This is a genomic window from Polaribacter sp. 2405UD43-2, assembly GCF_058147125.1.
The window spans coordinates 230,687-288,357 of record NZ_JBYVJX010000001.1 but is presented as its reverse complement, the minus strand read 5'-3'; the positions used below and the strand labels follow the sequence as shown (position 1 = coordinate 288,357).

Genomic DNA, 57,671 nt, shown 5'->3' with positions numbered 1-57,671 from the left:
TAAATACTTTTTAAAGACAAAGATGATGCCCTTTTTTCTACAGATTTTAAAATAGGCTTTGTAAGCTTAGGTTTTGTTTCTTCAACTTTATTAGGTTGATGAATTTCTGTCTTCTTTAGAATAGGCTTTTCTATCTCTTTTACTGTAGGAGAAAGTGCTTGAAAAAAAGTAGCAGGAATTATGTAGTTAGCTGACTTTTTTTTTTCTCCATCAAAAGTGATAGAGGCAATTTGCATTAAACATAATTCTACCAGCAATCGTTGATTTTTACTGGTTCTGTAGTTTAAATCGCAATCATTGGCTTTATTTATAGCTTGCATTAAAAAAGGAATGCTTGCTTTGGTAGCTTGTGTTAAATATTTCTTTTTTGCATTATCGCCAACTTCTAATAAATCTAAAGTAGCTTTATCTTTGGCAACTAATAAATCTCTAAAATGACTTGCCAGTCCGTTTATAAAATGATGTCCTTCAAATCCTTTTCCTAAAATAACATTGAAAGCATTTAAAACCTCAGGAATTTTATTTGTTAACAATAAATCTGTCATATTAAAATACGTTTCGTAGTCTAATACATTTAAGTTTTCTGCAACAGCTTCTCTTGTTAAATTGTTGCCAGAAAAACTAACAACTCTATCAAAAATAGACAAAGCATCGCGCATCGCGCCATCTGCTTTTTGGGCAATAATATGTAGTGCGTCATCATCAGAAGTTATGTTTTCTTTTTCACAAATAATTTTTAAGTAGTTTTTTGCATCGAGAACACTAATTCTTTTAAAATCAAATATTTGACATCTAGATAAAATAGTAGGAATTATCTTGTGTTTTTCTGTAGTTGCTAAAATAAAAATTGCGTGTGCAGGCGGTTCTTCTAAAGTCTTTAAAAAAGCATTAAACGCAGCTTGAGACAACATATGAACCTCATCTATAATATATACTTTATATTTTCCTGTTTGTGGCGGAATACGAACTTGGTCTGTTAAACTTCTAATATCATCTACAGAATTGTTAGAAGCTGCATCTAGTTCAAAAATGTTAAATGCAAAATCTTCATCCTCAGAAATTTCTATACTTTGTTGATTTATTTTTTTAGCTAAAATTCTAGCACAAGAAGTTTTACCAACCCCACGTGGACCTGTAAATAATAAGGCTTGTGCTAAATGATTATTCTTTATAGCGTTCTCTAAAGTATTTGTGATGGCTTGTTGACCCACAACATCCTCAAAGTTTTGAGGGCGATATTTACGCGCAGAAACTATAAAATGCTCCATTAATCAGATTCAGTTAGTTTACAAAAGTAAGTATCTGTATCTTTTTTTACAAGAGGCTTTCTTAACAAAATGCTAAAGTTGTAAACAAGTTGTAAATAGTATGAATTAGATACGACTATAATAACAATGAAAATTCACATTTTCATATTAAAAGTTCTGAAAATTGTGCAAAGAATTGGTCAAATTATTCTTTGTACAATTTTCTTTTAATTATTCTAATTATTTATAAATGAAAGTTTTAAAATCTGTTTTAAATGTTAGTTTTCTGTTTTTATTAATTTCTTGTTTTGGTTTTTCTAATAATAAGGAAAGCAAGCAAAAAACACCTTACACACCCACTAAAAACACAAAAGTAGCCTATTTTGCAAGTGGCTGTTTTTGGTGTGTAGAAGCTATTTTTGAAAGTGTAGAAGGAGTAGAAGAAGTTGTTTCTGGTTATGCTGGCGGACATACTTTAAACCCCACTTATAATAAAATAGGAACAGGAAGAACAGGTCATGCAGAAACTGTTGCTGTGTATTATAATTCTAAAAAAGTGAGTTTTGAAACTTTAGTAACTGTATTTTTTGGTTCTCATAATCCTACCACTGTAAATGGGCAACACCCAGATTATGGTTCTCAATACAGATCTATTGCTTTTTATACGAATGATAAGGAAAAGAAACTTATAAATAAAGCTATAGAAAAACTGAACAAAGAAATTTATAATGGTAAGATTGCTACTGAAGTTATAAAACTTAAAAAATTTTATAAAGCAGAAGCTTATCATCAAGATTTTGAGAAAAGAAATCCAAATCATAGCTATGTAAAAGCTGTTTCTATACCAAGATTAAATAGATTTAAAAAGAAATTTCCTGAATTGTTAAAGAAAGAAAAGTTGTAAGGTTTTGCTTACGTGGATTTGAATATACATCATTTTTAAATGCTAATATAACGTAAAGGGAAATTATCTGATTCAGAAATGATGAGTATCTATTTACTTTTTCACTTTGGAGAGTTTATCAACTTTAAAAGTTTCAATATGTTTGTATCCATCTCACAGATTTGTTTTCTGATTTGATTGGTTATGAGCGATTTAATGCACGTCAAGAAAAGATTTTATTGCCTTTGATGTTGTACCTAAAACTTTAAAGATAAAAAACCTTCTCTTAAAAAAAAATGTTGATACCAAACAACTAATCTTGTTCTAAAATTATATCGAAATCACGTTATTTACGTTAATTAGTATAAAACTTTATAACTGAGAAATAAAGATTTTTTTGAAACCAACTATCATCGAGGCAAAGCCATAGAAGTATTTCGCTGGTTTCATACTCAATCAAGTTGAGTACAAGCTTTGACCTGAAAAAAGGTCAAAAACCAAAATTCGTATTTAGATTCCTGTTTTCACGGGAATGAAAATTTCAACGGAAACTCTGAGACAGAGCTTAGAGGAATTCTTTTCGATTAAATAATCAATCTATTTCTAAAGTAATCTATCTAAATCTTTATCAATAAAATTTGACATTCTTAAAATTTATAACAAATAATAAGAAATTGATAAAAATTACACAAAAGCATAATTTTTTTAGTAGATTGTTAGGTTAATTAAAAATAAATTAGAAATATTTGTTGATATAAAAAAAGAAATGAACTTTATTCAAAATCGTCATCATCGTCATTTTTACAATTGCAATCAAGCGATTTAAAAATGTATTGAATAATATCAAAATATTTATAAACCCGTTTGAGCAAATCAAACGGGTTTTTTATTAAACCACATTTGCTCAAGCACAAACAAAATAAAAATGAGTAATTTAAGAATTGCAGTACAAAAATCAGGCAGATTAAATGAAGATTCAATGAAAGTCTTAAAAGACATTGGTATTTCTATTGATAACGGAAAAGATCAACTAAAAGCTGCTGCAAGAAACTTTCCAGTAGAAGTCTTTTATTTAAGAAATGGCGATATTCCTCAGTATTTAAGAGATGGAGTGGTAGATGCTGCTATTATTGGCGAGAATGTTTTAATTGAAAAAGGAAATGATATTGAGTTTGTAGAACGTTTAGGTTTTTCTAAATGCAAGGTTTCTATTGCTGTTCCTAAGGATTCAGAAGCAAATTCTTTAAAAGATTTAAGTGGAAAAAGAATAGCTACTTCGTATCCAGAAACGGTTAAAAAGTTTTTAAGAGAACAAAATATTGATGCGCAATTACATAAAATTAATGGTTCTGTAGAAATTGCGCCAAACATTGGTTTGGCAGATGGAATTTGTGATATTGTTTCTAGTGGGAGTACCTTGTTTAAAAACGGATTAAAAGAAATAGAAATATTATTAAAATCGGAAGCTGTTTTGGCAGTTTCACCAAAAATCGATTTAGAAAGAAAAGTCATTTTAGAGAAAATTCAGTTTAGAATTCAATCAGTCTTAAAAGGAAGAAATTCAAAATACGTTTTATTAAATGCACCAAATGAAAAATTAGATGCAATTTTAGAATTGTTACCAGGAATGAGAAGTCCTACAGTTTTACCTTTGGCAGAAAAAGGTTGGAGTTCTGTTCATACAGTAATTAGTAAAAATCAATTTTGGGAAATTATTGATGAGTTAAAAGCAATTGGGGCAGAAGGTATTTTAGTTTGTCCTATAGAAAAAATGGTGCTTTAATCTATTCAAAGATTGAAAAATTAAAAAGATTTAAAAAAACGCTGTCTATTTAATATTTTAATCTTTAAATTTTTGAATAATAAAAAATGAAAACAATTATCAATCCAAATAAAAAAAACTGGTCTAAAATTTTAGAAAGACCAACAAAAACTGTTGATGATATTGAGAAAACAGTAAATCAAATTTTTGATGATATTCAAAAAAATGGAGATAAGGCTGTACTTAAATATACAAGTATTTTTGATGGAATTTCTTTAGAAAAAAATAGTGTTTCTAATGATGAAATACAAGAAGCAATAGCACTCGTTTCAAAAGAATTAAAACAAGTAATTTCTTTTGCAAAAGAAAATATTACAAAGTTTCATAAAGCTCAGAAAACTGATAAAGTATTTGTAGAAACTGCAAAAGGGGTTTCTTGTTGGCAAGAAAAAAGACCTATTCAAAAAGTAGGTTTGTATATTCCTGGAGGTACAGCACCTTTGTTTTCTACGGTTTTAATGTTAGCTATTCCTGCACAAATTGCAGGTTGTAAAGAAATTGTATTGTGTTCTCCACCAAATAAAGAAGGCAAAATTCATCCAGCAATTTTATATGCTGCCAATTTATGTGGTGTTACAAAAATCATAAAAGTTGGCGGAATTCAAGCCATTGCAGGATTAACTTTTGGTACAGCTATAATTCCTCAAGTTTATAAAATATTTGGACCAGGAAATCAGTTTGTAACTGTTGCAAAACAATTAGCAACTAAATATGGAGTTGCTATTGATATGCCTGCAGGCCCAAGTGAATTATTAGTAGTTGCAGATGATGCTGCAAATGCAAATTATGTAGCTTCAGATTTGTTAAGTCAAGCAGAACATGGAGCTGATAGCCAAGTAATTTTAGTATCTACATCAAAAGAATTGATTAATAAAGTTGAGAAAGAAATTGAAAAACAATTAGCAGATTTACCACGTAAAGAGATTGCTGAAAAAGCAATTGAAAACTCAAAATCTATTTTAGTAGAAAACGATGAAATAGCTTTAGAACTCATTAATAAATACGGACCAGAACATTTTATAATTTGTACAAATAATAACGATTTTTATATTGATAACATCGAAAATGCTGGCTCTGTTTTTATAGGTAATTACACCCCAGAAAGTGCTGGAGATTATGCCTCAGGAACAAACCATACATTACCAACAAACGGTTTTTCTAAAGCGTATTCTGGTGTAAATTTAGATAGTTTTACTAAAAGTATTACATTTCAAAAAATAACCAAAGAAGGTATAAAAACAATAGGAAATGCAATTGAGTTAATGGCAGAAGCAGAAGGTTTGCAAGCACATAAAAATGCAGTTTCTATTCGTTTAAAAGATTTGTAATAATAATGTAACAAATACTCCTTTTTTAGAGTCATTAAAGTATGAAAACAAACTTTAACATCAATAACATTGTAAGAGAAAACATAAAATCTCTTAAACCTTATTCTTCTGCAAGAGATGAATTTAAAAACGCATCATCAGAAGAAATCATTTTTTTAGATGCTAATGAAAATCCTTTTGAAAATGGTGTAAATCGTTATCCAGATCCACAACAAAACAATGTTAAAGATTTGTTATCTAAATTAAAAAATATTGATAAAAAAAACATTCTTTTAGGTAATGGAAGTGATGAAATTTTAGATTTAATTTTTAGGGTTTTTTGCGAACCAAATCAAGACAACATAATTACGTTACCACCAACTTATGGTATGTATAACGTTTTGGCGGGTGTAAATGCCATAGAAAATAAAAAAATTTTACTAACTAATGATTTTCAACCAAAAACAAGACAGATTTTAGAAGCTGCAAATAGCAATAGTAAAATTTTGTTTTTATGTTCTCCCAATAATCCAACAGGAAATAGTTTTACAGAAGAATCTGTTAAAGAGCTTTTAATTAGATTTAAGGGTTTAGTAGTTATTGATGAAGCTTATATAGATTTTTCAGAACAAAAAAGTTGGTTAGAAAAAATAGAAGAATATCCTAATTTAATTATCACACAAACTTTATCTAAAGCTTATGGTTTAGCCGGAATTCGTTTAGGAATTTGTTATGCATCAACAGAAATTATACAAGTATTAAACAATATAAAGCCACCCTATAATGTTAACGAATTAACGCAGCAAAGAGCAGTTTTAAGACTTCAAAAATTAGATGAAGTACAGAATGAAATTGCGCAACTCATTAGCGAAAGAAAACGCTTAAAAAAAGAGTTGGAATGTTGTGTAGATTATATAGAAAAAGTATATCCATCAGATGGTAATTTTCTTTTATTAAAAGTTGATGACGCAACAAAACGTTACAATCAACTAATTGAATATGGAGTTGTTGTAAGAAATAGAACCACACTACCTTTGTGCGAAAATTGTTTGAGAATTAGTGTAGGTATTTGTGAAGAAAATCAAAAATTAATTCGTGCTCTAAAGGCGATACAATAATAAAGTGTAAAGACCTCACAGGTTTTGAAAACCTGTGAGGTCTAAAAATAAAATTATGAGTAAAAAAGTATTATTTATAGACAGAGACGGAACTTTAGTTTTAGAACCACCAATTGATTATCAGTTAGATAGTTTAGAAAAATTAGAGTTTTATCCAAAAGTTTTCCAGTATATGGCAAAAATTACCTCAGAATTAGATTATGAATTGGTAATGGTAACTAATCAAGATGGTTTAGGAACTGCTTCTTTTCCTGAAGAAACTTTTTGGCCAGCACAAAATAAAATTATAAATGCCTTTAAAAAAGAAGGAATCATTTTTTCTGAAATTTGTATCGATAAAACCTTTCCGCACGAAAATGCTGAAACCCGTAAACCAAGAACAGGTTTGTTAACGAAGTACTTTTCTGATGATTATGATTTAGAAAATTCTTTTGTTTTAGGTGATAGAATTACAGATATGGAACTAGCCAAAAATCTAGGTTCTAAAGGAATTTTCTTATCTGAAGACCCAGAATTGGGAGCAGATGAAATAAAAACTTCTAAACAAGAAATTTTAGATTGCATTGCTTTAACAAGTACAGATTGGCAAAAAATTTATGAGTTTTTAAAGTTAGAAGATAGAGTTGCTGAAATCACCAGAAACACTAATGAAACCAAGATTTACATCAAACTAAATTTAGACGGTTCTGGTAAAAATGATATTTCTACAGGATTATCGTTTTTCGATCATATGTTAGATCAAATTGGGCGTCATGGAGCTATGGATTTAACCATAAAAGTTGATGGAGATTTAGAGGTTGATGAACATCATACCATAGAAGATACAATGATTGCTTTTGGTGAGTTATTCAACAAAGCTTTGGGTAATAAATTAGGGATAGAAAGATATGGCTTTTGTTTGCCAATGGATGATTGTTTAGCACAAGTTACCGTTGATTTTGGCGGTAGAAATTGGTTAGAATGGGATGCAGAATTCAAGAGAGAAAAAATTGGTGATATGCCAACAGAAATGTTTTTTCATTTGTTTAAATCATTTACTGATGGGGCAAAATGTAATTTAAATATTAAAGCAGAAGGCGTTAATGAACACCACAAAATAGAAGGAATCTTTAAAGCTTTTGCAAAAGCAATGAAAATGGCAGTAAAAAGAGATGCAAATAAGATGTTTTTACCCTCAACAAAAGGAATGCTTTAAAAGTGTTGAGTTGTTCATTTTTTAGTTTTGAGTAGTTTATACTTAAAACTAAACACTAAAAATTAAAAACTAATTATGAAAATCATAATTATAGATTACGGAGCAGGAAATATAAAAAGTATTCAATTTGCTTTTAAAAGACTAGGATTTGATGCTGTTTTATCAAACAATATTGATGAAATAAAAACGGCTGATAAAGTAATTTTTCCTGGAGTTGGTGAGGCAAGTTCTGCAATGAAAATGCTGCAAGAAAGTGGCCTGGATAAATTAATTCCTACTTTAAAACAACCTGTTTTAGGTATTTGTTTAGGTATGCAACTTATGTGTAAATCATCCGAAGAAGGAAACACAAAAGGGTTGGGTATTTTTAATGTGGATGTAAAACGATTTTCGAAATCTGTTAAAGTTCCGCAAATGGGATGGAATGTAATTACAGATTTAAAGTCAGATTTATTTAAAGATATAAAAGAAAAAGAGTTTATGTATTTGGTGCATAGTTTTTATGCTGAAAAATGTGATGAAATGATTGCCAAAACAGATTACGAAATTGAATATGCATCAGCCTTACAAAAAGACAATTTTTATGGAGTACAGTTTCATCCAGAGAAGTCATCAAACGCTGGCGAACAAATTTTGAAGAATTTCTTAGAACTAAAAAATTAACCACTAAAACTAAAAACTATTTTGAGAATTATACCAGCCATAGATATTATTGACGGAAAATGTGTGCGCTTAACAAAAGGCGATTACAACACAAAAAAGATTTATAATGAAAACCCGTTAGAAGTTGCTAAAGAATTTGAAGCTTCAGGAATTGAACATTTACACGTTGTAGATTTAGATGGTGCAAAAGCGAGTCAGATTATCAACTATAAAATTTTAGAACAAATAGCGTTAAAAACCAATTTAAAAATTGATTTTGGTGGTGGTTTAAAATCGGATAAAGATTTAGAAATTGCTTTTAATTCTGGAGCAAATCAAATTACTGGCGGAAGTATTGCTGTTAAAAATCCAACTATTTTTGAAAGTTGGATTTCAACATATGGCTCAGAGAAAATTATTTTAGGAGCAGATTTTTATCCAGATAATTCAGGTGGAAAAATAGCAACAAATGGTTGGCAAGAAGAAAGTAGTTTAGAATTGATTCCGTTTATAAAAGAGTATCAACAAAAAGGAATTCAGTATGTAATTTGTACAGATATTTCTAAAGATGGTATGTTACAAGGTCCAAGTTTTGATATGTATAAAGCCATTTTATCACAATGTCATTCCGAACAAAGTGAGGAATCTCTAAAACTAATTGCTTCTGGAGGAATTTCTACTTTTGATGAACTTCCTAAATTAGCAGAAAATGGTTGCGAAGGTGTTATTATAGGAAAAGCAATTTATGAGAATAAAATAAGCTTAAAAGAGTTAGAAAAATTTATTTTGAATAAATAGCCTTTGGTTTTTTGCTCTTAGCAATTTGCTAAAAGCGATAAGCCAAAAGCCAAAAGTAATAAAAAATGCTCACAAAAAGAATCATACCTTGTTTAGATATTAAAAACGGAAGAACTGTAAAAGGTGTTAATTTCGTTAATTTAATTGATGCAGGAGATCCTGTAGTTTTAGCAAAACAATATGCAGAATTAGGTGCAGACGAACTGGTTTTTTTAGATATCTCTGCCACTTTAGAAGGTAGAAAAACAATGATAGAAATGGTTCATCAAGTAGCAGAACAGGTAAATATACCATTTACAGTTGGTGGAGGGATTTCATCCGTAGAAAATGTAAATGAATTGCTTAAGTGGGGCGCAGATAAGGTTTCTATTAATTCATCAGCAATTAAAAGACCAGAGTTGGTAAATGAATTGGCAGAAAAATTTGGAAGTCAATGTGTGGTAGTTGCTATTGATGCAAAACAAGTTGATGGCGAATGGATTGTGCATTTGGCAGGAGGAACCATTCCTACAAAATTGAATTTATTTGATTGGGCAAAAGAAGCAGAAAAGCGTGGAGCAGGTGAAATTTTATTTACTTCAATGAATAATGATGGAACCAAAAAAGGTTTTGCTAATGAAGCTTTGGCACATTTATCAGAATTATTAAATATACCTATAATTGCTTCTGGTGGCGCAGGAACTGTACAACATTTTGTTGATACATTTACAAAAGGAAAAGCGGACGCAGCTTTGGCAGCGAGTGTTTTTCACTTTGGAGAAATTCCTATTTTAGAGTTAAAACAAGAATTAAAAAACAATAATATTCCTGTACGATTATAAAACGCAATGTCATTCCGAACAAAGAATGAGGAGGAATCTAATTTTTAGATTTCTCAATCGCTTAAAAAAGCTCATTTCGAAATGACACATAAAATAAAAAATAGTAAATAAAAAATCTTTTTTTCATTTTTATGATAAATAAAGGTTTCACTCTAAAAGATATAAATAATGATAAATAAATCTGATATAAACCTGCTTTTTTCCCCTTTGGGGAAATTAAAAGGGGCTTTAGTACCAGCAATTATTCAAGATGTCACCACTAAAAATGTGTTAATGTTGGGCTATATGAATGAAGAAGCTTTTGTTAAAACGCAAGAAACAAAATTAGTAACCTTTTTTAGTAGAACTAAAAATCGTCTTTGGACTAAAGGTGAAGAAAGTGGAAATACTTTAAATTTAGTAGACATTAAATTAGATTGTGATAATGATACTTTATTGATTCAAGTAAATCCTAACGGACCAACGTGTCATAAAGGTTCAGATACTTGTTGGGGTGAAGAAAACAATTCTAATTATGGTTTCTTTTCAACTTTAGAAAAGGTAATTGCAGAGAGAGTTGCCAATAAAGACACTAAAAAATCGTATGTAGCTAGTCTGTTTGCAAAAGGAATTAATAAAGTAGCTCAAAAAGTAGGAGAGGAGGCTGTAGAAACCGTTATTGAAGCTATGGATACTAATGATGAATTGTTTTTATATGAATCTGCAGATTTATTATTCCATTATTTAATGTTACTACAAGCAAAAGGTTTTGCCTTAAAAGATATTGAAACTGAATTGATGAAAAGACAGAAGTAACGCTGTTATTGCTGTAGGAAGGAGCCATTGAAATCATTTGTTATGGATTCCTGTTTTTATGAGAATGACAAATGTTCTAATTCAATATTTATTAAATTTAAAATGATTAAATAACGTGATTTCTATGATATTTCCAAACGATTTTGATAAAAAGTTTGATTTTTAATAAGTGCACAAATAATATGTAAGGTTTAATTTCTCACAGCATTTAAACACTCATTTTGTTTTTTCCTTGCTCTACTTTCCTCAAGTAATATTGTTGTATCTGATTTTCACATTTAATAGCGCTCATACTTGCCATATGTAATAATGTTTTTAGCTGTTTGTCAGCAAATAAAGAAACCCGATTAATAAATAATTTGCAATTATTGCAAACCTCAAAAATCAATTCTTAAAGTTTATTATTAAGAAAACCTGAAATATGGACTTGCAATAAAAAAGTGGACAATTAGTTAAGAGACTATGCGGCTAGCTCATTATTATACATTTCTAATTCAAATTGATGAATAGATTTCATTCCTAAAGCAGAATGTCTTCTCTTTTTGTTATACCAAGTTTCTATCCAACTAAAGATTGATAATTCAGCTTGTGATTTATACTGATATTTATGTTTATAAATCCATACTACTTTTAAAGATTTAAAGAAAGATTCAGTTACTGGATATTTATGATTAGAATCTGTAGTGACTTTAAATTTACGTGTCCCTTCTTGCATATAAGTAATTAGATTGCATAACTCTAGCTACTTTAGGTCTAGCACATATTCGTTATAAACATCTTCTAATTCTACTTGGACTCTTGGAGCTCCATAACTCTGGAAACTATCTTCAAAAATAACCTTTATAAGTGCCGTTATTTTTTGATTATCTAATCATTGTTTTGATGGTTCTTGTTTTAACCAATTATAATAATCACTTTTACTTACTTTTAATACTTTACAGATCTTCTCAACTGAAAATTTTCAACTTATGCTGTTTTATAAATTTATGCTTTTCCTATCGCTCTAGAAAAAGATGCTGATTGCCTTTTTTAAGATATCACGTCTATTGTTTTATCTCGTAACTCTTTCTTCAATGCAGCAATCTCTCGCTGTTCATCTGTTTGTTTTGGCTTACCATATCCTAGAAAACTATTCTTCCCATACGTTTTTTGATTCTTATCGCCAACGGTGTAAAACCGATGTAGAAATATCTAATTCTTTACATACTTAAGAAACATTACCTCTAAAATCACTTAATTCTATAGCTTTTTGTTTAAACTCTACTGTGTAATTTCTGTGTTTTCTTGTCTTTTTTCAAAGTTAAAACTTTAACCTAGAATCTATCTTCTTACTGTCCAATCAAATATAGTAAGTCCACTCAAATGAAACATATTTTAATGGATTCAGGTATAGAATATATTATAGAAGTAAATACACCGACCAATGAAAATAAAAATAAAATGACTCCCTTTAACAAATTATCTAAATCTGGTAAAGTTTTAAATGCTTATAATGCACTAATTATGGCAGATAGTATTTCTAGAAGGTAATTTTAAGTAGTTAAGTAGCAAGAAAGTGTTTGTGTACTACAAAGTTGACTCCACTGCGTTACGTCCAACTCTATAGTCCACTATAAACTGGACTTACTATATTTTTATCGATTTTTCTATATCTTTTTATATTTTGAAATAGCATTTATACAAGTTGTTGTTGTAAAAAGCCCATGAAAATCTTTATAATGGGCATTTGTACTATCATTACTTCTTATCCAGTCTATATTTTCAGTTTCTGGATTTAATATTGGAGGGGAAGGGATTCTCAAAGAGTAATTACCACTCCATGAACCATCAACTCTTTGTCCTTTTAACAACAAAAAATATAAATTAGAGGCAAGTTTTGAATAATTTATATATATGTGAGGACAAATACAAATTGTTTCTAATAAAAGTGCTAAATAAAAATAATTTTTTTGAAACTCTTTTGAAAGATCACTCTCTAAATAATTCTTTTTTAAATGTAAAATAGAATAATTAAGGATTTCATCATCTTTGTTGATTAGGGATCCTTTGACTAAATAGTAGAAGACATAAATACTATCAGTCCACCAATAAGCATAAACTTTTTCTTGCTTAAGCATCTGCAAAAGATACTTTCTTAACTTTTCAAAAACTACTTGGTCACAATCTAATTTAGCTAACAAGTAATAGGCAGTAGCACTTACACAAGGATGAGATTGAGTCCAACCACTTATATCAAAATTATAAGCAGATATTGACACCTCTAATGCTAAAGGATCATTATAAGTACCAAATCCTCCATCTTCATTTTGAAAAGATAACCATTTGTTATATATATAAACAGGAATATCTATATTCAAATTTAACAGAGCTAGCATTCCAAATGATGTAGAATCTGTATCTGGTATCCATTGCGAATTATATCCCCAACTTTCTTTATTACCTATAGATTTCAAAAAGCTTACAGCTAAATCAATTTTATTCTTGTAATTTTTTGAAAGGTTTTTAGGGAGATTACATAGTATAAAGGAGGTAGTCCAAACATCACTAACTCCTGCTTTTGTAAAGTAATCAACCCAACTGCCATTTAATTCCTGCTCTCTAAAAATAAATTCTGCACCATTACATAAAATAGAATCTATATTGGTACTATTTAATCCATCTACCTTTTTACCTTCTAATCTACTCTCTATTTCAAACTTCTTTACATAGCCAAATGCATTTAGTTGTTTATTAATAATACTATTATGCAAAAATTGTATAATATGTCTCCAATATTTAGAAATAAAAGGAATATGTTTAACAAAACTTAAGGCTTTAATGGTATGAGATGCGCCAAAAACAAGATGTTTATTTATGTCTCCGTTTTTATACAAACTCGCTTTTATTTCATTTATATCTATTTCATTTTCGTTTAGGTTGTAAATATTATCAATAGAAAAATACAAAATATTAAATTGTTTGTTTTCTAAATCTTCACTAAGATCTTTTAAATCATCTAAAGTTTGGAATGCTATAGAATAATGTTCGTGAGATTTTAATAGTGCTTTATAAATTGTTTCTTTGTCTTGTAATTTAGATAAGGAATATAACGCATCAATCGCAGCTTTTCCATAGCAAGATTTACAATCAGCATATCTTTCATAATCATCTATCGATTTTATAAGCTTATCTTTATCGCTATTCATCTTAAAAGCCATGGAGAACTCCTCTTTCCTATCATTCCATAAATTCCAAAAATTAGAATCTATTGAAAATATAGAAGAAAGTAGTTTAATGGTCTCTTCTACCAATAAATTAGAAATAAAATAAGAAGAGAATACATTGTCTGGTGTTTTTGAATCCAAAACGTCATCTATAGTGTTTACAGCATTAAAGTAAAAAAAACCAGCAATACACAACTTTGTTAATAAATCTTGATCATCTACTTCAAAAGCTTCGTTATATAACATTGGATAAGATGTATATATGCTTGAATTTTGATGTATAAATTCATCACTAGAAAGATATTCTTTAACTTTTTCACTCCAATTTTTATGAGCAATATAACTTTTAATAGCTTCAATATTACTTTCTATAATAGGAGTTATTTCTTTTACTGAATAAGGTGTAGTTTTAATGGGTATCATTTTTAAATTTTTAGATTACTTTAAATAATCTCTTGTTTCATAAACAGAAGGAATGTCATTTAAAAATATTTTTTTAATTTTTAAATCATCAACAATTAACATTGCAGGAACTGTAACTATGTATTCTAAAATATCATATGAAATATTTTTTACTAAAAATTTATCTTTTAATCCGAAAGCAATTAGTAAAGGTTCTCGATTTTCTGGAGAGGAAGCATCAAAAATAATAACATCTTCAATACTTTTTTCTTCTTTATACTTTTTAATATTTTCAATTCCTTTCATACATGATTCGCATGTAAAATCCATTACATAAACAATATACTTTTTTGAAGGGGAAAATTTATATTCATCAAAAAAAGGTAAAGATGAAATTTCTTGCCCTAGTAATTTATTTTCATCTTCTGTTGTTTTATTTATAACAAATTCTTTATGTTTTAAAAGATTAATACAATTATTTTCATTGATATAACTAAAAGAAACTCTAAAGACAAACCAAAAAACTAACGGAATAATAAGATAAAAAGAACTTTTTACAATAAAATTCATATACTTATTTTGTTTAATATTTTTCCATAAATATATTGCTGTTCCAATTATAATTAAATGCAAAATTAGTAACCCTATAAATTCTGACCCGAAAATAGGTGTTAGGTAACCTACATCTGAATATATACTGTAAGAATAACCCATTAAATATGCAATAATAAAAAAAGTGAATTCTATGAGTAATAATATTATAAAATGTGAGTAGCTTCTTTTAAGTTTATGGTTTGAAATAATAAGTAAGGCGTTTATAGCTCTTACTGCCATAAATATAGTATAACATTCTATAATAATGCCTGTTTTAAAATTAATAAAATGAAGTCTAAAATTGAAATCAAAGATTTTAAAATGAATGGATTGTAGTATAATCAAGGGTAGTAAGATTCTTAAAAAAGAGAAAAAAAAACTCTTAAGCGAAAAATTATTCTTTATTAGATGCTTCATTATATATTTTTTTTATAAATGTAAAATTTGTGATAAATAAGTAACTTATACCAAATATAATACCCATAGGGAGTGCTATAGGAATTAGTTCTAAAAGAAAATTGATAGAAAACAAACTCTTAATTTCTAATAATTTGGTTATTTTTTTTTGAAGGTTATCAAACAAACCAGGAAAGATTAATATAATTGCCCCATAGATAAAAACAACATAAGTTCTATTTAAAATAGCATACAGCAATAAAAAAAAATCACTCCTTGTAGTTGTATTATTAATAGACTTATTAAAAAACTTAAGTAAATACTGCTTTAATACATCTCCAGAAGCAGTCATTAAATTGTCTATTTTAAAAAAATCAGAAACTAACCAATAACCATCCAATCGAATAAAGGGATTAAGTTGATAAAGAGCCGTTATAAGAATAGCACTAGGTAATAATATTAATTGGGGGTAAAAAAACCAAGAAAAAATTAATATTATAACCATATAAATATATTGAAAGTAGATTCCTCCGAGATCAACCATAATACGTTGGTTAGATTTTAATTTCCATGCATTGGTTAAATTCGTATAGAAAACAGGCATTATAAACAAGTATAAACCAAATCCTATTTCTCCGGATGATAGTTTATTTTTTATAAGTGCTGTAGCATGACCAAACTCGTGAAAAACAACACTTAAATACAGTAATAAAAGAAATAAGGTACCAGATTCTAAATCTAATGAAGTTACTGCTAACATTTGTTTTATTGATACAAAAAACATATATAAAACAAAAGGAATGCTAAGTAAACAAAGTGCGTAAAATTGTTTGGAATACAAAAAAGTTAATTTTTCTCCAACCAAATTAACTATTTTTTTAGAAATTAATGGAATCCTAATTTTAAGGTATCTACTTTTATTTTTTTTTACAACAACACCTTCAGATAAAACAATACCTGCTTTAAGTAAAGGTTGTAGAATACTTTCAATTTCATTTATTGTAGTCTCATCATCATACTCATTAATATATTCTTCACAAAGATTATTAATGGTAATTTCAGAATTATTAGTAATGATACTTAATAAATCATACACAGATTGGTTTACAATTAATTGGTTATTAAACTCTGATAATTCAATTAGATAATGATTATTTTTGTTTTTGTATTTCTCTATCTTTGAGTTAGAATTATATCTTAACTTCATTATTTATTTCAATAATTTAACTTAAAAAACAAAGTAGTTAAACTACTTTATTTTTTATTAATTATTCTTAAATTAACTGGTATTAAAAGATAAAAAACAGTAAAAAAAGGGGCTTTCTGTTTTAATACCAGTTTTTTATAAAGGATACTTGTTAATTTTTATATAAGTTTCTAACATTTAAATTTTAAAAAAAATGCTCTTACTCTTTCTTAAATTAATTTTGTTAAAAAACAAATATTCTTATTTTTTCTAAACAAATATCCTTGAACTGCTATTTGTTACAATAAACATACTTAAAATTGGCTGCTGCACGGTTCCAGCTGTCTATACACACTGTCATTTCGCGCCCATTTCCTAAATCAGTAGTATTGGGTAATCTTGAGTCTGGCTTGTATCCGGATGGGCATGTACAAAACTCTAATCTTTCTTCTAACTCTACAATGTTGAATTTCTGTTTTTTCATTTTTAAAAAATTTAATTAATATAAAAAAGATGAATGTTTAATTAAGTTTTATTTTCTCTTTTACTTTTACTTATATAAACCCTAGAGGAATAAACAAAATGATTACACCTTCATATAACTAACAGGTAAAAGTGTGATTACCCTACAAAAAACCTCCTTTTTTATTATTGGACTTGCAATAATAAAGTGGACAATTAGTTAAGAGACTATGCGGCTAGCTCATTATTATACATTTCTAATTCAAATTGATGAATAGATTTCATTCCTAAAGCAGAATGTCTTCTCTTTTTGTTATACCAAGTTTCTATCCAACTAAAGATTGATAATTCAGCTTGTGATTTATACTGATATTTATGTTTATAAATCCATGCTACTTTTAAAGATTTAAACTTACTGTCCAATCAAATATAGTAAGTCCATCATATTTCTAGATATTATATGAACTCTATAAACTAAGAAATAATAGTACTCAATTTAAACATCGACAAATACATCGCAATCAAAATTACTGCCAAGAGGCGTCATCTCATATTTGAAATAAAATTGCTATGAGAAAAATTAGAAAGAATGAACTACTAGCAAAGTCATACTGGCTAAAGGATTAAAGAATAAAAATACTTGTTAATCACCTCTTTCGGATTTTCGAATTCCTTCTTTGAGAAAACTCATTATTGTTAACTGTAATACAAATCATCAAGTTCTTCAGGTTTTAACAAATTATGATTTAATGTTCATTTAACTCTTCGGTAAATAGAAGCCTTAATTTATCATATGAGGAAAACATAAACATTTGCGCTATTTTGCTGTAGATTTAAATAGAAATTGCTCCACACAACATATTAAATCAAAAGTAGATACTCCATAGATACTTCATAGATAAGCCATAGTTAAGTCATAGATACCCTATACAAAGTCAATAAATAAAAAAAGAGTAATAATTCTGTGCTTAAGCATCTCTTAAAAGTAATAAAGCAAATACTTGTTAAAAAAAGAACCAAAGCTATACGTTTTCAAAGCTGTCAATTAATTTTAAAAACACTTTTATCAATAATTTTTTTTAGGGTATCTAATAAGTTACTTGTTATTTAATTATAAAACAATAAAATTAATCTTTAAAAACAGCAACAACAAAATGAAAAAAATTACATTATTAATGCTCTTACTTACCAGTTTGGTAAGCTTTGCGCAACAACAACAAAAAAGTATTAGAACCTATGTAGTTACAAATTCAAAAATTAAAATCTATAAAGATAGAGCTGGCGAAAGTGCTACAATTAGTAATTCTCAATTAGAAACTAAGTATTTAAAAGAATTTAATAATATAATGTTCGGAAATTCAGACTATGTAGATTATTTAAAAAGAGTCAGTAATAATAAATTTAGCATAAAATCTTCATTCAACCCCAATTTAATTATATTAGACAAATATCCAGCTCCAAACGGAAAACCAAAAGAAATAGATATTAGTAAATTAGGTGAAGATATTTTTAAGAAAATATCTACAAAAGACTTAAAGTCTAACGATATTATAATGATTTATCTTCTCACAAATAGAAAGCAAAAATATAGATCTACTGGTGTTCAATTTTATGTTACAACAAAACGTAATGGAGTAACATACTCTAAACCCGTTTTTATTTTTACCGGTGTTCCAACAGATAGTTTTATTTCAAACCTAAACTATATGAAAAAAGAAACACTTATTGGTTCTACCAAAGCTACAGTTATTCATGAATTGTTTCACGCTATTGGCTTTAGAAGACATGCCAATTTACTAGATCTTAATGGCAAAAGTAAAGAATATGGAAATTTTACAGATGTTATGGGATTAGGATCTTTATCAATAAACCTTAATCCAGCAATAAGAGACCAATTTAAATGGCTCAATAACAATATTATGCAAACTATTGATAAGAAATCAACTGCAAATGTAACGTTGCTACCTCTAAATAGTTTAAAAGAAAAAAAGAAAGTACTAAAATTAAAAGACCCAAATTCAAACTTAAAGTATTATATCTATTTTTTGGGTAAAGACGATCCTTATTTTGTCTTAAATTTAGAACAGAATTACGACTTTTCTTCTTGGGCTCCTAGTAAAATAAATAATGAAATAGCAAAGCTAAATAACAAAGGACTTTTTATAGTCTCTGACGATGGTTCACAAAATCTTGTTAGAAGACACAAAGACAATAGCAAGTTTGTTTTAAGTTTTTTAGACGGACAAGAGTATAAAGATGATAAACTAAATATTTACAATATTAAATTAGATAAAGAAAATCAAACCATTTCTTTTAGTTATAGTTTTAATATGCCACCAGACACCCAGGCACCAACAGCACCTACTAATTTAACAGCCTCTAATATTGCACAAACTAAATTTACTTTAAACTGGGCAGCATCTAAAGATAACCTAGGGGTTAAAGATTACGAAGTATATGTTTATCGTAAAGGCATCTTCGAAGTAATTGTGGGTAAAGTTAAAGGTACAACCTATAATATTTCAGGCTTAAAACCAGACACAGAATACTCTTATTTAGTAAAAGCAGTAGATGCTGCTGGCAATAAAACGGCAAGCAAAGGAATTACAATTAAAACGCTTACAAAAAATAATACTTATTGTACTTCTAAAGGAAACAGCGTAAAAGATGAATATATACAGCGTGTACAGCTAGGCTCAATAGATAACAAAAGCACTGCAAATAATGGTTATTCTAACTTTACCAAACAGTCAACAAATCTTACAAAAGAGGTATCAAACACAATTACCATTACTCCTAAATGGGTTAACTCACAATTTAAAGAAGGTTATGGAGTATGGATTGATTATAACCAAGATGGAGATTTTGAAGATGATGGTGAAAAAGTGTTAACCAAAAACCCATCTAGAGAAAACTCAGTAACAGCAAAATTTACAGTACCTAGCAGTGCTTTAAATGGCAATACTAGAATGCGAGTTGTAATGATGTACAATGGCGTTCCAACACCTTGTGGGCACTACCTGTACGGAGAAACAGAAGATTATAATATAAATATTGTACCTACATCTACAAAAACTCCTCCAAGTGTAAATGATGGATTGGTAATATTTCCTAACCCAGTTACAGGTAACACACTTAACATTAAGTTAAAAAACGCAAATGGATTAGTATTATATTCTATAATGAATATGAACAACAAAGTCGTTAAAAAAGGACGTTTAATCAACAATAAGATTTCATTACAAGGGCTAAAAACAGGACAGTATGTTATTAGAGTAATGAATGGACGTCAGATATATTTAAAAAAGTTTATAAAGAAATAAAGACTCTTTTTTTTATACTGTTTATTCCGTACCGAAATAATTTACTTTCGGTACGGTTTTTTTATTTTCAAAAAAGAAGTAAAAAATATTAGAAAATTCCAGGTATTCCAGGTAATTGTCCTACCAAGGCTAAAGAAACCACACATACAATAAACATTGCTCCTGGTATAATTAATTTCTCCTTTAAAGATAACTCCTTTGCTCTTTCACGATCACCAATTAAACCTAAGTTGTCTAATAACATTGTTAAAGCCCAACCAAAAACAGGGTTTACAAATGCACAACCAAAAATACAAGTTCCGGCACTTAAAGAATCATTTTGCTTTTTTACCATTTGCATTCCTGCTTCAAGCAATGGTAAAAATACCCCAACAATTAAAGCAACTCTTAAAACAGGTTCCCACATAGCCAAATCCATAGGATATCCAAAAACAGAAGCCAAAACACATAAGATAGCTGTAAGTACTGCACCACCAGGAATAGGGCGTTTTGCAATAGCTGCAGGAATCATATAAGTACCCCAAGAAGATGCTATATTTCCACCGCCTAGAAAAGAACCTATTACTTGACGGATTGAAGAAACAGTCATTGTATCATCAACATCCATTAAAACATCTTTGGCTTTTTTAGGATAATTTAATTCTTGAAAAACGCGATGCCCTAAATAATCTGGAGACCACATTGCTACTGCTAAAATGGCAAACGGAATTACCGCAATAAAATGCCCAAAATCAGGCCACCCTAATTGCCAACCCGTATTTTCTCCCCACCACCAAAACGGATTCATATGTGGTAAGCCCGGTTCTGTAGTAAACTCAAAACTAACTCCCATTGCATAAGAAACGATACCAGCAATTGCAGAGCATAAAGGTATAGCTAACCACCTTTTTTTAATTCTAGCTAAATATGCATATATAATTATAGTTAAGCCAATTACCACAAAAGAAACAGTACTAGCACTAGCATTGGTTGCCCAAGTTTCGAACTTAGAAATCTGGCTTATAAGCCCTACTGCACCTAAATAGATAAGCAAACCACCTCTTACTCCTACGCCTGTTAAAGTCATTAATTTAGAACCTCCTTTTGTAATACTTAAAATAAGCCCAAAAACTCCAATTAAAATACCTAATGCTAACGGATGCCCTCCTGCTGCTGCTATAATAGGTATTAACGGAATCATAGGTCCATGCGTGCCTGCTAAGTTTGCTCTCGGATTTAAAATTGCTGAAAATATTATTACAAAAATACCGCCTGCAATTAATAGTTCATAGCGTACGTTTTCTGCAATAAACTCAGGAGAAAGCCCAAACTGAGCTGAAAAAGCGGCAACCATTGCTGTTACCATTACTACTTTTCCTATGGTAGCTGCTAACGCAGGAACTAAATCTTCAAATTCTATATGAAAATCTCTAAATGGCAGATGAACCCTCCATCTTTTAAACTTCATTATCAGCAATTCATGCTTCAAATAATCTTCTCTACTTTCAAATTCACTAGATTTTTTTCTCTTTTCTTTATATGAATTTTGCTTCTTATTGCTCATAATTATTATTAAAAATAAATGTTAAGGTTTTTATTTTAAAACTTGCCAAAAATACGCTCAATATTAGACCTCTAATATGAGAATTATCAGTTTTATAAAACTATTTATAATAAGCTAGTTTAAGTTCTTTTTCTAGAAGTAATAAAATAAACCCCTAGTGGTAATAAAATAACGGAAGTAATTATTTAACGTGATTTCTATGATATTTCCAAACGATTTTGATAAAAGTTTGATTTTTAGTAAGTGCACAAATAATATGTAAGATTTTATTTCTAACAGCATTTAAAACACTCATTTTGTTTTTTCCTTGCTCTACTTTTCTCAAGTAATATTGTTGTATCTGATTTTCACATTTAATAGCGCTCATACTTGCCATATATAATAATGTTTTTAGCTGTTTGTCAGCAAATAAAGAAACCCGATGTTTTCCAAATACACTGATCCCAGGCAAATACACCAAAAATTACGCAAAGAAGTATGTAAATACTATGAGTATGATGTTCAATAGTTTGTTTCATAAAGAACAATAATAGGTAATTAATTCTAAATGTAAATATAAAATGATGAACATACAGTATTGAAACATAAACAACATAAAAAACAGTATAAACTATAGTTTGAACTTGTTTTTCATATATCTGGTTTGAAAATGCACAAGTATATCATATTATTCTTTTGTAACAAACACATTCATATAAATTAGCTGAAAACAAAACAATATGATACTATCAACAACAGAAAACATTCCTAATAAAGAAATTATTGAGGTTTTAGGAATCGTAAAAGGAAGCTCTGTTAGAGCACGTAATTTAGGCAGAGATGCAGTGGCATTAATTAAAAATGTAGTAGGAGGTGAGTTAGATGAGTACACTAAATTGCTAAATCAATCAAGAGAACAAGCTATAGAACGCTTAATTACCCAAGCCAATAATTTAAATTCCGATGCAGTAATAAATATTAGATTTTCCACAGCTATGGTTGTGCAAGCAGCGTCAGAAATTTTGGTATATTGTACTGCTGTAAAGTTTAAAAAATAAGAATTGATATTATGATTGCAACAGCTAAAAACTCAAACTCAAAAGGTTATCTATTAGAATTGATTATTTACATAGCTATTATGTTTTTAATCAGAGAAACATCTATTCCAAAAACACATTATTTGGTTACAGGTTTTTTGTATTCAGGAACAACTTTACTAGTTGCTACTTTGTTAATGAAAAGGCGAGGAATCACTTGGAAAACTTTAGGGTTGGTAAAACCCAAAAGTATAAAGAAAACGTTTGTAAGTGCTATTGTAATTTTTATTACAATTATTGCCACATTACTTATCTTCAATCTTATACAAGATCAATTCATTGTTGTTAAAGAAAGTAGTGAAGCTGCTCAAGGCACAAGTACAGGTCACTCACTACGAAACGGAGATTATGGGTACGTTTTTTCTATTCTTATTTTTGTGTGGTTACAGTCTGCACTTGAAGAATTATTAGAAAGAGGTTTTTTAATAACTTGGGTAGAAGGTTTGTTTTCAAATGCAAAGTTTAAAACCGCAATTGCAATTATATTTCAAGCTTGTATTTGGGGATTTAGACATTCTTATGATATTTCTGAACGTTCTATTTCTGTAGTATTAATCGGGATTATTATGGGAATTGCTTATGTGAAATTGGATAGAAACTTATGGCCAGTTATTATAGCACATTGTGCAATGAATACGATGTCTTTGATATAAAATACTCTACATTTGTAGAATATAATTCAAAATCAATCAAAATATAAAAATGAAAAAAACAATTTTAATAGTATTAATTACAATTCTTGGATGCAATACGCCAAAACAATCAAAAGATTCTACTAAATTAATTCAAGAAAAAGTAATTGATAGTTTTATCAATTTAGTAGAAAATGATGTAAAAGATGACAATATTAATGGCAGTATCTCAATGGCAATTGTCTATAAAGATTCTACTCTAGTATTAAAAACCTTTGGAAATGCAGATGAAAATACAATTTATCGTATCGGTTCTATTACAAAGTCATTTACAGGTTTTCTATTATTAAAATTGCATCAAGATGGTATTTTAAATATTAATGACCCCATCGAAAATTACTTGCCAGAAATTAAAAACTTGGTCAATTATGATAAACATCCGCCTATCACTTTTGCACAATTAGCATCCCATACTTCTGGGTTAGATAGAGAATCGGGCTATCGAGATGCCAATTTTGGTACGGTAAACGAGTGGGAACAAAAAGTGATGGCAGCCTTACCAGAATTAGGTTTTAGAAATGCGCCCAACGAGCGTTTTAGGTATTCAAATATGGGATGGGATATGCTATTTTAGGATTAGCACTATCTAAAGCAGTAAACAAACCTTATGTCGAATTAGTTAAAGAGTATGTTTTAAGCCCTTTGCAAATGATGAATACCTATTTTGAAATTCCAGACAACAAAAAACAGCATTTGGCAAAAGGAATGGCTGGAGGTCCTACGGCTGAATTAAATGAACAACTACCATTAGACGAGCATAAGGAGAGAGGCTATCGTGTACCAAACGGAGGCTTATATTCAACACCAAACGATATGGCAAAATTTATAAAGTCGTGTATGGGATTTTCGGAAATCTTAAATTCTGAAGCTTTAAAACAGCTTAAAACTACCCAAACTCCTACAAAACGATTACGCTCTAATTATAGTTTTGGTTTTGATTTATATGAAGACCAAGGTATTGAAACCGTTGGACACAGTGGTTCTACACCAGGATATTCGACACATTTTGAATTTGAAAAAAATAGCCAGTATGGTATTGTTATAATGCGTAATTACAATTTTGGCAATACTAATTTAGGCTAAAACAATAGAAGAAATGAGCGTGCATATTTTAGGGCATGGTAAATGTAATATGACCCAAGTTCCAATTATTCTTATGAAAACTAATGCTTTTGGGATATTTTACATAATACTACATTATAGCTATCAAATGGAAACAATTGCTTAAACAACATAAATGAACATTTGTACTATAATGTTCTGCGTTATGTAACTTTGCTTTGGTAAAAGCGAAGTTTAAACTTCTACATTTTCTTATTTTTTTCTTCTAAAAATTTTCTCTACAATGCTAATGAAGCACGCTTTTTACGGAACGACGATAGGAGAGAAGTGGAATGTGTGTGAAATGAGAATTTATGTCATAAATAATAAACTTATCTGACACATTGTCAACACATAACAGAAAATACATAATATTTTAATGCCATTGTTAAGGAATTGTTAAATGGCATAAAAATTGAATTTCTATCTGAAAAGCAATTATATGGGATTTTTTGATGATTCAAAGGGAAAACAAATACAATATCTTGAAGAAGAAAGACAAAAACTTTGGGATAGAGTTGGAGGACTAGAAAAATATACGCAAGAACTGAAAGCTGAAATAGAAAGGAAAACTTCAGATGACGAAAGAGAGGCTAGACAGAGTTCTAAAAAGGCATCAGAATATAGAAATAGAGTTGAAGATAAACTTAAAGAAGCAAATCAACTTGTAGAACAACTTTCAAATGAATTAGAATCTGCAATACAAACAAAAAATGAAATAAATGAATTTAGTAATGAAGCTAATACTCAAAAATTATCTATTGATGAATCTAAAAGTAGATTAGATGATGCTGAATCTGAATTTGAAAAAAAACTAGAAACAATTAATTCAAGAATTGGTAGTATAGATAGTATTTTAGAAAAGTATCCAGACCTAGAATCTCAACTTTTAGAAATAGACAATTTTACAACAAAAGTAGAAGAAAATCTTGAAAAATCTGGTATTAGTCTAACAGCTTTAAATAAACGTAAAAAAGATGTAGATGATTTACATCGAGAAGTTTTTGGATATACTCAAACTGACGAAGAAACTGGAGAAGACACTAAAATTGAAGGGTTAAAAGACGAATTAGACTCATCCTACAATGAGCTTAAAGAAAAAATAGAAGAATCTTTTGATAGCGTTGAAGATATAAATACTAGTCACAAAGAAAAATACAATTCATTTGAAGGAGAATATAAAAAGAAGTACAAAAAAATTAATGATGATATTGCTGCTTTACTTCCTGATGCATTAACAGCAGGACTTAGTTCTGCTTTTTCTAGCAAAAAAGATGAGGAAGTTGCTTCTTCAGAAAAACTGCAAAAAAGATTTAATCAAGGAATAAACTTGATGATTGGTGTAAGTTTGATTCCTGTTGCTGTTAGTGTATTCTTTTTATTTAAGGGAATATCTTTTGAAGAAGTTATTTTACGTTTACCTAGAATTGTTTTGGCTATTATTCCAATGTATATTCCTGTATTATGGTTTACATATTCTGCAAATAAAAAATTAAACTTATCGAAAAGATTAATTGAGGAATATGCACACAAGGAAGTATTAAGTAGAACTTATGAAGGATTATCAACACAGATTGATAGTTTAGAGAACCCAGAACAATCAAAAGATTTAAGATTTAGACTACTTTCTAACTTCTTACAAGTTTCATCTGAAAATCCAGGGAAACTTATTTCAAATTATGAAACTTCTGACCATCCAGTTATGGAAGCTTTAGAACAAAGCTATAAATTCCAAATGACAATAGATAAACTCAACGGAATACCAGGAATGGGTAAAATGGCTGCCATTTTAGAACGCAAAGCTAAAAACAAAATTGAAGCTAAAGAGAAAGTAATAGAAAAGATGCTTTCCGATGTAAGCAGTAATGGAGTAGATGTTGATAATATCGAAGAAAGTGAGGCATAAACTTTGTTATTATTCGTAGTTCTTATGTTTCGACCTCATAAAATTTTGGCTAAAACAATAGGTGAGTGGAGCGTACATATTTTAGGGATTTAGTAATAAAACAGTCTTAATAGTTTTAGATAATCAATAGATTTCAAAGCAATCTTAATAAGTTCCAATGTTTCCTAAAATATAGCGTAACGAGCCGTAATTGTTTCCAAAATTATATGCAGTCTTGAATTTTTGTTTCTTTTGTTTCAAGACAAAAGATAATGAAAAAAGAAAAAAATGTATCTTGTAATCTATGAATACTGTCAATGAAAATGCATTAAAATTTATGAAATCGGAGCTTTTAAAAGCTCAAATTAAAGTTTCAGACAATAAAAGTGGGAGAGAAGCAGTAGACTTTATTTTAAAGGTAAATAATGGTAATTCGTATCAATTATTCTTTGAATCCATTGATTTTGGGATAGAACGAAGTATTAAGGTTTCAAAACAAGATTTAGGCGAATTAAATGATAAATTATTAGTTTGTTTAGTTCTTTTAATTGATGGCGAAGCAAAAGTTTTATATCTAATTCCATCAGTAGTCTTTTTAAATCCAAATTCTATTTTTAAAAGCAATGACGTGATGTTAGAGCATTTATCCAATTGGGAAATCAGCGTATTTTCAAATGCAATTCCTGAATTAAGTAAATATGCTTTAGAGAATATGATTAATAAACTTTAAATCGAACCTATAAATATTATGTAAAATAGGATTTCGAAAAGAGTTAAATTGGAATTCTAAATATAACAGGTGTATAGAAATTTAAAGCAAGGATTTGAGCAAGGGAAAATTTTATACTCTTGTGGCACGTTAACAAGAATGTCCTGAAAAAAAATAGAACGAAGATTTCCTCGAATACGAGAATTTCAATAACCTCTAAAAGGTTAGCTTTTTTTGGCGGCTGCAAGCGATGGATAATTGAGTTTTAAAAATGATTGCAATAGCAATTATGCTTTAAATAAACAATCGAGCGTTTGTAGGCGGCAATTTTACATAATGACTAATTATAGTTACAAATTTGTAGTTACGATGTTTCTTGAGAATCACATATTTAAAAATTCTTGAAGGATTGTACAGAATATTAAAATTAAACTAATAGATATTATACTAAATAGCCTAAAAAACGGCTATACAGAAATTACTGTATCTTTGTACTATAATTTATATTATGTTAAATAAATGTTTTCAAAGCATAAAAAAAAATGCCATACTCTTTTAAGAAATATGACATTTTTATTTGTATTATTTTATTGATTAATCCAACCAATTTAAAAAATATGTCATCATTTCTTCTTTAAAAGAATAATGCAAACGAATATAATCTCTCATATCTTCCATCAAAGTTCTTTGTTCGCTTTGATATTGAAAATCAAGATCATCTTGAACATTAGCTCTGTTAATATTTTTCATTTTATTTTTACATCTGTGTTTAAGTTTAGAAATGGCATCTTTTTCAATCATTATTCTATTCTGAAATTGCTCTAACGGAATTAAAGCTTCTTTACTAAACTCTCTTGAAGCTATTTCTTCTAACTTTTCTTCAAATGTGTCCATTTCATCAAAATGAAAACGCAATTCTCTCCTCCAGGTTTCTAAGTTAAATTTAAGGTCGCTTAAATAGGATACTTTTGTTTGCATAATATTGTTTATTTAAGTTTAATTATTATTTTATTGTACTACTAATTCTTTTTGCACATTTACAGGAACCGTTTGATAAGATGAAAACTTAGCACTAAAAGTAGCTCTACCTTGTGTTATGGATCTTAAAACTGTTGAAAAACCAAAGAGTTCTGCTGCAGGTGTTATACATTTTAATACTTGATAATTATCTTGAGTATCAATTCCTAAAATTATAGATCTTCTAGATTGTAATTCTGTCATTACATTACCTACCATTTGCTCTGGTACTTTTATAGAAACTTCTTGTGTGGGTTCTAATAATTTAGGATTTGCATTTAAGAAAGCTTCTTTAAAAGCGTGTGCAGCTGCAATTTTAAATGAAATATCATTAGAATCTACGGAGTGCATTTTACCATCATAAACCATTACTCTTATATCTCTTGCATAAGATTTTGTTAAAGGTCCAGATTCCATCACTTCTAAAATTCCTTTCATAACCGATGGCAAATACCTTGTATCTATAACCCCGCCTACAATACAATTATAAAATACCAATTTACCGCCCCAAGCTAATTCTACAATTTCTTTACCTCTAATATTAAAACCTTCTGGTTCTGGCATTTCTTCTTGCCAAGGTTCTATTTTAAGGTGTACTTCTGCAAACTGACCAGAACCACCTGATTGTTTTTTATGTCTGTAATTTGCTGTTGATGAACGCTGTATAGTTTCTCTATACTGTATCTTAGGTTTTTTATACGCTGCTTCTACTCCATAAATATTTTTTAAAGCCCAATCTATAGTTGCTAAATGTAATTCTCCTTGACAACCTAACAAGGTTTCTTTGGTTTCTTTTGAATAGGATACTTCTATTGTTGGGTCTTGAGAGCGCAAACGTTTTAAAGCTTCACTTAATTTTTCTTCTTCTTTGGTTTCTTTTGCAACAATAGATTTTGTAACTCTAGCATCTGGATATTGAATCGGTTTTATTGTAAAACCTTCTTCTTTTGTTGCTAAAGTGTCGTTTGTTTCTGTGTATTTTAATTTGGTGGTTGCACCAATATCACCTGTACTTAATTTAGAAATGGCTTCTTTATTTTTACCATCCATAATGTATAATTGATTGATGGTTTCAGTTTCTCCATTTCTACAATTTATTAATTTATCATTTACATTTACTTCTCCAGATTTTACTTTAAAAAATGTTATTTGTCCTAAGTTAGGTTGATAAATTGATTTGAAAACAAATAAAATAGGATCTGCATCTTTAGTGCGTTTTATTTCATTTCCTTCTACACTTTGTTCTGGTTTTAAATCTGCTGCTGCAGGTGCAACATTGTCTATAAAGCCCATTAAACGTCCTGTTCCCATATCGTTTATTGCAGAAACACAAAATACAGGAAACAAATCATGGTTTAACATACCTGCTTTAATTCCTATTTTCATTTCTTCTTCATTTAAGGTTCCTTTATCAAAATAAAGTTCCATTAATTCTTCATCATTTTCTGCTGCTTTTTCTACCAATTCATTGTGCAACAAATTTGCAAGTTCTTTTTGGTCTTCTGGAATTTCAAATTTTTCTGGCTTCCCTCCTTCTGGTCCAAATTTGTACATTTTCATTTTTAAGACATCAATAATACATTGGCTACCATCAACAATTAAAGGATATTGAACTTTTACAGCATTGTTACCTACTAATTGTTTTATGCTGTTAAAACTGTTGTCAAAATTTGCTTGTTTATGATCTATTTGATTAATAACAAATAAAGTTGGTTTATGATATTTATCTATATAATTCCAAATAATTTCTGTACCAATTTCTACACCGTGTTTAGCGTTAATTACTGTAACAATAGTATCAGAAACTCTTATAGAAGAAATAATTTCTCCTATAAAATCGTCTAAACCTGGGGTATCTATAATGTTAATTTTGTAGTTTCTCCATTCAGTATGTAATGGAGTTGCAAATACGGAAGCTTCTCTTTCATGTTCTATTTTGTGGTAATCTGAAACGGTATTGTTTGCTTCTATGGTTCCTCTTCTTTTAATAATTCCTGCCTCAAAAAGCATTGTTTCAGCTAAAGTGGTTTTACCACTGTTATGGGCTCCTACAAACACAACGTTTTTTATGTGTTTATTATCGTATATTTTCATATGATTAGATTTATAAAATTAACTCTATAAATTTATAAACATTATTAGATGAAAAATATGATTTTTGTTAGCTTTTAAAAAGTGATGTTAAAGAAAACTTAATTACATATTCTGAGTATAGTAATTATAGTCTTTTAAAACGACATCTATAAATTCAGAATCGCTTTTATGCACAGATTTAATACCTGTTACTTCTTGTATTTTAGAACGCAGTTTTATTAAGGTTTTATAATCATTAAATTTTTTGGCAGATTTAAATGTGTTTTTAATAATACGCGCATCATTATCTGATAATTTAATAACATTGGCGTAAGTAGGAACGTATTTTGTAGAAATTTCTTCTAATATGGTTTCTGAGAATTTTACATCATCTTTTAAATAAATAACCACTGTATTGGCAATTATATCTCCAAAACGTTGATTCTCTTTTGTAAAAAGAATTAAAAGGAAACCTACCATTTTTCCGAAGAAAAATAGTACCATTACTAATCCATATTCATTATTTAATCCTAAAGAAGCTATATAAACAAATAACAAAGTAAAGAGGTTAAAATCTACAACTCTTAAAAACCAACGGATGATAAAGTCTGTGGTAGATGGCTTAAAACCATCAATATTTATTACTTTTAAATGCAATAATTTTTTTCCAACAGTTTGTCCATTCATCAATAATTCTGTGTAGAGCGAATAAAAAGTTACTGGCAAAAAAATTATTACATCTAAAGCACGAATAGACCAACCATCACCTGCAACATTGTTTTCTAAAAGTTGAAAATCAAAAACCTTTATTGCAAAATAGATATAAGCAAACTTTAAAACATTGTCTATTATAAACGCTAACAGCCTTTGCCCAACGTTTGCTAAGGTGAAATTGATGTTTACATTTTGTGCCGTTTTTATTTGGAGTCTTTTCATACAATCTGTAAATTCGCTCTGAATGAGAGAAGTCGCTTTTATAAAGCAAAATAAAGAAAAATGGCTTGAATTTGAACAAGTAATTTCAAATAAAGATAAAAAAACTCCTGATGAGATAGCCAATTTGCATATTAAGATTATGAACGATCTTGTATATGCACAAACCTATTACCCAAAAAGTAAGGTAACTCAATATTTAAATAAGTTGGCAAAATCTAGTTTCGACAAAGTATATCATTCTAAAAGAAGAGATAAAAATGTATTTTTATATTTCTTTTTTGATAAAGTACCACTACTCGCCTATCAATACAGAAAATTTATTTACCTTTCTTTTATTGTGTTTTTTGCGTGTTTTTTAATAGGATTACTTTCTACTTTTAATGATGCATCTTTTGCGCGTCAAATTTTAGGAAATAATTATGTAAACAAAACTTTAGAAAATATAGAAAGTGGAGATGCAATGGCGGTTTATAAAGGAGGTAGCAATTGGGGCACTTTTATTGGTATTTATGACAACAACCAAAGAGTTGGATTAAATATGTTTCTTTCTGGATTGTTTTTAGGAATTGGCACAGGATTTTATGTAGTGTATAACGCAATTATGGTGGCAGTTTTTCAAGCATTTTTTTATCAGCACAATAGTTTATTTGATAGCTTAAAAGGTATTTGGATTCACGGAACTTACGAAATTTTTGCAATGATTATAGAGGCTGCAGCAGGTTATATTATTGGCGCAAGTATTTTATTTCCTGGCGCTTTAAAACGCTTAGAGTCTTTTAAAATAGGTATGAAAGCTGCATTTTACATTTTTATAAGTACCATTCCTTTTACTTTGGTTGCTGCATTTTTAGAAGGTTATGTAACAAGATATTCTAACACTATGCCACTAATTTTAAGCTTTACAATTATTGGGCTGAGTTTGGTTTCTATAAGCTATTATTATTTAATATTCCCTTTTAAAGTGGCTAATAAATACAATTTGCGTTAATGAAAAAATGTCTTTTTCTTTTTTTAGTTTGTTTTCAAATAAATTGTTTTGGACAGTTTATGCAAAAAAGCCATCTTTTTCTGAAAAAAGATACTTTAATTTACGAGAAAAATACGGATTACGCTAAAAAAAGAGCCTTTAAAGAAAATTTAAAAGACAAATATTCAGGTAAAGAATTTATATATACAGAAGAACCTGAGGAAGAAGAAACTACAGCAACAAACACTGCTTTTTCTACTGCTTTTGTTAAAGCTTTTATTTTTTTTGTGAGCAAAATATTTCCGTTTTTATTAGGAATCATTATCATATTTATCATTTTAAAAACTTTTTTAGGAACAGAAATTGGTTTTTGGAATTTTAAAAAAACTAAAAATAAAGTTGCTAAAAAATTGGTGTATGAAGATGATGACATTAACGAAACAGATATTGATGCACTTTTACAAAATGCCATCAACCATAAAGAATACAGATTGGCAATTCGTTATTACTATTTGTCTGTTTTAAAAACACTTTCAGATAATAAACTCATTGATTATCATAAAGATAAAACAAATTCTGAATACCTTTTTGAAATAGAAAACACAGCAACTAGAAAGCAATTTTCTTACCTTTCTTACGTCTATTCTTATGTTTGGTATGGAGAATTCCCCATAGACGAAACCAATTTTAAATTGGCAGAAAACAAATATCAATCTTTTAAAATTTCTTTAAAATGATTGGCTTTTATCAACTAAAAAAATACACTCCTCTCCTGTTCTTTTTTGCTTTAATGAGTTGTAATAAAACCGATTGGAGAGAAAATTTTAAAGAAAAAAAGAAAAGTCCGTTTGGTAATTATATCATTTACAATGAAGCTAAAACGCTTTTTAAACATCAAAAAATAACTCTATTAAAAGAAAATATTTACGATTACTTGTTGTTTAATAATGAAGATTCTTTGACAACAAAAAATTACATCAGTATAAAACATAGTGCCAATAAAATTAATAATGATGGAATTAACAAGTTGTTAGCCTTTGTATATAAAGGGAATAACGTTTTTTTAGCATTCAATCATTTTAAAGACACTTTAAAAACTAGACTGAATTTTACCACCAATAATTTGGATAAAAAAGCATTTTCTGTTGCTAAATTAAAAAAACTAAAAGGCGATTTTTACTTAGAAAACAAGTCGTTTAAAAAGACAAAGTTTTCTTTTGATAGAAACATCCGTAGAAATTATTTTTTACAATATGATAAAAACACCACAAGTGTTTTAGGAACCATAGAAGTTGGTGGAGAAAAAGTGCCCAACTTTATTAAAATTCATTATGGTAAAGGTGCTTTTTATTTGCATACGCAACCTATTGCGTTTACAAATTACAACTTATTAAATGGTAAAGAAAATTATGTAGAAAATGTATTTTCTTACTTGCCAAATGCAGCCATACTTTGGGATCCACAAATAAAATCGAGCAAATATTCTAACAATAAAGAAGATACTACTTCTGTCTTTAAATTCTTTTTAGAGCACCAAACATTAACTTGGTTTTTGTTTATTTCAATGATTGGCATTTTGCTATTTATGCTCTTTAACGCCAGAAGAAAACAAAGAGCAATTCCGGTTATAGAGCCTTTAAAAAATTCTACTGTTGCATTTACCCAAACCATTGCAAATTTGTATTTAAAAGAACAAGACCATAAGAATTTAGTCGATAAAAAAATTACTTATTTCTTAGAAAAAGTTAGAGCTAATTATTTGTTAGACACCTCAAATTTAAATACCGATTTTATAGAGAAATTGGCTGCAAAATCTGGTAATGATTTGCAAAAAACAAGATATTTAATCAATACAATTATCACTTTAAATAAGAAATCAGAATGTTCTGAAAAAGAGTTAGTTGTGTTATATAAAATGATAAAAAAATTCTTTAATAAATAAAATATGGAAACACCTAATAATAATGAAACACAAGATAATCTAGAATTCGAAAATAGAATCGATTTAACGGAATTACAAGAAAGTGTTTTCAGTATAAAAAAGCAATTAAAAAAAGTAATTGTTGGGCAAAAAGAAATGATGGATTTGCTAATTGTTGCGTTGCTTTCTGATGGCCACGTTTTAATTGAAGGAGTTCCTGGTGTAGCAAAAACCATTACCGCAAAATTATTGGCAAGAACTATAGAGGTTGGTTTTAGTAGAATTCAGTTTACACCAGATTTAATGCCTTCAGATATTTTAGGAACATCCGTTTTTAACGTAAAAACTTCTGATTTCGAGTTTAAAAGAGGACCTATTTTTTCGAATATGATTTTAATTGACGAAATTAATAGAGCGCCTGCAAAAACGCAAGCTGCTTTGTTTGAAGTAATGGAAGAAAAGCAAATTACAATAGATGGAACTACCTATAAATTAAAAGAACCTTTTGTGGTTTTAGCTACTCAAAATCCTATAGAACAAGAAGGTACCTACAGATTGCCAGAAGCACAATTAGATCGTTTTTTGTTCAAAATAAATGTTGATTACCCTAATGCTGAAGAAGAATTTAAAATTATTTCAAAAGAACAAGCACTAGAAAACACCACCAAAACCAGTAAGATAAAAACCGTAATTACGGGTGATAAAATAGTTGAATTTAGAAACTTGGTGAATCAAATTAAAATTGAAGAAAACTTATTAAAATACATAGCCAATATTGTAGTAAATACGCGTTCTAATTCGTTTTTATATTTAGGCGCATCACCAAGAGCAAGTATTGCAATTTTAGGTGCATCAAAAGCTTTTGCTGCAATAAAAGGGCGTGATTTTGTAACGCCAGAAGATATTAAAAAAGCTACAATTCCGGTTTTACAACATAGAGTTATTGTAACCCCAGAAAGAGAAATGGAAGGTGTAACCAGCAAACAAATTATAGCACAAATTATTGAAGCTGTTGAAATTCCACGATAGTGTTTTAGTCAGCAGTTAAACATTTACACTAATAAACAGTTAAACAACAATATTGAAACATTTCTACAACACATTATTTTTAAACAATAGGTTTTTCTACTTTTTAGGCGGAATTGCACTTCTATTTGTAGTTGGTTTTTTTATCCCTATTTTTTTTGAAATAGCTAAAGTGTTGCTTTTTATAATAACTGTGCTCGTTTTTGTGGATGTTTTTATTTTGTATAACACCAAAAATGCGATTCAAGTTCATCGTTTTTTACCTGAAAGATTATCAAACGGAGATGCAAACAAAATATCTTTAACATTTAGAAGTTTATATCAATTTTCTACTCATTTATCAATAATAGAAGAAATTCCTTATCAGTTTCAAAAAAGAGATTTTATCTTTAATTTGATTCTTAAAAATAAGATTGATAAAACTCTTCATTACAATTTAACGCCAACAGAAAGAGGTGTTTATTTATTTGGAAACATTAATGTGTATGTAAGTTCGCCACTTAAACTTGCCACAAAAAAATATGTTTTAGGAAAAGCAACTGCATTAAAATGTTACCCTTCTTTTTTAAAATTAAGAGAGTTCGATTTTAAAGCATTTACCAACCAATCTGTTTCTTACGGAACCAAAAAAGTGAGAAGAATAGGACATTCTTTAGAATTTGAACAAATTAAAGAATATGTTTCTGGCGATGATATTAGGTCGTTAAATTGGAAAGCGACCGCCAAAAGAAATCAGTTAATGATGAATCAATATGTAGAAGAAAAATCGCAACCTGTTTACGCTATTATTGATAAAGGACGTGCAATGCAAATGCATTTTCACAACTTAAGTTTGTTAGATTATGCTATTAATGCAACTTTGGCAATCAGCAATATCATCCTAAAAAAACAAGACAAAGCTGGTATGTTGTCTTTTTCTACCCAATTAGAAGATTGGGTAGTTGCAGAAAAAAGGAACTCTCAAATGCGTTTAATTTCAGAAGCTTTACATAACATAAAAACCAATTTTTCAGAATCGGATTTTAGTACTTTATATGCAGTTGTAAAAAGAAAAATTACACATAGAAGTTTATTAATTATTTTCACAAATTTCGAAACTATGGATGGTTTAAACAGGCAACTCCCCTATTTAAGAGCTTTAGCAAAAAACCATTTAGTGTTAGTCGTTTTCTTTGAAAACACAGAGTTAGATGCGCTTAAAACAACGAATAAAGAAGATGTTTTAAGTGTTTACGATAGTATTGTTGCAGAAAAATTTATGTACGAGAAAAAAAGTATTGTAAGAGAATTAAAAAAATACGGAATACCATCTTTGTTAACAAAACCAGAAAAATTAACAGGTAATATAGTCAATAAATATTTAGAACTAAAAACTAGAGGATTGTTTTAAATTATTTTAAATTTGTCTGTTTAAAATAAAAAATATGAATTGGTATTTAAAAGTATTAAAACAATACGCAGATTTTTCTGGTAGAGCAAGGCGTAAAGAGTTTTGGATGTTTACTCTTTTTCACTTTATGATAATATTTATACTCGCTTTTTTAATGGGGTTTTCTGGCAATGATTTCTTTACTGACTCAGGATCTAGTTTTATTGTAATTGGGGTTTTAGGAATCTATTTTTTAGGAACAATAATCCCATCAATTGCTGTTACTGTTAGACGTTTGCACGATATAGGTAAAAGTGGTGGTTGGTATTTTATTACTTTTATACCTTATATTGGAAGTTTTTGGTTACTTATTTTAATGTGTATGGATGGCAATTTTGGAAGAAACAAATGGGGACAAAACCCAAAAGGAATAGGTAATGATTCTGCAATAAATCAAATAGGAATAGAATAAAAACTAATTTTTTAGAACTATAAAGGTTGCAATTTTGCAACCTTTTTTTGTGATATTAATAACTAAAATCTATTCAATTAAAAGTACTTTTGCCCAATGCAAATTAAAAAGAAATCAGAAGCAGAATTTATAATAGTAATGGCATCTTTAATGTCTTTGGTAGCATTATCTATAGATGCTTTATTACCTGCTTTAAACAACATTGGTTTATCTATTGGCATAAAAGATTCTAAAGATAATCAATTATTAATTACAATGATTTTTTTAGGATTAGGTTTTGGGCAATTAATATCTGGGCCATTATCTGATAGTTTTGGTAGAAAACCTATTATTTATTTTGGCTTTATTGTATTTGTTTTTGCAAGTTTACTGTGTGTGTTTTCTACGAGTTTAGAAATAATGGTGCTGGGAAGAATTTTACAAGGAATTGGACTCTCTGCTCCTAGAACTATAAGTATTGCTATGGTTAGAGATCGTTTTAGCGGAAATTATATGGCTAGAATAATGTCTTTTGTTGTGGTTATTTTTATACTAGTTCCTGTTGTAGCTCCTGCAATTGGTAAAGTTATACTCGATTTTTTTGGATGGAAATATATTTTTTACAGTCAATTATTATTCGGTTTTTTTGTAATGATTTGGGTATGGAAACGTCAACCAGAAACACTAAAAAAAGAAAATAGAAAAAAAGTTACATCCTTACTTTTTATAAACGGAATTAAAGAATTTATTAAACATAAATACGCAATTGTTTTTACTTTATTTTCAGGACTTATTACTGGTTCATTTATGGTTTATCTAAGTGCTAGCCAGCAAATTTTTCAAGAACAATATAATTTAGTTGAAGAGTTTCCATATATTTTTGCAGGTTTAGCTATTGGTGCGGGTTTAGCTACTTTTTTAAACGGAAAATTAGTTGTAAAAATTGGTATGTTTAAACTTGTAAATATCTTTACAATACTATTTACTTTAATTCCTTTAATATATATCTTCATATATTTAGGAAAACCAAACCCTAGTAGCACTATTTTAATAGCTTTCTTTGTTTTAGAATTTTTTTCAATAGGATTCTTATTTGGAAATACAAGAGCTTTAGCTATGGAGCCAATTGGTCATATTGCTGGTATTGGAGCCGCAATTAACGGTTTTATTTCTACGGTAATGGCAGTACCCATTGCAACTTTTTTTGGAAGCTTTATAAATAAAACAGCCTTACCTCTTTTTATAAGTTTTTTTGTTTGTGGTTTTTTAGCCTTACTATTAATTCAATATTTAAAATTTTCAGATAAAAAATGAGTTTAGAAATTATTTTTGAAGATGAGTTTATTATCTGTGTTAACAAACCCAATAATATGTTGGTTCATCACGCGCATCATTCTAGAAATGTTGCTGATGAAACTTCACTTCTACAATCCATTTTTAATGAAAAAGGATTAAAAGTCTACCCTATTCACAGACTTGATAGAAAAACTTCTGGGATAATTTTACTCGCAAAAGAAAAAGAATTTGTTGCTAAGTTTCAAGAACTATTTACCAACAACCAAATTCAGAAAACTTATTATGGAGTTGTAAGAGGTTTTTCTCCTGATACAAAAAAGATTGATTCTCCAGTTAAAGGACGTGATGCAAGTGTGCACAAAGAAGCACTTACAGAATTAAAAACTTTAGAAAAAATCACCTTAAACATTCCTGTAAAACCTTATGATACTTCGCGTTATAGTTTGGTTAAATTATCACCTAAAACAGGCAGAATGCATCAATTAAGAGTGCATACCAATAAAATTAGTCATCCATTAATTGGTGATGCAAAATATGGTGATAAAAATCACAACCTGATGTTTGAAGAAAATTTTGGTTTTAAAAATATGTTTTTACACGCCCGTAAATTAGAGTTTACACATCCTTTTACGTCAATTAAAATGGAACTAAAATCTTCTTTTCCAAAAGATTGGATAGAATTATTTCATAAATTTGATTGGAAAATTTAAGAGAATAACACTAAAAATAATAGCGGAAATAGCATTCCTATCAAAGCTAATTTCCAACCTCTTTTCTTAAAACCTTTTTTTCCTGCAGGAATCAAAATCCCTGTAATAGCAATTAACAACATTGCTGCTCCAAAAATATCAGAATACCAAATCCAAAAATTATTTGTAGATTTATGTAAGTACATAGAGTGCCCAATAATTGGTGCTTTTTTCTTAAACTCTAGGGTACCTTTACCTGTTTTAAAATCTGTATCTAAAATAGCGTTATCTTTAAAATAGACACGTAATTTATCTTCTCGGATTCTATGACCCTCATAAACGACTTCTAAATTTTTAGTTTTTTCAATTAAATATGCTTTGGTAATTAGATTAGCGTCTTGTGGTAACTCTAAACTTACTTCTTTACTCTCATAAGTATAATCCATAGGATACCAGTCTTCTCTGTGGTTTAGAATGATTCCTGAAAAAGAAAAAGCGATGATTAAGCCAACATAAAAATAGGCAAAATCTCTATGCAAACCACGATTTGTTATCTTCATAAAATATTTAATCTAGTACTTCGCAAATATATTAGAATGATTCTAAATAAGCTAATAAGAAAGCAAATTAATTAAAGATTTTTCTAAGTTATTTTTAGCTAAATATTGATTTTCTAATCCTTTGTCAAAAGGAATAGGAGTTTCTAAACTAGCAACACGTTTTACAGGTGCATCTAAAAACTCAAAACAATTTTCGTTAATTAAGGCAGAAATATCACTGGCAATTCCGCCAAAAAGAGAATCTTCTTGCACAATAATTGCCCTACCCGTTTTTTTAACGGATTTATAAATTGTTTCTGCATCTAAAGGTTGTAAAGTTCTTAAATCAATAACATCTGCAGATATATTTTGATGTTTTTCTAAATACTCTAAAACCCAATGAATTGCAGCTCCAAAACTAATGATAGTTACTTTATTTCCTTCTTTTAAAATAGCTGCTTTGCCAATTTCTAGAGTAAAATTATTTTCAGAAACCTCTTGATAAACAGATCTATACAATGCTTTATGCTCAAAAAACAAAACAGGATTTGGGTCATTTATCGCTTCAATTAATAAACCTTTTGCATCTTGCGGAAATGCAGGATAGACTACTTTTAAGCCTGGTGTTTTTGTAAACCATGCTTCGTTTGTTTGACTATGAAAAGGACCTGCTCCTACGCCTGCTCCACAAGGCATTCTTACTACAACATCTGCATTTTGAGACCATCTATAATGCGATTTTGCCAATAAATTTACAATAGGATTAAATCCTGAAGAAACAAAATCTGAAAATTGCATTTCCATAACAGCTTTCATACTATTTACAGACAAACCATAAGCGGCAGACACAATAACGGATTCACAAATTGGTGTGTTTCTCACGCGTTCTTTTCCGAATTTATCTATAAAACCATCAGTAATTTTAAACACACCACCATATTCTGCAATGTCTTGTCCCATAATTACCAAATCATCATATTTTTCCATAGATTGCTGTAATCCTTCAGAAATAGCATCTACAAAACGTATTTTTTTATTTTTTTCTGATGGAATAATAGGCTTGTATTGATGTGCTTTATAAACATCTTTCAATTCTGTTTCTAAATCTGGGACAACATTTTCTTCGTTAAAAGCAATTTTTAAATGTTTGTTTATTTCATGAACAATATCTTCTTTAAAAGAAACTTCAATATCATCAGTAAGAATTTTTTCATTCTTTAAAAACTCTTGATAATTTTCTAATGGATCTTTAGCTGCCCAAAAATCTAATATATCTTGAGGAACGTATTTTGTACCACTTGCTTCTTCATGACCTCGCATTCTAAAGGTTTTGAATTCTAACAAAATAGGTCTTGGGTTTTTACGAACACTTTTTGCCAATTCATCTACTTTAGTGTAAACTTCTAAAATATTATTACCATCAATAATATGGCTTTCAATACCATAACCAATTCCTTTATCAGCAATATTTTTGCATTTAAATTGCTCTGAAGATGGTGTAGATAAACCATAACCATTATTTTCTACACAGAATAAAACAGGCAAACTCCAAACAGCAGCCACATTTAAAGCTTCATGGAAATCACCTTCGCTAGTTGCGCCTTCACCAGTAAAAACGGCACAAATTTTATTGTTTTCTTTTAATTTATTGGCTAAAGCAATTCCGTCTGCAACTCCTAATTGTGGACCTAAATGAGAAATCATACCTACAATATTGTATTCTTGAGTTCCAAAATGAAAACTTCTGTCTCTGCCTTTGGTAAAACCATTCATTTTTCCTTGCCATTGAGAAAAAAGTCTATACAAAGGAATTTCTCTTGTAGTAAAAACTCCTAAATTTCTATGCATTGGCAAAATATATTCATCATTTTCTAACGCAGAAGTAACGCCTACAGCAATTGCTTCTTGCCCAATACCAGAAAACCATTTAGAAATTTTTCCTTGCCTTAAAAGAATTAACATTTTTTCTTCTATTAAACGAGGTTTTAACATTCGTTTATAAAGCTTTAAAAGCTTTTGATTGTCTAAAGATTTTTTAAGAAAATTGATTTTAGAATTCATAAATTATTAATATCATAATTATACGAACAAACATAGCTATAATGATATTAATTCCATAAAAAAATCCTTATCAATTTACTGATAAGGATTTGTACTTTATTTTTTAAGATTCTACTACAATTCTTTAAAAATTGCATGCATCATTCTCTTTTTATCGTTAATACTTTCTTCTAAAGCAATCATAGTTTCTGTTCTATTAACCCCAGAAATATCATCTATTTTATAAATAATTTCTTTAGCATCTTGGGTGCCTTTTGCTCTTACTTTACAGAAAATATTATACTTACCAGCAGTAACATAGGCAACAGTAACATTAGGTATGTTTCTTAAATCGCTAATAACATTTTGTGTCATCGAAGTTTTTTCTAAAAACACCCCAACATGAGCAATAAAAGAATAGCCCATTTTTTCGTAATTTAAAGTAAGTGTTGATCCTTGAATAATACCTTCATCTTCCATTTTTTTAACACGTACATGAATTGTACCCGCAGAAACTAATAATTGTTTTGCAATGTCTGTAAATGGTGTTCTTGCATTTTCGATTAGAATGTCTAAAATTTGATGATCAATTTCATCTAAAATAAATTTTTTCATATTTTATGTATTATTCAATTTACATTGCAAATTTATGAATAAAATTTAATCAAATAGTAAAAAAACTGAGAAAAAAATAAGAAAATTAGCTTTCGAAAACGATTTCGGAGTGTCCAATTTTAGATTTTAACATTTTTTCTTCTATTTTAACCAACTTAGAAACCAATTTATTATCAATAATTTTATCTTCATATTGATATGCAACATCCTTTTTGGAATCAGAAAATCTATGAATTACATCAAAAAAGATTTTATCATTATTTGGGATGTTAAAATATTCTTTATAATTATTAAAAGTTGATGAATTTGCGATATGATGAATTCCTTGTAAAATGGAATAAAAAGTGAATTTTCTAGATTCTTCTCGATCATAATCATTTGGGTAATGACCCGATTCTATTAAAATAGTATTGTAACCTAATTTTTGAAAGTTATCTCCTGTTGCTGTTGGATAAAATTCATCTGTATATCTGCCAACATAATTAGGAATTATTTTTTGCAATAAAGAATTCATACTCACAATTACATTCATTGTCTGAATTCTGCCTTTTGTTAAAGCTCTTGTAATTTCTTCTGATGGCGCTAAAAATGAAATAGTTGCTGGGTTTTTAGTTCCTTCAACATTAAAAATTGTTCTTTGGTCGTGCAAATTAAAGCAAAACTGCGGATTAAATTCTTCTAATATTGTTCTTAACAATTTACTTTCTTTAGCAACCCTATCTATGGCATCTCTATTTAAATCTATTTGATTGGCATTCACTCTTGTGTAAGCTTGAGAACCATCTGGGTTTAACATAGGAATAAAAACTAAAGTACATTCTTCTAATATTTTGGTAAAAACTTTTTCAGGAGAAAGAGTAAAGCAATTAAAAAGATCGAACAAAGCTTTTGTACCTGTACTTTCGTTTCCATGCATTTGCGACCACAACATTATTTTTTTAGAACCTTTGCCTATTTTTAATTGCATAATAGATCTATTTTCTTCTGATGTGCCAATTTGAGAAACTTCAAATTTAGATTGATATTTAGAAAACAGTTTTTCAATGTCTGCAAAAGTGATCCATTTTCCGTGCAAAGAATTTTCTTTTTCCTTACTGTAAATTATTTTTAAAAACTCTATTGATAATGTATTCATTATATGCACAAATATTTTTTCAAAATTACAAGAATTACAATTGTCATCAAACTAAAAAGTTACAATTGTAAATCACTCCAATGTTACAAATGTAAAACACTGTTTTTTAATATTTAGTTACTTATGTAAACTTACTTATAATTGCATTGCTACAAATGTACATTTAGATTAAAATACAAGGATATAATAGTATTTAATAATAATAAAAACTTGCAAATCAATTGTATATGGTGTTTAATTAAAGTAATACTTTATTATTTGTTTTAATTTTTATATAAGTTTAACACAAATGTTTCTTTGAGTAAAAATAGATTATTTACATTTGTATAAAGAAGCAAGGTTACAATGGTAAACATAATAGAATTTACTTCTCGATTAAAAAAAGTAATGGATTATCATCAATTATCGGCATCAATGTTTGCAGATAAAATAGGTGTGCAGCGTTCTAGTATTTCTCATATTCTCTCAGGCAGAAACAAACCAAGTTTAGATTTTATTTTAAAAGTAACTGCAGAATTTAAAGATGTAGATATGTATTGGCTGTTAAATGGAAAAGGAAGTTTTCCAAAAAATAAAGAAAGTAGCTCTACTTCTGCTCCTCCATTATTTGCATCCATTACAAATGATGGAAAAAAAATACAACGTATTGTCGTTTTTTATGACGATGGAACTTTTGATGAGTATAAGAAGTAATTTTAATTTCTTTCTTTTATAAAAGATGTTTTCTTGTTGATTATACAACTTAAAAGAATTAATTTTGCTAACTACAAAATACAAAACGTTACCTATTTTAGCTTACGTTTTTTTACACATTATAATGTAAATTCTTTTAAATTAATACAGATGAAATCATCATTAAAAAAAATTCTTTTTATAGCCTTAATATCAAGTTTAATATCTTGTTCTATTAATAAAAAAAGCATATTAGAAAAGCAGAATCATCAATACGCAAAATATATTATTTTAATTGGATCTGATGGTTTTGGAGCCTATGCATTTGAAAAAGCAAAAATTCCGAATATTAGAAAAATGATGAATAATGGTAGTTATTCTTTACAAGCTAGATCTGTACTTCCTTCATCTAGTGCTGTAAATTGGGCTTCTATGATTATGGGTTCAGGACCAGAATTACATGGCTATACAAAGTGGGGAAGCAAAACTCCAGAATTGCCTTCAAGAAAAATTGGTAAAGGAGGTATTTATCCTACAATTTTTAGTTTAATTGAAGAACAATCACCAAGCTCAAAAAAAGGAGTTTCATATTCTTGGGGTGGTATAGGTTTTCTTTTTGAAAAAAATATGGTCGATTTAAATTTTAACGGAAAAACAGATAAAAAAACGGTTGATAAAGCTTTAGAGTTTATTGTTAAAGACAAGCCATTATTTACATTTATCCATATGAACGAACCAGATAATACTGGTCATAAAATTGGTCATAACACAGCAGAATATTATGAATCTGTAGAAAAAATTGACTCGTTAGTTGGTCATATTTTAAATACTTTGGAAAAAGAAAAAATGATGAAAGAAACTATCATCGTTTTTACTTCAGATCATGGAGGTATCAATAAAGGCCATGGAGGGAAAACTTTATTAGAAGTAGAAATTCCTTGGATTATTTACGGCAAAGGAATACAAAAGAAAAAATTAAACCAAACTGTTGTTACCTATGATACTGGCGCTACAATTGCATTTCTATTAGGACTTAACACACCAGAGTTTTGGAGAGGTAAACCCATAACATCTGTTGTTAAAGAATAGCAAAAAAACACAACGTATTGTCGTTTTTTATGCAGATGGCACTTTTGATGAGTATAAGAAGTAATTTTTAAACTCTTTTTAAAGGGGATTTATTCTTCAATAGGTGGATGTCCAAATATTTCTTCAAAATCTCTATCGAAATTGTTACGCAAATAGGCGTTTAATTTTTTACGATAATCGTCTTTTAGCCAAGTCACAAAGTTGTGTGTGCTTTTAGAAATACATTTTGCATATCTGTTAATTCTATCATCTATTTCTTCACCCAACATTTTAGCTAAAATTAAAGCATCGAAAACATCTTCGCTATTTTCTATACACATTTTTGCGTGGTGCTTTATCGATTTTTCTAAAACTCTTTTAGAAGACTCTCCTGCCCTAATGGTTTCTATATATACTTTTTTCATATCGAAATAAGTATCTGTAGATTTTGCAAATTCTTTTTTAACATCGGCAGGTAATTCATATCTAAATGTACTTTCTATTTCTTCATCAGAAAGAATTGCATTTAAATAATGGTCTGGAGCTCTAAACATTTTTTGCCAGTCTAAATCTGCTCCCCAAGGTCCAAATCTATAAAAATTGTTTCCTAAATCTACTACATCAAACGTAGTTTTATTTCCAAAAATACGGGAACCACGTCCAATCATTTGATAATAAAGTGTCAAAGATTTTGTCGCTCTATTTAGAATAATAGCCTCTATACTTGGTTCATCAAAACCTGTTGTTAAAATACTTACAGAAGTAATAATTGCATTTGGCGTTTTATGAAACCACCTTAAAATTAACTCACGCTCTTTTTTAGTATTGGTATTATCTAAATGTGCAATTGGATATCCTGCTTTTTTAAATGCGTGAAATACTTGAATTGAAGTATTTATACCATTGTTAAAAATTAGCGTTTTTTTTCCTTTTGCAGTTTCTTCGTATGCAGAAACCAATTTAGATAACATATCTGAATTGGTATATAAATCTTCTGATGATTTTACAGTATAATCTCCATTTGCCCCTACTTCTAGTGAAGTTAAACCAACGTTATAAGAATACATATTTGCTCTTGCTAAATAATCATTGTCAATTAAATGCTGAATAGATTCGCCTACAAATAACTCTTGATAGTTCTCATACATTGGTAATTTAATGTTAGAACTTAAAGGAGTTGCAGTAACACCTAAAATAAAAGATTCGTCAAAAAACTTAAAGATTTTTGTAAAAGAATTATAATGTGCTTCATCAACAATTACTAAACCAATATCAGAGATATCTAATTTATCATCATTCAACCTGTTTTTTAGAGTCTCAACCATAGCAACAAAACACTTAAACTCGGCTTGATCATCTAGTTTAGCGGTAGAATTAATAATTTTATTAGTAACACCAAACTCATCTAACATTCTAGAAGTTTGCTTACTCAATTCAATTCTATGTGTTAATACTAAAACCTTCTTTTTAAAAATTTCTATATAACGTCTTACAATTTCAGAAAAAATAACTGTTTTACCACCTCCTGTAGGTAGCTGATATAGTAAATGATAATCTTTTGGAGCATTTTCAAATCTTCTAAAGATTTCTCTAAGCGCATCTTTTTGATACCCATATAATTCTTTACCAATAGTTGTTTCTGAAGTGTTTATTTCTGCCAAAGGAATATAAATTTGAATAGCAAAAATAAGACTTAAAAAAGGTTTTTACCAAACTTTGACTATATAAATCTTGTTAAATTCGTTTGAGTAATATCATAATGTGATGCATTATATACTGAAACACCATTTTTAATGACTAATAATTGTGGAGATTGATGTATGACCTGAAAAGTATAACCTACTTCATCTGAAACATCTCTGCAGCTTAATAAATCTAAATAATACACTTTTAATTTTTGATGTTCTTCATCAAAAAGACTCTCAAAACGTTTGATAACCATACTACTAATCCCACAACGTGTTGAATGTTTAAAAATAAGAATGGATTCTGTTTTAGACTGTTCTTTGATTTCTTCTAATTGATTTATGGAAGTTAATGGAATCCAGTTTAAGAATGACTTTTTTTCTGGTTTCGCTTCCTTTTCACTTTTACCTCCAAATACTTTACCAAATATGCCCATTGTCTGTTTTTAGTTTCTTTGTCGATGTAAAGACAGAAAACTTTCATCAGTCAAAAAGTCAGTAAAAACAAGGTTTTACAAGACAATTTGACTTGTTTTTTATAACATTTAATGATGGTATTAAAATTGATTTAGTAAAAGCAAAACAAAAAAAATTATGAATTTTAATAACTATACAACAAAATCACAAGAGACCATTCAATTGGCGCAACAAATTGCGCAAGGTTTTGGTCATAATCAAATAGAAAACGAGCATATTTTTAAAGCCTTAACACAAGTAGATGAAAATGTACTCCCTTTTTTATTGAAGAAATTAAACATCAATATTGGTATTATAGCACAAATTTTAGACAAACAATTAGAGAGTTTACCTAAAGTTTCTGGTGCAGAATTAATGCTTTCTAGAGAAGCAAATAAAACACTAAATGAAGCATCCATCATTGCCAAAAATATGAAAGATGATTATGTTTCAATTGAACACTTAATCTTGGCAATTTTTAAATCAAAATCTAATATTGCACAGGTTTTAAAAGACCAAGGTGTAACAGAGAAACATTTAAAAGCTGCCATTGAAGAGCTAAGAAAAGGAGAAAGAGTGACCTCTCAATCTCAAGAAGAAACTTACAATTCTTTAAATAAATATGCTAATAATTTAAACAAATTAGCCCAAGATGGCAAGTTAGATCCTGTAATTGGTAGAGATGAAGAAATTAGAAGATTGCTACAAATCTTATCTAGAAGAACTAAGAATAATCCCATTTTAGTGGGTGAACCAGGAACTGGTAAAACCGCAATTGCAGAAGGTTTAGCACACAGAATTGTAGATGGCGATGTGCCAGAAAACCTAAAAGATAAACTGATTTTCTCTTTAGATATGGGCGCATTAATTGCAGGTGCAAAATACAAAGGAGAATTTGAAGAACGCTTAAAAGCGGTTATTAAAGAAGTAACAACTTCTAATGGAGATATTGTACTTTTTATTGATGAAATTCACACATTGGTTGGTGCTGGTGGCGGGCAAGGCGCAATGGATGCAGCCAATATTTTAAAACCTGCTTTAGCTCGTGGTGAATTACGTGCAATTGGAGCCACTACGCTAGATGAATATCAAAAATATTTTGAAAAAGACAAAGCTTTAGAGCGTAGATTTCAAAAAGTTTTGGTGGATGAACCAGATACAGAAAGTGCCATTTCTATTTTAAGAGGAATTAAAGAAAAGTACGAAACGCATCATAAAGTTCGTATTAAAGATGAAGCAATTATTGGTGCTGTAGAGTTATCACAAAGATATATTACCAACCGATTTTTACCAGACAAAGCCATTGATTTAATGGATGAAGCTGCGTCTAAGCTTAGAATGGAAATCAATTCGAAACCAGAAGAATTAGATGTTTTAGATCGTAAAATAATGCAATTAGAGATTGAAATTGAAGCCATAAAAAGAGAAAATGACGAAGCAAAATTAAAATCACTACGTGCAGATTTAGCCAATTTAAAAGAAGAAAGAAACGAAATTAATGCTAAATGGAAATCTGAAAAAGAAGTTGTAGATAATATTCAACAAGCAAAATCTGATATCGAGAATTTTAAGATTGAAGCCGAAAAAGCAGAACGTGAAGGCGATTATGGTAAGGTGGCTGAAATTCGTTACGGAAAAATTAAAGCAGCTCAAGAAAAGCTAGAAAAATATCAAAAAAAATTAGCAGAAAATCAAGATGGGAATTCTCTAATCAAAGAAGAAGTTACCTTAGAAGATATTGCTGAAGTGGTGGCAAAATGGACTGGTATTCCTGTTACAAAAATGATTCAGTCAGAACGCGAAAAATTGTTAAAATTAGAAGACCAATTACATAAACGAGTGGTAGGTCAAAATGAAGCAATTGTTGCAGTTTCAGACGCTGTAAGACGCTCTAGAGCAGGCTTGCAAAACCCTAATAAACCTATTGGAAGTTTCTTATTTCTAGGAACAACTGGCGTTGGAAAAACAGAATTAGCCAAAGCATTAGCAGAATATTTGTTTGATGATGAAAATTCAATGACTAGAATTGATATGAGCGAATATCAAGAACGCCATTCTGTAAGTAGATTAGTTGGTGCGCCTCCAGGTTATGTAGGTTATGATGAAGGCGGACAATTAACAGAAGCAGTTAGAAGAAAACCTTATTCTGTAGTACTTTTAGATGAAATAGAAAAAGCACATCCAGATACGTTTAATGTTTTATTGCAAGTTTTAGATGAAGGACGATTAACAGACAATAAAGGTCGTGTTGCAGATTTTAAGAACACCATAATTATTATGACCTCAAATATGGGAAGTCATATAATTCAAGAGAAGTTTGAAGATGCAAAAGCAGATTTAGATTCAGTTACAGAACTGGCAAAAATTGAAGTTTTAGGATTGTTAAAACAATCTGTAAGACCCGAATTTTTAAACAGAATTGATGATGTAATTATGTTTACACCTCTAAATCAAAAAGATATTTTTGAAATTGTAAAACTGCAAATAGAGCATTTAAAGAAAATGATTGGCAAACAAGAAATCACTTTAGATGCAACAGATGAAGCTATTACATATTTAGCTAAAAAAGGGTATCAGCCCGAATTTGGTGCAAGACCCGTAAAAAGAGTCATTCAAAAAGAAGTGCTGAATCAGCTTTCTAAAGAAATTTTATCGGGTAAAATTACCACAGATAGCATTATTTTGTTAGATGCTTTTGATGATCAATTGGTATTTAGAAATCAATCTGATTTGGTAAAAAATTAAAACGTACATTTTGGTTGATTAGAAAAAGCGATTCTACCTTATTATGGTAAATCGCTTTTTCTTTTTTTACAAACAAGTTAAAATCAATTAGATAGTGTCATTTTTTCATTTAAAACTGAAAAAATGACATTCTTTTTTAAATGGTATTTTTTTTGCTTATTATTTACTAAAAATAATAATGTTTAACTTAAAAATGTAAAAATTATGTTAGTAAAAAACAGCGATTTTCCGGTTTTACCAAATGTCTTTAACGACTTTTTTAGAGATTGGTCTACATCCAATTTTTCTGATACAAATACAACATTACCTGCTGTAAACATTAAAGAAAATGAAAATGAGTTTATAGTAGATGTTGCAGTTCCAGGAATGGATAAGAAAGATTTTAAAATAGATTTAGATAATGATATTTTAACTATTTCATCAGAAAAAACTACAAATAACGATACTTCTGATGAAAATTATACTCGTAAAGAATACAGTTATATGTCGTTTAAAAGAAGTTTTACCTTGCCAAAAGGCGTTATAGATAGCAATAAAATTAAGGCTAACTATAAAAACGGTGAGTTAAAAATTACAATACCAAAATTAGAAGAAGCAAAACCTAAACCTGCCAAACTAATTGAGGTAAAATAAGTAATTCAATTTGTTAAATAGGCTGTTAAATACCAACAGCCTATTGCTTTCATAAATTAAAGTTTTAAAGTGATGAAAAAATTAGCAATTTATATGTTAATGGCTTTGTCTTTTTACAATTGCCAAAGTCAAAATAACAATGAAAAAACGGATAGTAATACAAAGTTGGACACCATAAAACCTAAAACAAAAATTAAGGTAAATAAAAAATATGATGAAAATGGAAACTTAATAGCTTTAGATTCTACTTATTCTTATTTTTATTCAAACATTAAAGGAGATTCTGTTTTAGAAAGAGATGTTTTTAATCAATTTAAATTCGATTTTAATAAACAATTTACTCCTTTAGATAGTCTTTTCACAAAAGATTTTTTAAACGGCTCTCCTTTTAATCAAAATGATTTTTATACAGATGATTTTTTTAAAAATAGTTTTAAATCGCATCAAAAAAGGATAGACAAATTATTAAAAAGAATGGATTCTATTAAAAATAACTTTTATAAAAATCAGAAAAACATAAAACAACTTTAATTTCTTAAAGGCGATGTAGTTTACCATCGCTTTTCCTTTTTGATTATATTCGTTACTCAAATTCATTATTATGAAAAAATACGTGTTACTTTTTGTTGTAACTTTTAGTTTGCTATGCTCTTGTACTTCTGATGAAACTACAACTTATTATTTAATTCGTCACGCAGAAAAAGACAGAACAGACAAAACAAATAAAAACCCTAATTTAAATGAAAAAGGGTTGGAAAGAGCAAAAAAATGGGCAGCATATTTTAAAAATATTGGTTTAGATGCTGTGTATTCTACAAAATACAATAGAACTATGCAAACAGCAAAACCTACTGCAGAAAGTAAAAAGCTAGAGATTATCAATTACAATCCTAGAAAAATGTATGATTCAATTTTTCAACAAAACACAAAAGGAAAAACAGTTTTAGTAGTTGGTCATAGTAACACAACTCCTGTTTTTGTAAATAAAATTTTAGGAGAAAAAAAGTACGAATGGATGAAAGATGATGACAACTCAAGTTTGTTTATTGTTACCATTTCTGGCGAGCAAAAAACTAGTAAAATTGAGAAGGTTGAGTAAGTAAATTCATTATTAAGAACCTCTGCTCTATTGTTATTCCTGCCTTCGTAGGAATAACAAACTTATTCGAAAAGTTTAACCTCAATATCTTTTAAAACAATTTCTGAAACTTTTTTAAGTTGATTTTTCTCATACGCTTTATCAATATCAAGCAATGAAGTTTCTTTAGATAAAGGCTTAAAATTATGATAATCTACAAAACGAATTCCGTTTTTAATACACTGTTCTTTTAAAACTCTAAAACGTTTTCCACCTCCATTTGTGTGATAAGAATAAGCAAGATAATCTACTAAAAAATCTTCTTTCCCAACCCAATAAATAAACACATCTTCAAAATCTTCTCCTCCACCATCTTCAGAAAAAGAGATTTCAATTTTATAATATTCCTTTCCTTTAATTGTTGATGATGGCAATAATTTCTTTTTAACAGCTTTATCATTTAATCCATAAGGCAACACAGAAAAATAATGAACAGAATTTACAGAATTTGTATATTTTTTTGCAATAGAATCTGCCATAGAAATCTTTTTATGATTGATAAATCTTACAAAACCATTATTAGTTAAAACATCTTGAATAGAATCAAAAGTTCGAGTCAATTCAAATTTTCCACTTTTTCTAATCGCTTCATAACTTTTATCTCTAAATTTAAAAGTAATTTTAGAATTCGCTACTTTATCTGTACCAGAAAAAACTATTGTTTTATCAATAATATGTTGTGCAGTTAATTTTGTTTCTGTTGGTTTGCAAGAAATTAAAAATACAGAAAAAAGTAATAATAAATATCGCATTGTTTTTGTTTGATTTTGTCGAATTATGAGATGTAAAATTACACTTCTTTATTTTAATCAAAAATGTATCTTTGTTAAAATTATTTAAATTAAAATCAGTCAATGGCTGTTCAGAAAAAAATAAATATTCAAAATAAAAAAGCACGTTTCGAATTTGAAATTCTAGACAAATTTGTGGCTGGAATTCAATTAACAGGAACAGAAATAAAATCCATTAGAAATAGCCAAGCAAGAATTACAGAGAGTTTTTGCGAGTTTAACGAACGTGGAGAATTATTTATTGTGAATATGTATATTCAAGAATATATGTTTGGGCATCATTTTAATCATAAACCTAAAAGTGAAAGACGTTTACTCTTAAATAAACGTGAATTGAGAAGCTTAAAAAAAGATGTTGAAGCCAAAGGAAACACCATTGTTCCTCTACGTTTGTTTATTAATGACAGCGGTTTTGCCAAACTAGAAATTGCTTTAGCCAAAGGGAAACAAACCCATGACAAACGTAATACGCTAAAAGACAGAGATAATAAGCGCGATTTGGCAAGAATAAAAAAGAATTTTAACGCATAATTTCTAAATGATTTCTTTTCTAAAACTCATTCGTTATAAGAACCTTTTAATGGTTTTATTAACGATGATTTTAACAAAATATGCAATTACAGAATCTTTAGGTTCTTATTATTTAGATATCAATAATTTTATATTTTTATCTTTATTAGTTTTAACAATTACTGCTTCAGGATATATTGTAAATGATATTTTTGATATTGAAACAGATAAAATAAATAAGCCTCAAAAATTATACATTTCTAATTCAATACCTAAAAATTTAGGATGGAAATTATATTTTGCCTTTTTATTTTTTTCAATATTATTGGCAGTTTCTTTTTCAATTAAACCTATTCATTGGATTATTTTTTTAGGAACTCCCATCCTATTATTTTTGTATTCTTTTATTTTAAAAAAACTTCCTCTAATTGGCAATTTAGTTATATCTGCATTAGTTCCATTACCAATTTACGTTGTTTTTTTATTTTATTTTTCTCCACTAAAAACTAATGTTCCAACTTTTGACAGACCTTATTATTTAATACTTTCAATTTATTTAGGATTTGCTTTTTTAACAACATTTATAAGAGAAATCATAAAAGATATTGAAGACATAAATGGAGATTTAAAACTAAAAGCAAAAACATTGCCTATTGTAATTGGTAGAAAAAGAGCTTCTAAAGTCGCTTTTTTCTTTAGCTGTATTTTATTAGTTTTTCTATTGATAGTTTTGCAATTTTTACAAAATGAGCCTCTTTTTTTAGGCTATGGAATAATTTTTGTTCTACTTCCAGTAAGTTATTTTATGTATAAATTATGGTTTGCACAAACTAAAAAAGACTTTACTAAACTCAGTAGTTTAATGAAAGCAATTATGCTATTTGGAATATTATCGATGTTATTTTTTAGATTCTTAAACTAATAGACTAATAGATTTTTAGATTTTTAGAAAATAACATATAAATGATTACACAAATACACAGTTCAACAATTAAACAATAAAATATGCTAAGAGAAAAATTAAAAAACTACAATATCATTTTAGCTTCAAAATCTCCAAGAAGACAACAATTCTTTAAAGATTTAGATATTGATTTTACCATTCAATTAAAAGAAGTAGATGAAATTTATCCAAAAGAATTAAAAGGAATTGAAATCACCAATTTTTTAGCAGATTTAAAATCACAACCCTTTGATAATCAATTAAAAAATAACGATTTACTAATCACCTCAGATACTATTGTTTGGTTAGAAAACAAAGCGCTAGGAAAACCCAAAAACGAAGCAGAAGCTTTTGCTATGTTACGCAATTTATCAGGAAAAAAACACCAAGTAATTACATCAATAAGTATAAAAAGCAAACACTTTCAAAAGATTATTAATGATATAACTGTGGTTTCATTTAAAGAAATTTCTGATGAAGAAATCAATTATTACATCAAAAATTACAAACCTTTTGATAAAGCTGGTGCTTACGGAATTCAAGAATGGATTGGCTTTACAGCCATTAATAACTTAGAAGGAAGTTATTTTAACGTAGTTGGCTTACCTGTTCATAAACTCTATTCAGCATTAATGAAGTTGTAAATTACAACTTGCTCACAAAGTGTTAAAAAATCTTTTTTCTATTCTCAATTTTATTTTCTCTAAAGAGAAATAAAAGTTTATTTTTACGCCAAATTTACAACACACAATTTTATAATGAAAAAATACACATACACAGAAAAAAAAGACACACGTTCTGGTTTTGGTGATGGTTTAACAGAATTAGGAAGAACAAATCCAAACGTAGTTGCTTTATGTGCAGATTTAATTGGTTCTTTAAAAATGGATCAATTTATTAAAGAAAATCCTGAAAGATTTTTTCAAGTGGGTATTGCAGAAGCTAATATGATAGGTATTGCAGCGGGTTTAACCATTGGAGGAAAAATTCCGTTTACAGGAACTTTTGCCAACTTTTCTACAGGTAGAGTGTATGATCAAATTCGTCAATCTGTGGCGTATTCTGGTAAAAATGTAAAAGTTTGTGCATCGCATGCAGGTGTTACTTTAGGTGAAGATGGCGCAACACACCAAATTTTAGAAGATATTGGTTTAATGAAAATGTTACCAGGAATGACAGTCATAAATCCTTGTGATTACAACCAAACAAAGGCAGCAACAATTGCAATTGCAGATTTTGAGGGACCAGTATATTTACGCTTTGGACGTCCAAAAGTTCCTGTTTTTATGCCAGAAGATGCTAAATTTGAAATAGGAAAAGGAATTCAACTTACAGAAGGAACAGACGTAACTATTGTCGCAACTGGTCATTTAGTTTGGGAATCTTTACAAGCAGCAGAACAATTAGAAGCAGAAGGAATCTCTGTAGAAGTTATTAACATTCACACCATAAAACCTTTAGATGAAGAAATCATCTTAAAATCTATTGCAAAAACAGGTTGTATTGTTACTGCAGAAGAACATAATAAATTGGGTGGTTTGGGTGAAAGTGTTGCAAGAACTTTAGCTTTAAACACACCAACTCCACAAGAATTTGTGGCTACCAACGATACTTTTGGAGAATCTGGTACACCAGACCAATTAATGGCTAAATATGGTTTAGATGCAAATGCTGTTGTTAAAGCTGTAAAAAAAGTAATTTCTAGAAAATAATAACGTTTTATCATTATAAAGCGTCTTAATAATAAGAAAAACAATAAAATTTAAAATGATGAAAAAAGTAATTTTAATAATGTGTTTGGCTTTCGGATTTAGTCAAATGTCTAATGCGCAAGTTGCCTTTGGTATTAAAGGTGGTATTAATTATAACTCTAACTCTTTTTCTAATGTAAAAGATGATGTTTTTAGTGGAGCTAAAAGTAAAACTGGTTTTCACGCTGGTATTTGGACTCGAATTAAAATTCCGGTAATTGGCTTGTATATAAGACCAGAATTAGTGTATACAAAGTTAAGTAACGATGTTATTTATACTGCCAAAGGAACAAAGATTCAACAATCTACTTCTTATGATTTTCAAAAAATTGACATTCCTGTTTTATTAGGAAAAAAGATTTTTGGAGTTGGTAATATTTTTATAGGACCCTCATTTCAATATCTTTTAAGCTCAGATTTTAGTTTAAATCATATTAAAGATGTTAAAGCTGATGGTTTTACACTTGGGTTACAATTTGGTGGAGGAATAGAATTAGGTAAATTAGGAATTGATGTTCGTTGGGAAAGAGCTTTTTCTGGAGTTGAATCTACCTTCATTTCTGGAGCTACTTCACAAAAATTCGATACAAGAGTAAATCAAATTATTATAGGTTTATCTTATAGATTATAACATATTTATTTAGGTTGTTTCTTAACCAAAAACTATTTAAAAGCTCAAGTTTTTCTTGAGCTTTTTTTATGGAATTAGTTATTTTTGCAGCAATGGAAAATCAGAAACAAGTAACAAAAAAATTGCAAAAAGCAGTGGCAGAAGCTATTCAGCAATATACAATGATAGAAGAAGGAGATAAAATTATGGTTTGTCTTTCTGGCGGAAAAGATAGTTATGCAATGTTACATATGTTATTATATTTTCAAAAAGTTGCTCCTATTTCTTTCAATATTGTTGCTGTAAATTTAGATCAAAAACAACCAGGTTTTCCAGAAGAAATATTACCAAATTACTTACAAAACTTAGGTGTAGATTTTAAAATCATTGAAAAAAATACCTATAAAATTGTAATGGAGAAAACTCCCGAAGGTAAAACTACTTGCAGTCTATGCGCTCGTTTGCGAAGAGGAACTCTATATGAAGCAGCCAAAGATTTAGGCTGTAATAAAATCTCTTTAGGACATCATAGAAATGATATTTTAGAAACCTTTTTCTTAAACTTATTTTTTGCAGGAAAATTAGAAACTATGCCTCCAAAATTTAAAAATGATGCAGGAGATTTAGTGGTGTTAAGACCTTTGGCTTTTTGTAAAGAAAGTGAGATTGAAGTCTATGCTAATTTTATGGATTTCCCAATAATACCTTGTAATTTATGTGGTTCTCAAGAAAATTTACAACGTAAAAAAGTAAAACAAATGATTGCAAATTGGGAATCTGATTTCCCAAATAGAAATGCAATAATGATGAATGCTTTGCAAAATGTATTTCCTTCTCACTTGTTAGACAAAAATTTATACAATTTTGATACTTTAGAAAATAAAATTTAAATAATATAGGTTCATTAAAATTAGAAACATAAAAAAGGTAGCAATATAAAATGCTACCTTTTTTTACTATTAATTTTATTATTCATCTAACAGAGATAGAAAACATAATTTTCTACTCAATTATGCATAAAACTTTGTTTTGCTAATAATTCTTCTTCAGTTTCAACTACGTCTTCATCAGGAACACAACAATCTACAGGACAAACTGCGGCACATTGTGGCTCTTCATGAAAACCTTTACATTCTGTACATTTATCAGGAACAATATAATAAATTTCATCAGAAACAGGTTCTTGGTCTTCATCTGCATTTACAGATTTTCCACTTGGCAAAACAATATCTCCATTTAAATCGGTTCCATCTGAGTATTTCCAATCATCTGCTCCCTCATATATTGCTGTATTCGGACACTCAGGTTCGCAAGCTCCACAATTTATACATTCATCTGTTATTATAATAGCCATAATTTCTTTTCTGTTTTTCTTATATTTGCGATTGCAAAAAT

General features: G+C 28.7%; 54 protein-coding genes and 3 pseudogenes (1 of these 57 cut by a window edge). 38 read left to right on the top strand and 19 right to left on the bottom strand.

What is annotated here, in order from left to right; genetic code table 11:
- Positions 1–1,268 carry the 5' portion of a DNA polymerase III subunit gamma/tau gene (dnaX, locus tag ACY2RX_RS01350; RefSeq protein ID WP_490102156.1) on the bottom strand. Its footprint begins 421 nt before the window's first position, so the window shows 1,268 of its 1,689 coding nt (coding positions 1–1,268); its start codon is at positions 1,266–1,268; its stop codon lies beyond the left edge, outside the window.
- 229 nt (positions 1,269–1,497) lie between these two features.
- Here dnaX and msrA point away from each other — a divergent pair, with 229 nt between their 5' ends.
- The 10 genes and pseudogenes from msrA to hisIE all read left to right on the top strand — a co-directional run bounded on the left by msrA (position 1,498) and on the right by hisIE (position 10,628).
- Positions 1,498–2,151, top strand: a complete 654-nt coding sequence (gene msrA / locus ACY2RX_RS01345; protein ID WP_490102155.1) for a peptide-methionine (S)-S-oxide reductase MsrA — start codon at positions 1,498–1,500, stop codon at positions 2,149–2,151.
- Positions 2,152–2,202: 51 nt separating this feature from the next.
- Positions 2,203–2,393 (top strand): annotated as a pseudogene (locus tag ACY2RX_RS01340) (IS982 family transposase); the annotation flags it as partial.
- 662 nt (positions 2,394–3,055) lie between these two features.
- On the top strand, positions 3,056–3,913 hold the full coding sequence (gene hisG, locus ACY2RX_RS01335) for an ATP phosphoribosyltransferase (RefSeq protein WP_490102154.1): 858 nt from the start codon (positions 3,056–3,058) through the stop codon (positions 3,911–3,913).
- 86 nt (positions 3,914–3,999) lie between these two features.
- Positions 4,000–5,280, top strand: a complete 1,281-nt coding sequence (hisD, locus tag ACY2RX_RS01330) for a histidinol dehydrogenase (protein ID WP_490102153.1) — start codon at positions 4,000–4,002, stop codon at positions 5,278–5,280.
- 41 nt (positions 5,281–5,321) lie between these two features.
- Positions 5,322–6,377: a histidinol-phosphate transaminase gene (gene hisC, locus ACY2RX_RS01325; protein WP_490102152.1), complete on the top strand. Its 1,056-nt coding sequence runs from the start codon at positions 5,322–5,324 to the stop codon at positions 6,375–6,377.
- Positions 6,378–6,432: 55 nt separating this feature from the next.
- Positions 6,433–7,572 (top strand): bifunctional histidinol-phosphatase/imidazoleglycerol-phosphate dehydratase HisB, encoded by a 1,140-nt coding sequence (hisB, locus tag ACY2RX_RS01320; protein ID WP_490102151.1) that lies wholly within the window; start codon positions 6,433–6,435, stop codon positions 7,570–7,572.
- A 75-nt stretch (positions 7,573–7,647) separates the two neighbouring features.
- A complete protein-coding gene (gene hisH / locus ACY2RX_RS01315; RefSeq protein WP_490102150.1) occupies positions 7,648–8,235 on the top strand; it encodes an imidazole glycerol phosphate synthase subunit HisH in 588 nt (195 codons plus the stop codon).
- 21 nt (positions 8,236–8,256) lie between these two features.
- Positions 8,257–9,012 (top strand): 1-(5-phosphoribosyl)-5-[(5-phosphoribosylamino)methylideneamino]imidazole-4-carboxamide isomerase, encoded by a 756-nt coding sequence (hisA, locus tag ACY2RX_RS01310; protein ID WP_490102149.1) that lies wholly within the window; start codon positions 8,257–8,259, stop codon positions 9,010–9,012.
- Between the two features lie 65 nt (positions 9,013–9,077).
- On the top strand, positions 9,078–9,833 hold the full coding sequence (gene hisF, locus ACY2RX_RS01305) for an imidazole glycerol phosphate synthase subunit HisF (protein ID WP_490102148.1): 756 nt from the start codon (positions 9,078–9,080) through the stop codon (positions 9,831–9,833).
- Positions 9,834–10,001: 168 nt separating this feature from the next.
- Complete coding sequence (hisIE, locus tag ACY2RX_RS01300; RefSeq protein ID WP_490102147.1) at positions 10,002–10,628, top strand: bifunctional phosphoribosyl-AMP cyclohydrolase/phosphoribosyl-ATP diphosphatase HisIE; 627 nt, start codon at positions 10,002–10,004, stop codon at positions 10,626–10,628.
- A gap of 460 nt (positions 10,629–11,088) precedes the next feature.
- Here hisIE and ACY2RX_RS01295 read toward each other — a convergent pair.
- Positions 11,089–11,913, bottom strand: a pseudogene (locus ACY2RX_RS01295) (IS3 family transposase); the annotation flags it as partial.
- 77 nt (positions 11,914–11,990) lie between these two features.
- Between ACY2RX_RS01295 and ACY2RX_RS01290 the strand changes: the two are divergent.
- Positions 11,991–12,158 carry a hypothetical protein gene (locus ACY2RX_RS01290; RefSeq protein WP_490102146.1) on the top strand — a complete coding sequence of 56 codons (168 nt, stop codon included), beginning with the start codon at positions 11,991–11,993 and terminating at the stop codon, positions 12,156–12,158.
- 116 nt (positions 12,159–12,274) lie between these two features.
- On the opposite strand, the gene ACY2RX_RS01285 is transcribed toward ACY2RX_RS01290, so the two are convergent.
- From ACY2RX_RS01285 to ACY2RX_RS01270, 4 genes and pseudogenes are all read right to left on the bottom strand, one after another.
- Positions 12,275–14,254 carry a prenyltransferase/squalene oxidase repeat-containing protein gene (locus ACY2RX_RS01285; protein WP_490102145.1) on the bottom strand — a complete coding sequence of 660 codons (1,980 nt, stop codon included), beginning with the start codon at positions 14,252–14,254 and terminating at the stop codon, positions 12,275–12,277.
- A gap of 15 nt (positions 14,255–14,269) precedes the next feature.
- Complete coding sequence (locus ACY2RX_RS01280) at positions 14,270–15,067, bottom strand: hypothetical protein (RefSeq protein WP_490102144.1); 798 nt, start codon at positions 15,065–15,067, stop codon at positions 14,270–14,272.
- A 154-nt stretch (positions 15,068–15,221) separates the two neighbouring features.
- A complete protein-coding gene (locus tag ACY2RX_RS01275) occupies positions 15,222–16,430 on the bottom strand; it encodes a site-2 protease family protein (protein WP_490102143.1) in 1,209 nt (402 codons plus the stop codon).
- 669 nt (positions 16,431–17,099) lie between these two features.
- Positions 17,100–17,291 (bottom strand): annotated as a pseudogene (locus ACY2RX_RS01270) (integrase core domain-containing protein); the annotation flags it as partial.
- Between the two features lie 734 nt (positions 17,292–18,025).
- Here ACY2RX_RS01270 and ACY2RX_RS01265 point away from each other — a divergent pair.
- Positions 18,026–20,194, top strand: coding sequence for a GEVED domain-containing protein (locus tag ACY2RX_RS01265; protein ID WP_490102142.1), 2,169 nt, complete (start codon positions 18,026–18,028; stop codon positions 20,192–20,194).
- A gap of 88 nt (positions 20,195–20,282) precedes the next feature.
- Here ACY2RX_RS01265 and ACY2RX_RS01260 read toward each other — a convergent pair whose 3' ends face one another.
- Together ACY2RX_RS01260 and ACY2RX_RS01255 are read right to left on the bottom strand one after the other, a co-directional pair.
- Positions 20,283–21,737, bottom strand: a complete 1,455-nt coding sequence (locus tag ACY2RX_RS01260; protein WP_490102141.1) for a DUF3360 family protein — start codon at positions 21,735–21,737, stop codon at positions 20,283–20,285.
- A gap of 181 nt (positions 21,738–21,918) precedes the next feature.
- Positions 21,919–22,104 carry a hypothetical protein gene (locus tag ACY2RX_RS01255; RefSeq protein WP_490102140.1) on the bottom strand — a complete coding sequence of 62 codons (186 nt, stop codon included), beginning with the start codon at positions 22,102–22,104 and terminating at the stop codon, positions 21,919–21,921.
- 352 nt (positions 22,105–22,456) lie between these two features.
- On the opposite strand from ACY2RX_RS01255, the gene ACY2RX_RS01250 reads away from it, so the two are divergent.
- The 6 genes from ACY2RX_RS01250 to ACY2RX_RS01225 all read left to right on the top strand — a co-directional run bounded on the left by ACY2RX_RS01250 (position 22,457) and on the right by ACY2RX_RS01225 (position 27,221).
- Positions 22,457–22,774 (top strand): YbjQ family protein, encoded by a 318-nt coding sequence (locus ACY2RX_RS01250; protein ID WP_490102139.1) that lies wholly within the window; start codon positions 22,457–22,459, stop codon positions 22,772–22,774.
- 11 nt (positions 22,775–22,785) lie between these two features.
- Positions 22,786–23,466 (top strand): CPBP family intramembrane glutamic endopeptidase, encoded by a 681-nt coding sequence (locus ACY2RX_RS01245; protein WP_490102138.1) that lies wholly within the window; start codon positions 22,786–22,788, stop codon positions 23,464–23,466.
- 49 nt (positions 23,467–23,515) lie between these two features.
- Positions 23,516–24,079 carry a serine hydrolase domain-containing protein gene (locus tag ACY2RX_RS01240; protein ID WP_490102137.1) on the top strand — a complete coding sequence of 188 codons (564 nt, stop codon included), beginning with the start codon at positions 23,516–23,518 and terminating at the stop codon, positions 24,077–24,079.
- Positions 24,061–24,588: a serine hydrolase domain-containing protein gene (locus ACY2RX_RS01235; protein ID WP_490102136.1), complete on the top strand. Its 528-nt coding sequence runs from the start codon at positions 24,061–24,063 to the stop codon at positions 24,586–24,588. Before ACY2RX_RS01240 ends, ACY2RX_RS01235 begins: the two co-directional genes overlap by 19 nt.
- A 460-nt stretch (positions 24,589–25,048) precedes the next feature.
- On the top strand, positions 25,049–26,512 hold the full coding sequence (locus ACY2RX_RS01230; protein ID WP_490102135.1) for a hypothetical protein: 1,464 nt from the start codon (positions 25,049–25,051) through the stop codon (positions 26,510–26,512).
- Positions 26,513–26,795: 283 nt separating this feature from the next.
- The gene (locus ACY2RX_RS01225; protein ID WP_490102134.1) at positions 26,796–27,221 is read left to right on the top strand and encodes a hypothetical protein; all 426 of its coding nucleotides are present in this window, start codon (positions 26,796–26,798) and stop codon (positions 27,219–27,221) included.
- 573 nt (positions 27,222–27,794) lie between these two features.
- Here the strand turns inward: ACY2RX_RS01225 and ACY2RX_RS01220 are convergent.
- From ACY2RX_RS01220 to ACY2RX_RS01210, 3 genes are all read right to left on the bottom strand, one after another.
- A complete protein-coding gene (locus ACY2RX_RS01220) occupies positions 27,795–28,178 on the bottom strand; it encodes a hypothetical protein (RefSeq protein ID WP_490102133.1) in 384 nt (127 codons plus the stop codon).
- Positions 28,179–28,208: 30 nt separating this feature from the next.
- Entirely contained in the window at positions 28,209–30,311 is a 2,103-nt protein-coding gene (locus tag ACY2RX_RS01215; protein WP_490102132.1) for an elongation factor G, read from the bottom strand.
- Positions 30,312–30,413: 102 nt separating this feature from the next.
- Positions 30,414–31,226, bottom strand: coding sequence for an RDD family protein (locus tag ACY2RX_RS01210; protein WP_490102131.1), 813 nt, complete (start codon positions 31,224–31,226; stop codon positions 30,414–30,416).
- 22 nt (positions 31,227–31,248) lie between these two features.
- On the opposite strand from ACY2RX_RS01210, the gene ACY2RX_RS01205 reads away from it, so the two are divergent.
- The 8 genes from ACY2RX_RS01205 (at position 31,249) to ACY2RX_RS01170 (ending at position 38,966) form a co-directional block, all read left to right on the top strand.
- Entirely contained in the window at positions 31,249–32,214 is a 966-nt protein-coding gene (locus ACY2RX_RS01205; protein WP_490102130.1) for a stage II sporulation protein M, read from the top strand.
- 59 nt (positions 32,215–32,273) lie between these two features.
- Complete coding sequence (locus ACY2RX_RS01200; RefSeq protein ID WP_490102129.1) at positions 32,274–32,930, top strand: hypothetical protein; 657 nt, start codon at positions 32,274–32,276, stop codon at positions 32,928–32,930.
- A complete protein-coding gene (locus ACY2RX_RS01195) occupies positions 32,927–34,135 on the top strand; it encodes a DUF4350 family protein (RefSeq protein WP_490102128.1) in 1,209 nt (402 codons plus the stop codon). Before ACY2RX_RS01200 ends, ACY2RX_RS01195 begins: the two co-directional genes overlap by 4 nt.
- A 3-nt stretch (positions 34,136–34,138) precedes the next feature.
- Positions 34,139–35,143 carry an AAA family ATPase gene (locus ACY2RX_RS01190; protein WP_490102127.1) on the top strand — a complete coding sequence of 335 codons (1,005 nt, stop codon included), beginning with the start codon at positions 34,139–34,141 and terminating at the stop codon, positions 35,141–35,143.
- A 52-nt stretch (positions 35,144–35,195) separates the two neighbouring features.
- Positions 35,196–36,530: a DUF58 domain-containing protein gene (locus ACY2RX_RS01185; protein WP_490102126.1), complete on the top strand. Its 1,335-nt coding sequence runs from the start codon at positions 35,196–35,198 to the stop codon at positions 36,528–36,530.
- A 34-nt stretch (positions 36,531–36,564) separates the two neighbouring features.
- Positions 36,565–36,981 (top strand): DUF805 domain-containing protein, encoded by a 417-nt coding sequence (locus ACY2RX_RS01180; protein WP_490102125.1) that lies wholly within the window; start codon positions 36,565–36,567, stop codon positions 36,979–36,981.
- 96 nt (positions 36,982–37,077) lie between these two features.
- Positions 37,078–38,274, top strand: a complete 1,197-nt coding sequence (locus ACY2RX_RS01175; protein ID WP_490102124.1) for a multidrug effflux MFS transporter — start codon at positions 37,078–37,080, stop codon at positions 38,272–38,274.
- Positions 38,271–38,966, top strand: a complete 696-nt coding sequence (locus tag ACY2RX_RS01170) for a pseudouridine synthase (protein WP_490102123.1) — start codon at positions 38,271–38,273, stop codon at positions 38,964–38,966. The genes ACY2RX_RS01175 and ACY2RX_RS01170 overlap by 4 nt, the downstream gene beginning before the upstream one ends.
- On the opposite strand, the gene ACY2RX_RS01165 is transcribed toward ACY2RX_RS01170, so the two are convergent.
- The 4 genes from ACY2RX_RS01165 to ACY2RX_RS01150 all read right to left on the bottom strand — a co-directional run bounded on the left by ACY2RX_RS01165 (position 38,963) and on the right by ACY2RX_RS01150 (position 43,274).
- Complete coding sequence (locus tag ACY2RX_RS01165) at positions 38,963–39,505, bottom strand: PepSY-associated TM helix domain-containing protein (RefSeq protein WP_490102122.1); 543 nt, start codon at positions 39,503–39,505, stop codon at positions 38,963–38,965. The two genes, ACY2RX_RS01170 and ACY2RX_RS01165, sit on opposite strands and share 4 nt — an antisense overlap.
- 51 nt (positions 39,506–39,556) lie before the next feature.
- Entirely contained in the window at positions 39,557–41,545 is a 1,989-nt protein-coding gene (locus ACY2RX_RS01160; RefSeq protein ID WP_490102121.1) for an alpha-ketoacid dehydrogenase subunit alpha/beta, read from the bottom strand.
- 114 nt (positions 41,546–41,659) lie between these two features.
- A complete protein-coding gene (locus tag ACY2RX_RS01155) occupies positions 41,660–42,139 on the bottom strand; it encodes an Lrp/AsnC family transcriptional regulator (RefSeq protein ID WP_490102120.1) in 480 nt (159 codons plus the stop codon).
- A gap of 85 nt (positions 42,140–42,224) precedes the next feature.
- Positions 42,225–43,274, bottom strand: coding sequence for a M14 family zinc carboxypeptidase (locus ACY2RX_RS01150; protein ID WP_490102119.1), 1,050 nt, complete (start codon positions 43,272–43,274; stop codon positions 42,225–42,227).
- Positions 43,275–43,619: 345 nt separating this feature from the next.
- On the opposite strand from ACY2RX_RS01150, the gene ACY2RX_RS01145 reads away from it, so the two are divergent.
- Positions 43,620–43,967 (top strand): helix-turn-helix domain-containing protein, encoded by a 348-nt coding sequence (locus tag ACY2RX_RS01145; protein WP_490102118.1) that lies wholly within the window; start codon positions 43,620–43,622, stop codon positions 43,965–43,967.
- Between the two features lie 150 nt (positions 43,968–44,117).
- The gene (locus ACY2RX_RS01140; protein WP_490102117.1) at positions 44,118–45,035 is read left to right on the top strand and encodes an alkaline phosphatase family protein; all 918 of its coding nucleotides are present in this window, start codon (positions 44,118–44,120) and stop codon (positions 45,033–45,035) included.
- Positions 45,036–45,124: 89 nt separating this feature from the next.
- Here the strand turns inward: ACY2RX_RS01140 and ACY2RX_RS01135 are convergent, their stop codons facing one another.
- Positions 45,125–46,675 (bottom strand): DEAD/DEAH box helicase, encoded by a 1,551-nt coding sequence (locus ACY2RX_RS01135; RefSeq protein ID WP_490102116.1) that lies wholly within the window; start codon positions 46,673–46,675, stop codon positions 45,125–45,127.
- 59 nt (positions 46,676–46,734) lie between these two features.
- Positions 46,735–47,136, bottom strand: a complete 402-nt coding sequence (gene ytxJ / locus ACY2RX_RS01130) for a bacillithiol system redox-active protein YtxJ (RefSeq protein WP_490102115.1) — start codon at positions 47,134–47,136, stop codon at positions 46,735–46,737.
- 157 nt (positions 47,137–47,293) lie between these two features.
- Between ytxJ and clpB the strand changes: the two genes are divergently transcribed.
- The 4 genes from clpB to ACY2RX_RS01110 all read left to right on the top strand — a co-directional run bounded on the left by clpB (position 47,294) and on the right by ACY2RX_RS01110 (position 51,632).
- On the top strand, positions 47,294–49,900 hold the full coding sequence (gene clpB / locus ACY2RX_RS01125) for an ATP-dependent chaperone ClpB (RefSeq protein WP_490102114.1): 2,607 nt from the start codon (positions 47,294–47,296) through the stop codon (positions 49,898–49,900).
- Positions 49,901–50,104: 204 nt separating this feature from the next.
- The gene (locus ACY2RX_RS01120; protein WP_490102113.1) at positions 50,105–50,533 is read left to right on the top strand and encodes an Hsp20/alpha crystallin family protein; all 429 of its coding nucleotides are present in this window, start codon (positions 50,105–50,107) and stop codon (positions 50,531–50,533) included.
- Between the two features lie 72 nt (positions 50,534–50,605).
- The gene (locus ACY2RX_RS01115; RefSeq protein WP_490102112.1) at positions 50,606–51,064 is read left to right on the top strand and encodes a hypothetical protein; all 459 of its coding nucleotides are present in this window, start codon (positions 50,606–50,608) and stop codon (positions 51,062–51,064) included.
- A 70-nt stretch (positions 51,065–51,134) separates the two neighbouring features.
- Positions 51,135–51,632, top strand: coding sequence for a SixA phosphatase family protein (locus tag ACY2RX_RS01110; RefSeq protein ID WP_490102111.1), 498 nt, complete (start codon positions 51,135–51,137; stop codon positions 51,630–51,632).
- A 62-nt stretch (positions 51,633–51,694) separates the two neighbouring features.
- On the opposite strand, the gene ACY2RX_RS01105 is transcribed toward ACY2RX_RS01110, so the two are convergent.
- Positions 51,695–52,423: a DUF6503 family protein gene (locus ACY2RX_RS01105; protein ID WP_490102110.1), complete on the bottom strand. Its 729-nt coding sequence runs from the start codon at positions 52,421–52,423 to the stop codon at positions 51,695–51,697.
- 102 nt (positions 52,424–52,525) lie between these two features.
- On the opposite strand from ACY2RX_RS01105, the gene smpB reads away from it, so the two are divergent.
- The 6 genes from smpB to ttcA all read left to right on the top strand — a co-directional run bounded on the left by smpB (position 52,526) and on the right by ttcA (position 57,166).
- The gene (gene smpB / locus ACY2RX_RS01100; protein WP_490102109.1) at positions 52,526–52,993 is read left to right on the top strand and encodes an SsrA-binding protein SmpB; all 468 of its coding nucleotides are present in this window, start codon (positions 52,526–52,528) and stop codon (positions 52,991–52,993) included.
- Between the two features lie 7 nt (positions 52,994–53,000).
- Positions 53,001–53,894 carry a geranylgeranylglycerol-phosphate geranylgeranyltransferase gene (locus ACY2RX_RS01095; protein WP_490102108.1) on the top strand — a complete coding sequence of 298 codons (894 nt, stop codon included), beginning with the start codon at positions 53,001–53,003 and terminating at the stop codon, positions 53,892–53,894.
- Positions 53,895–53,977: 83 nt separating this feature from the next.
- Positions 53,978–54,559, top strand: coding sequence for a Maf-like protein (locus tag ACY2RX_RS01090; protein WP_490102107.1), 582 nt, complete (start codon positions 53,978–53,980; stop codon positions 54,557–54,559).
- A gap of 114 nt (positions 54,560–54,673) precedes the next feature.
- Complete coding sequence (locus ACY2RX_RS01085; protein WP_490102106.1) at positions 54,674–55,627, top strand: transketolase family protein; 954 nt, start codon at positions 54,674–54,676, stop codon at positions 55,625–55,627.
- A gap of 58 nt (positions 55,628–55,685) precedes the next feature.
- Complete coding sequence (locus tag ACY2RX_RS01080; protein WP_490102105.1) at positions 55,686–56,297, top strand: outer membrane beta-barrel protein; 612 nt, start codon at positions 55,686–55,688, stop codon at positions 56,295–56,297.
- Between the two features lie 68 nt (positions 56,298–56,365).
- Positions 56,366–57,166: a tRNA 2-thiocytidine(32) synthetase TtcA gene (gene ttcA, locus ACY2RX_RS01075; protein WP_490102104.1), complete on the top strand. Its 801-nt coding sequence runs from the start codon at positions 56,366–56,368 to the stop codon at positions 57,164–57,166.
- 116 nt (positions 57,167–57,282) lie between these two features.
- Here ttcA and ACY2RX_RS01070 read toward each other — a convergent pair whose 3' ends face one another.
- Positions 57,283–57,630: a 4Fe-4S dicluster domain-containing protein gene (locus tag ACY2RX_RS01070; RefSeq protein ID WP_490102103.1), complete on the bottom strand. Its 348-nt coding sequence runs from the start codon at positions 57,628–57,630 to the stop codon at positions 57,283–57,285.
- Between the last annotated feature and the right edge of the window lie 41 nt (positions 57,631–57,671).

Bases quoted from the DNA above. Each gene is read 5' to 3' on its own strand.
- msrA (WP_490102155.1), top strand. From the start codon at position 1,498: ATGAAAGTTTTAAAATCTGTTTTAAATGTTAGTTTTCTGTTTTTATTA.
- hisG (WP_490102154.1), top strand. From the start codon at position 3,056: ATGAGTAATTTAAGAATTGCAGTACAAAAATCAGGCAGATTAAATGAA.
- hisD (WP_490102153.1), top strand. From the start codon at position 4,000: ATGAAAACAATTATCAATCCAAATAAAAAAAACTGGTCTAAAATTTTA.
- hisC (WP_490102152.1), top strand. From the start codon at position 5,322: ATGAAAACAAACTTTAACATCAATAACATTGTAAGAGAAAACATAAAA.
- hisB (WP_490102151.1), top strand. From the start codon at position 6,433: ATGAGTAAAAAAGTATTATTTATAGACAGAGACGGAACTTTAGTTTTA.
- hisH (WP_490102150.1), top strand. From the start codon at position 7,648: ATGAAAATCATAATTATAGATTACGGAGCAGGAAATATAAAAAGTATT.
- hisF (WP_490102148.1), top strand. From the start codon at position 9,078: ATGCTCACAAAAAGAATCATACCTTGTTTAGATATTAAAAACGGAAGA.
- hisIE (WP_490102147.1), top strand. From the start codon at position 10,002: ATGATAAATAAATCTGATATAAACCTGCTTTTTTCCCCTTTGGGGAAA.
- ACY2RX_RS01290 (WP_490102146.1), top strand. From the start codon at position 11,991: ATGAAACATATTTTAATGGATTCAGGTATAGAATATATTATAGAAGTA.
- ACY2RX_RS01285 (WP_490102145.1), bottom strand. From the start codon at position 14,254: ATGATACCCATTAAAACTACACCTTATTCAGTAAAAGAAATAACTCCT.
- ACY2RX_RS01280 (WP_490102144.1), bottom strand. From the start codon at position 15,067: ATGGCAGTAAGAGCTATAAACGCCTTACTTATTATTTCAAACCATAAA.
- ACY2RX_RS01275 (WP_490102143.1), bottom strand. From the start codon at position 16,430: ATGAAGTTAAGATATAATTCTAACTCAAAGATAGAGAAATACAAAAAC.
- ACY2RX_RS01265 (WP_490102142.1), top strand. From the start codon at position 18,026: ATGAAAAAAATTACATTATTAATGCTCTTACTTACCAGTTTGGTAAGC.
- ACY2RX_RS01260 (WP_490102141.1), bottom strand. From the start codon at position 21,737: ATGAGCAATAAGAAGCAAAATTCATATAAAGAAAAGAGAAAAAAATCT.
- ACY2RX_RS01255 (WP_490102140.1), bottom strand. From the start codon at position 22,104: ATGAGCGCTATTAAATGTGAAAATCAGATACAACAATATTACTTGAGA.
- ACY2RX_RS01250 (WP_490102139.1), top strand. From the start codon at position 22,457: ATGATACTATCAACAACAGAAAACATTCCTAATAAAGAAATTATTGAG.
- ACY2RX_RS01245 (WP_490102138.1), top strand. From the start codon at position 22,786: ATGATTGCAACAGCTAAAAACTCAAACTCAAAAGGTTATCTATTAGAA.
- ACY2RX_RS01240 (WP_490102137.1), top strand. From the start codon at position 23,516: ATGAAAAAAACAATTTTAATAGTATTAATTACAATTCTTGGATGCAAT.
- ACY2RX_RS01235 (WP_490102136.1), top strand. From the start codon at position 24,061: ATGGGATATGCTATTTTAGGATTAGCACTATCTAAAGCAGTAAACAAA.
- ACY2RX_RS01230 (WP_490102135.1), top strand. From the start codon at position 25,049: ATGGGATTTTTTGATGATTCAAAGGGAAAACAAATACAATATCTTGAA.
- ACY2RX_RS01225 (WP_490102134.1), top strand. From the start codon at position 26,796: ATGAATACTGTCAATGAAAATGCATTAAAATTTATGAAATCGGAGCTT.
- ACY2RX_RS01220 (WP_490102133.1), bottom strand. From the start codon at position 28,178: ATGCAAACAAAAGTATCCTATTTAAGCGACCTTAAATTTAACTTAGAA.
- ACY2RX_RS01215 (WP_490102132.1), bottom strand. From the start codon at position 30,311: ATGAAAATATACGATAATAAACACATAAAAAACGTTGTGTTTGTAGGA.
- ACY2RX_RS01210 (WP_490102131.1), bottom strand. From the start codon at position 31,226: ATGAAAAGACTCCAAATAAAAACGGCACAAAATGTAAACATCAATTTC.
- ACY2RX_RS01205 (WP_490102130.1), top strand. From the start codon at position 31,249: ATGAGAGAAGTCGCTTTTATAAAGCAAAATAAAGAAAAATGGCTTGAA.
- ACY2RX_RS01200 (WP_490102129.1), top strand. From the start codon at position 32,274: ATGCAAAAAAGCCATCTTTTTCTGAAAAAAGATACTTTAATTTACGAG.
- ACY2RX_RS01195 (WP_490102128.1), top strand. From the start codon at position 32,927: ATGATTGGCTTTTATCAACTAAAAAAATACACTCCTCTCCTGTTCTTT.
- ACY2RX_RS01190 (WP_490102127.1), top strand. From the start codon at position 34,139: ATGGAAACACCTAATAATAATGAAACACAAGATAATCTAGAATTCGAA.
- ACY2RX_RS01180 (WP_490102125.1), top strand. From the start codon at position 36,565: ATGAATTGGTATTTAAAAGTATTAAAACAATACGCAGATTTTTCTGGT.
- ACY2RX_RS01175 (WP_490102124.1), top strand. From the start codon at position 37,078: ATGCAAATTAAAAAGAAATCAGAAGCAGAATTTATAATAGTAATGGCA.
- ACY2RX_RS01170 (WP_490102123.1), top strand. From the start codon at position 38,271: ATGAGTTTAGAAATTATTTTTGAAGATGAGTTTATTATCTGTGTTAAC.
- ACY2RX_RS01165 (WP_490102122.1), bottom strand. From the start codon at position 39,505: ATGAAGATAACAAATCGTGGTTTGCATAGAGATTTTGCCTATTTTTAT.
- ACY2RX_RS01160 (WP_490102121.1), bottom strand. From the start codon at position 41,545: ATGAATTCTAAAATCAATTTTCTTAAAAAATCTTTAGACAATCAAAAG.
- ACY2RX_RS01155 (WP_490102120.1), bottom strand. From the start codon at position 42,139: ATGAAAAAATTTATTTTAGATGAAATTGATCATCAAATTTTAGACATT.
- ACY2RX_RS01150 (WP_490102119.1), bottom strand. From the start codon at position 43,274: ATGAATACATTATCAATAGAGTTTTTAAAAATAATTTACAGTAAGGAA.
- ACY2RX_RS01145 (WP_490102118.1), top strand. From the start codon at position 43,620: ATGGTAAACATAATAGAATTTACTTCTCGATTAAAAAAAGTAATGGAT.
- ACY2RX_RS01140 (WP_490102117.1), top strand. From the start codon at position 44,118: ATGAAATCATCATTAAAAAAAATTCTTTTTATAGCCTTAATATCAAGT.
- ytxJ (WP_490102115.1), bottom strand. From the start codon at position 47,136: ATGGGCATATTTGGTAAAGTATTTGGAGGTAAAAGTGAAAAGGAAGCG.
- clpB (WP_490102114.1), top strand. From the start codon at position 47,294: ATGAATTTTAATAACTATACAACAAAATCACAAGAGACCATTCAATTG.
- ACY2RX_RS01120 (WP_490102113.1), top strand. From the start codon at position 50,105: ATGTTAGTAAAAAACAGCGATTTTCCGGTTTTACCAAATGTCTTTAAC.
- ACY2RX_RS01115 (WP_490102112.1), top strand. From the start codon at position 50,606: ATGAAAAAATTAGCAATTTATATGTTAATGGCTTTGTCTTTTTACAAT.
- ACY2RX_RS01110 (WP_490102111.1), top strand. From the start codon at position 51,135: ATGAAAAAATACGTGTTACTTTTTGTTGTAACTTTTAGTTTGCTATGC.
- ACY2RX_RS01105 (WP_490102110.1), bottom strand. From the start codon at position 52,423: ATGCGATATTTATTATTACTTTTTTCTGTATTTTTAATTTCTTGCAAA.
- smpB (WP_490102109.1), top strand. From the start codon at position 52,526: ATGGCTGTTCAGAAAAAAATAAATATTCAAAATAAAAAAGCACGTTTC.
- ACY2RX_RS01095 (WP_490102108.1), top strand. From the start codon at position 53,001: ATGATTTCTTTTCTAAAACTCATTCGTTATAAGAACCTTTTAATGGTT.
- ACY2RX_RS01090 (WP_490102107.1), top strand. From the start codon at position 53,978: ATGCTAAGAGAAAAATTAAAAAACTACAATATCATTTTAGCTTCAAAA.
- ACY2RX_RS01085 (WP_490102106.1), top strand. From the start codon at position 54,674: ATGAAAAAATACACATACACAGAAAAAAAAGACACACGTTCTGGTTTT.
- ACY2RX_RS01080 (WP_490102105.1), top strand. From the start codon at position 55,686: ATGAAAAAAGTAATTTTAATAATGTGTTTGGCTTTCGGATTTAGTCAA.
- ttcA (WP_490102104.1), top strand. From the start codon at position 56,366: ATGGAATTAGTTATTTTTGCAGCAATGGAAAATCAGAAACAAGTAACA.
- ACY2RX_RS01070 (WP_490102103.1), bottom strand. From the start codon at position 57,630: ATGGCTATTATAATAACAGATGAATGTATAAATTGTGGAGCTTGCGAA.